Source organism: Bacillus chungangensis (assembly GCF_030812995.1).
GTDB classification, from domain to species: Bacteria; Bacillota; Bacilli; order Bacillales; family Bacillaceae_C; genus Bacillus_CF; species Bacillus_CF chungangensis.
The window spans coordinates 115,343-173,013 of the sequence record NZ_JAUSTT010000004.1 but is presented as its reverse complement, the minus strand read 5'-3'; the positions used below and the strand labels follow the sequence as shown (position 1 = coordinate 173,013).

Annotated in this window: 62 protein-coding genes and 2 riboswitches (2 of these 64 running past the window's edge); of the genes, 50 read left to right on the top strand and 12 right to left on the bottom strand. The window is 37.5% G+C overall.

Annotation, left to right across the window (positions count from 1 at the left end; all coding sequences use genetic code 11):
• The 8 genes from J2S08_RS05070 to J2S08_RS05035 all read left to right on the top strand — a co-directional run.
• Positions 1-1,731, top strand: partial view of an LTA synthase family protein gene (locus tag J2S08_RS05070; protein WP_307227266.1) — the 3' portion only. Its footprint begins 174 nt before the window's first position; 1,731 of the gene's 1,905 nt are visible here — the last part of the coding sequence; the start codon falls outside the window, past its left edge; the stop codon is at positions 1,729-1,731.
• A 368-nt stretch (positions 1,732-2,099) separates the two neighbouring features.
• Complete coding sequence (locus J2S08_RS05065) at positions 2,100-3,242, top strand: YqgU-like beta propeller domain-containing protein (protein WP_307227264.1); 1,143 nt, start codon at positions 2,100-2,102, stop codon at positions 3,240-3,242.
• Positions 3,243-3,641: 399 nt separating this feature from the next.
• The gene (locus tag J2S08_RS05060) at positions 3,642-4,466 is read left to right on the top strand and encodes a PRD domain-containing protein (RefSeq protein WP_307227262.1); all 825 of its coding nucleotides are present in this window, start codon (positions 3,642-3,644) and stop codon (positions 4,464-4,466) included.
• 255 nt (positions 4,467-4,721) lie between these two features.
• A complete protein-coding gene (gene chbG, locus J2S08_RS05055; protein WP_307227260.1) occupies positions 4,722-5,486 on the top strand; it encodes a chitin disaccharide deacetylase in 765 nt (254 codons plus the stop codon).
• A 68-nt stretch (positions 5,487-5,554) separates the two neighbouring features.
• Positions 5,555-6,931: a PTS transporter subunit EIIC gene (locus tag J2S08_RS05050; protein WP_307227350.1), complete on the top strand. Its 1,377-nt coding sequence runs from the start codon at positions 5,555-5,557 to the stop codon at positions 6,929-6,931.
• A gap of 21 nt (positions 6,932-6,952) precedes the next feature.
• Positions 6,953-8,287: a family 4 glycosyl hydrolase gene (locus J2S08_RS05045; protein WP_307227258.1), complete on the top strand. Its 1,335-nt coding sequence runs from the start codon at positions 6,953-6,955 to the stop codon at positions 8,285-8,287.
• 94 nt (positions 8,288-8,381) lie between these two features.
• Positions 8,382-8,846, top strand: coding sequence for a PTS sugar transporter subunit IIA (locus J2S08_RS05040; protein WP_307227256.1), 465 nt, complete (start codon positions 8,382-8,384; stop codon positions 8,844-8,846).
• A gap of 147 nt (positions 8,847-8,993) precedes the next feature.
• Positions 8,994-9,635, top strand: a complete 642-nt coding sequence (locus J2S08_RS05035; protein WP_307227254.1) for a YczE/YyaS/YitT family protein — start codon at positions 8,994-8,996, stop codon at positions 9,633-9,635.
• A 630-nt stretch (positions 9,636-10,265) separates the two neighbouring features.
• Here the strand turns inward: J2S08_RS05035 and J2S08_RS05030 are convergent.
• Positions 10,266-10,433: a DUF2759 domain-containing protein gene (locus J2S08_RS05030; protein WP_307227252.1), complete on the bottom strand. Its 168-nt coding sequence runs from the start codon at positions 10,431-10,433 to the stop codon at positions 10,266-10,268.
• 212 nt (positions 10,434-10,645) lie between these two features.
• On the opposite strand from J2S08_RS05030, the gene J2S08_RS05025 reads away from it, so the two are divergent.
• On the top strand, positions 10,646-11,281 hold the full coding sequence (locus tag J2S08_RS05025) for an MBL fold metallo-hydrolase (protein ID WP_307227250.1): 636 nt from the start codon (positions 10,646-10,648) through the stop codon (positions 11,279-11,281).
• A gap of 119 nt (positions 11,282-11,400) precedes the next feature.
• Here the strand turns inward: J2S08_RS05025 and J2S08_RS05020 are convergent, their stop codons facing one another.
• From J2S08_RS05020 to J2S08_RS05000, 5 genes are all read right to left on the bottom strand, one after another.
• A complete protein-coding gene (locus J2S08_RS05020; protein ID WP_307227248.1) occupies positions 11,401-11,616 on the bottom strand; it encodes a hypothetical protein in 216 nt (71 codons plus the stop codon).
• Positions 11,613-12,371 carry an ABC transporter permease gene (locus J2S08_RS05015; protein WP_307227246.1) on the bottom strand — a complete coding sequence of 253 codons (759 nt, stop codon included), beginning with the start codon at positions 12,369-12,371 and terminating at the stop codon, positions 11,613-11,615. Before J2S08_RS05015 ends, J2S08_RS05020 begins: the two co-directional genes overlap by 4 nt.
• Positions 12,368-13,303 (bottom strand): ABC transporter ATP-binding protein, encoded by a 936-nt coding sequence (locus tag J2S08_RS05010; protein ID WP_307227244.1) that lies wholly within the window; start codon positions 13,301-13,303, stop codon positions 12,368-12,370. The genes J2S08_RS05015 and J2S08_RS05010 overlap by 4 nt, the downstream gene beginning before the upstream one ends.
• 304 nt (positions 13,304-13,607) lie before the next feature.
• Positions 13,608-13,850, bottom strand: coding sequence for a DUF2626 domain-containing protein (locus J2S08_RS05005; protein ID WP_307227242.1), 243 nt, complete (start codon positions 13,848-13,850; stop codon positions 13,608-13,610).
• Positions 13,851-13,923: 73 nt separating this feature from the next.
• Positions 13,924-14,622 (bottom strand): helix-turn-helix transcriptional regulator, encoded by a 699-nt coding sequence (locus tag J2S08_RS05000; RefSeq protein ID WP_307227240.1) that lies wholly within the window; start codon positions 14,620-14,622, stop codon positions 13,924-13,926.
• A gap of 359 nt (positions 14,623-14,981) precedes the next feature.
• On the opposite strand from J2S08_RS05000, the gene comGA reads away from it, so the two are divergent.
• The 10 genes from comGA (at position 14,982) to J2S08_RS04950 (ending at position 20,436) form a co-directional block, all read left to right on the top strand.
• Positions 14,982-16,085, top strand: a complete 1,104-nt coding sequence (gene comGA, locus J2S08_RS04995) for a competence type IV pilus ATPase ComGA (protein ID WP_307227238.1) — start codon at positions 14,982-14,984, stop codon at positions 16,083-16,085.
• 13 nt (positions 16,086-16,098) lie between these two features.
• The gene (comGB, locus tag J2S08_RS04990) at positions 16,099-17,067 is read left to right on the top strand and encodes a competence type IV pilus assembly protein ComGB (RefSeq protein WP_307227236.1); all 969 of its coding nucleotides are present in this window, start codon (positions 16,099-16,101) and stop codon (positions 17,065-17,067) included.
• Positions 17,068-17,081: 14 nt separating this feature from the next.
• The gene (comGC, locus tag J2S08_RS04985) at positions 17,082-17,399 is read left to right on the top strand and encodes a competence type IV pilus major pilin ComGC (protein ID WP_370875630.1); all 318 of its coding nucleotides are present in this window, start codon (positions 17,082-17,084) and stop codon (positions 17,397-17,399) included.
• On the top strand, positions 17,396-17,839 hold the full coding sequence (comGD, locus tag J2S08_RS04980; protein WP_307227232.1) for a competence type IV pilus minor pilin ComGD: 444 nt from the start codon (positions 17,396-17,398) through the stop codon (positions 17,837-17,839). The genes comGC and comGD overlap by 4 nt, the downstream gene beginning before the upstream one ends.
• Entirely contained in the window at positions 17,826-18,140 is a 315-nt protein-coding gene (locus J2S08_RS04975) for a hypothetical protein (RefSeq protein WP_307227230.1), read from the top strand. Before comGD ends, J2S08_RS04975 begins: the two co-directional genes overlap by 14 nt.
• Entirely contained in the window at positions 18,106-18,666 is a 561-nt protein-coding gene (comGF, locus tag J2S08_RS04970; protein ID WP_307227348.1) for a competence type IV pilus minor pilin ComGF, read from the top strand. Before J2S08_RS04975 ends, comGF begins: the two co-directional genes overlap by 35 nt.
• Positions 18,659-19,030 (top strand): competence type IV pilus minor pilin ComGG, encoded by a 372-nt coding sequence (gene comGG, locus J2S08_RS04965; protein WP_307227228.1) that lies wholly within the window; start codon positions 18,659-18,661, stop codon positions 19,028-19,030. Before comGF ends, comGG begins: the two co-directional genes overlap by 8 nt.
• Before the next feature lie 15 nt (positions 19,031-19,045).
• Complete coding sequence (locus tag J2S08_RS04960) at positions 19,046-19,552, top strand: shikimate kinase (protein WP_307227226.1); 507 nt, start codon at positions 19,046-19,048, stop codon at positions 19,550-19,552.
• Between the two features lie 89 nt (positions 19,553-19,641).
• Entirely contained in the window at positions 19,642-19,821 is a 180-nt protein-coding gene (locus J2S08_RS04955) for a YqzE family protein (RefSeq protein WP_307227225.1), read from the top strand.
• A 90-nt stretch (positions 19,822-19,911) separates the two neighbouring features.
• On the top strand, positions 19,912-20,436 hold the full coding sequence (locus J2S08_RS04950) for an NUDIX hydrolase (protein ID WP_307227223.1): 525 nt from the start codon (positions 19,912-19,914) through the stop codon (positions 20,434-20,436).
• Positions 20,437-20,483: 47 nt separating this feature from the next.
• Here J2S08_RS04950 and J2S08_RS04945 read toward each other — a convergent pair whose 3' ends face one another.
• Together J2S08_RS04945 and J2S08_RS04940 are read right to left on the bottom strand one after the other, a co-directional pair.
• Positions 20,484-21,287 (bottom strand): YqhG family protein, encoded by an 804-nt coding sequence (locus tag J2S08_RS04945; RefSeq protein ID WP_307227221.1) that lies wholly within the window; start codon positions 21,285-21,287, stop codon positions 20,484-20,486.
• Positions 21,256-22,944, bottom strand: coding sequence for a DEAD/DEAH box helicase (locus tag J2S08_RS04940; protein WP_307227219.1), 1,689 nt, complete (start codon positions 22,942-22,944; stop codon positions 21,256-21,258). The genes J2S08_RS04945 and J2S08_RS04940 overlap by 32 nt, the downstream gene beginning before the upstream one ends.
• Before the next feature lie 446 nt (positions 22,945-23,390).
• Positions 23,391-23,481, top strand: a riboswitch (glycine riboswitch).
• A 3-nt stretch (positions 23,482-23,484) separates the two neighbouring features.
• Positions 23,485-23,564: riboswitch (glycine riboswitch) on the top strand.
• A 97-nt stretch (positions 23,565-23,661) separates the two neighbouring features.
• Between J2S08_RS04940 and gcvT the strand changes: the two genes are divergently transcribed.
• The 3 genes from gcvT to gcvPB are packed head-to-tail and all read left to right on the top strand — an operon-like array spanning position 23,662 to position 27,602.
• The gene (gene gcvT, locus J2S08_RS04935; protein WP_307227217.1) at positions 23,662-24,765 is read left to right on the top strand and encodes a glycine cleavage system aminomethyltransferase GcvT; all 1,104 of its coding nucleotides are present in this window, start codon (positions 23,662-23,664) and stop codon (positions 24,763-24,765) included.
• A gap of 22 nt (positions 24,766-24,787) precedes the next feature.
• Positions 24,788-26,137: an aminomethyl-transferring glycine dehydrogenase subunit GcvPA gene (gcvPA, locus tag J2S08_RS04930; protein WP_307227215.1), complete on the top strand. Its 1,350-nt coding sequence runs from the start codon at positions 24,788-24,790 to the stop codon at positions 26,135-26,137.
• On the top strand, positions 26,130-27,602 hold the full coding sequence (gene gcvPB, locus J2S08_RS04925; protein ID WP_307227214.1) for an aminomethyl-transferring glycine dehydrogenase subunit GcvPB: 1,473 nt from the start codon (positions 26,130-26,132) through the stop codon (positions 27,600-27,602). The genes gcvPA and gcvPB overlap by 8 nt, the downstream gene beginning before the upstream one ends.
• A gap of 89 nt (positions 27,603-27,691) precedes the next feature.
• On the opposite strand, the gene J2S08_RS04920 is transcribed toward gcvPB, so the two are convergent.
• The gene (locus J2S08_RS04920) at positions 27,692-28,069 is read right to left on the bottom strand and encodes a rhodanese-like domain-containing protein (protein ID WP_307227211.1); all 378 of its coding nucleotides are present in this window, start codon (positions 28,067-28,069) and stop codon (positions 27,692-27,694) included.
• A 157-nt stretch (positions 28,070-28,226) separates the two neighbouring features.
• Here J2S08_RS04920 and J2S08_RS04915 point away from each other — a divergent pair, with 157 nt between their 5' ends.
• Complete coding sequence (locus tag J2S08_RS04915) at positions 28,227-29,063, top strand: lipoate--protein ligase family protein (protein ID WP_307227209.1); 837 nt, start codon at positions 28,227-28,229, stop codon at positions 29,061-29,063.
• Positions 29,064-29,254: 191 nt separating this feature from the next.
• Here J2S08_RS04915 and J2S08_RS04910 read toward each other — a convergent pair whose 3' ends face one another.
• Positions 29,255-30,631, bottom strand: a complete 1,377-nt coding sequence (locus J2S08_RS04910) for an alanine/glycine:cation symporter family protein (protein WP_307227208.1) — start codon at positions 30,629-30,631, stop codon at positions 29,255-29,257.
• A gap of 416 nt (positions 30,632-31,047) precedes the next feature.
• On the opposite strand from J2S08_RS04910, the gene J2S08_RS04905 reads away from it, so the two are divergent.
• On the top strand, positions 31,048-31,932 hold the full coding sequence (locus tag J2S08_RS04905; RefSeq protein ID WP_307227206.1) for a patatin-like phospholipase family protein: 885 nt from the start codon (positions 31,048-31,050) through the stop codon (positions 31,930-31,932).
• 83 nt (positions 31,933-32,015) lie between these two features.
• Here J2S08_RS04905 and J2S08_RS04900 read toward each other — a convergent pair whose 3' ends face one another.
• Both J2S08_RS04900 and J2S08_RS04895 read right to left on the bottom strand, forming a co-directional pair.
• Positions 32,016-32,381, bottom strand: coding sequence for an SA1362 family protein (locus J2S08_RS04900; RefSeq protein ID WP_307227203.1), 366 nt, complete (start codon positions 32,379-32,381; stop codon positions 32,016-32,018).
• A 535-nt stretch (positions 32,382-32,916) separates the two neighbouring features.
• A complete protein-coding gene (locus tag J2S08_RS04895; RefSeq protein WP_307227201.1) occupies positions 32,917-33,858 on the bottom strand; it encodes a DUF1385 domain-containing protein in 942 nt (313 codons plus the stop codon).
• A gap of 235 nt (positions 33,859-34,093) precedes the next feature.
• Here J2S08_RS04895 and J2S08_RS04890 point away from each other — a divergent pair, with 235 nt between their 5' ends.
• From J2S08_RS04890 to spoIVB, 26 genes are all read left to right on the top strand, one after another.
• The gene (locus tag J2S08_RS04890; protein ID WP_307227200.1) at positions 34,094-34,585 is read left to right on the top strand and encodes a YqhR family membrane protein; all 492 of its coding nucleotides are present in this window, start codon (positions 34,094-34,096) and stop codon (positions 34,583-34,585) included.
• 430 nt (positions 34,586-35,015) lie between these two features.
• Complete coding sequence (gene aroQ / locus J2S08_RS04885) at positions 35,016-35,471, top strand: type II 3-dehydroquinate dehydratase (RefSeq protein WP_307227198.1); 456 nt, start codon at positions 35,016-35,018, stop codon at positions 35,469-35,471.
• Positions 35,464-36,525, top strand: a complete 1,062-nt coding sequence (locus J2S08_RS04880) for a M24 family metallopeptidase (RefSeq protein ID WP_307227196.1) — start codon at positions 35,464-35,466, stop codon at positions 36,523-36,525. The genes aroQ and J2S08_RS04880 overlap by 8 nt, the downstream gene beginning before the upstream one ends.
• A gap of 224 nt (positions 36,526-36,749) precedes the next feature.
• Positions 36,750-37,307, top strand: a complete 558-nt coding sequence (gene efp / locus J2S08_RS04875) for an elongation factor P (RefSeq protein WP_307227194.1) — start codon at positions 36,750-36,752, stop codon at positions 37,305-37,307.
• 399 nt (positions 37,308-37,706) lie between these two features.
• Positions 37,707-38,630, top strand: a complete 924-nt coding sequence (spoIIIAA, locus tag J2S08_RS04870; protein WP_307227192.1) for a stage III sporulation protein AA — start codon at positions 37,707-37,709, stop codon at positions 38,628-38,630.
• On the top strand, positions 38,631-39,146 hold the full coding sequence (spoIIIAB, locus tag J2S08_RS04865) for a stage III sporulation protein SpoIIIAB (RefSeq protein WP_307227190.1): 516 nt from the start codon (positions 38,631-38,633) through the stop codon (positions 39,144-39,146).
• 18 nt (positions 39,147-39,164) lie between these two features.
• Positions 39,165-39,368 carry a stage III sporulation protein AC gene (gene spoIIIAC, locus J2S08_RS04860; RefSeq protein WP_307227188.1) on the top strand — a complete coding sequence of 68 codons (204 nt, stop codon included), beginning with the start codon at positions 39,165-39,167 and terminating at the stop codon, positions 39,366-39,368.
• 22 nt (positions 39,369-39,390) lie between these two features.
• The gene (gene spoIIIAD / locus J2S08_RS04855) at positions 39,391-39,774 is read left to right on the top strand and encodes a stage III sporulation protein AD (RefSeq protein WP_307227346.1); all 384 of its coding nucleotides are present in this window, start codon (positions 39,391-39,393) and stop codon (positions 39,772-39,774) included.
• Positions 39,775-39,796: 22 nt separating this feature from the next.
• Positions 39,797-40,984, top strand: a complete 1,188-nt coding sequence (gene spoIIIAE, locus J2S08_RS04850; protein ID WP_370875629.1) for a stage III sporulation protein AE — start codon at positions 39,797-39,799, stop codon at positions 40,982-40,984.
• A 33-nt stretch (positions 40,985-41,017) separates the two neighbouring features.
• On the top strand, positions 41,018-41,620 hold the full coding sequence (gene spoIIIAF, locus J2S08_RS04845) for a stage III sporulation protein AF (RefSeq protein WP_307227184.1): 603 nt from the start codon (positions 41,018-41,020) through the stop codon (positions 41,618-41,620).
• Positions 41,621-41,629: 9 nt separating this feature from the next.
• The gene (spoIIIAG, locus tag J2S08_RS04840; RefSeq protein ID WP_307227182.1) at positions 41,630-42,265 is read left to right on the top strand and encodes a stage III sporulation protein AG; all 636 of its coding nucleotides are present in this window, start codon (positions 41,630-41,632) and stop codon (positions 42,263-42,265) included.
• Positions 42,266-42,281: 16 nt separating this feature from the next.
• Entirely contained in the window at positions 42,282-42,836 is a 555-nt protein-coding gene (locus tag J2S08_RS04835) for a SpoIIIAH-like family protein (RefSeq protein WP_307227180.1), read from the top strand.
• A 545-nt stretch (positions 42,837-43,381) separates the two neighbouring features.
• Entirely contained in the window at positions 43,382-43,879 is a 498-nt protein-coding gene (gene accB / locus J2S08_RS04830) for an acetyl-CoA carboxylase biotin carboxyl carrier protein (RefSeq protein ID WP_307227179.1), read from the top strand.
• A gap of 13 nt (positions 43,880-43,892) precedes the next feature.
• The gene (gene accC, locus J2S08_RS04825) at positions 43,893-45,242 is read left to right on the top strand and encodes an acetyl-CoA carboxylase biotin carboxylase subunit (protein ID WP_307227177.1); all 1,350 of its coding nucleotides are present in this window, start codon (positions 43,893-43,895) and stop codon (positions 45,240-45,242) included.
• Between the two features lie 26 nt (positions 45,243-45,268).
• Complete coding sequence (locus tag J2S08_RS04820; protein WP_307227175.1) at positions 45,269-45,676, top strand: Asp23/Gls24 family envelope stress response protein; 408 nt, start codon at positions 45,269-45,271, stop codon at positions 45,674-45,676.
• A gap of 735 nt (positions 45,677-46,411) precedes the next feature.
• Positions 46,412-46,810, top strand: a complete 399-nt coding sequence (gene nusB / locus J2S08_RS04815; protein ID WP_307227173.1) for a transcription antitermination factor NusB — start codon at positions 46,412-46,414, stop codon at positions 46,808-46,810.
• A gap of 49 nt (positions 46,811-46,859) precedes the next feature.
• On the top strand, positions 46,860-47,717 hold the full coding sequence (gene folD / locus J2S08_RS04810) for a bifunctional methylenetetrahydrofolate dehydrogenase/methenyltetrahydrofolate cyclohydrolase FolD (protein WP_307227171.1): 858 nt from the start codon (positions 46,860-46,862) through the stop codon (positions 47,715-47,717).
• Positions 47,718-47,910: 193 nt separating this feature from the next.
• Positions 47,911-49,266 (top strand): exodeoxyribonuclease VII large subunit, encoded by a 1,356-nt coding sequence (gene xseA / locus J2S08_RS04805; RefSeq protein WP_307227169.1) that lies wholly within the window; start codon positions 47,911-47,913, stop codon positions 49,264-49,266.
• Positions 49,259-49,483, top strand: a complete 225-nt coding sequence (xseB, locus tag J2S08_RS04800) for an exodeoxyribonuclease VII small subunit (protein ID WP_307227167.1) — start codon at positions 49,259-49,261, stop codon at positions 49,481-49,483. Before xseA ends, xseB begins: the two co-directional genes overlap by 8 nt.
• Positions 49,484-49,486: 3 nt before the next feature.
• Complete coding sequence (locus J2S08_RS04795; protein ID WP_307227165.1) at positions 49,487-50,374, top strand: polyprenyl synthetase family protein; 888 nt, start codon at positions 49,487-49,489, stop codon at positions 50,372-50,374.
• Between the two features lie 712 nt (positions 50,375-51,086).
• Positions 51,087-51,707, top strand: coding sequence for a CNNM domain-containing protein (locus J2S08_RS04790; RefSeq protein WP_307227163.1), 621 nt, complete (start codon positions 51,087-51,089; stop codon positions 51,705-51,707).
• Positions 51,708-51,718: 11 nt separating this feature from the next.
• On the top strand, positions 51,719-53,611 hold the full coding sequence (dxs, locus tag J2S08_RS04785; protein ID WP_307227162.1) for a 1-deoxy-D-xylulose-5-phosphate synthase: 1,893 nt from the start codon (positions 51,719-51,721) through the stop codon (positions 53,609-53,611).
• Positions 53,612-53,615: 4 nt separating this feature from the next.
• On the top strand, positions 53,616-54,440 hold the full coding sequence (locus J2S08_RS04780) for a TlyA family RNA methyltransferase (RefSeq protein ID WP_307227160.1): 825 nt from the start codon (positions 53,616-53,618) through the stop codon (positions 54,438-54,440).
• Between the two features lie 203 nt (positions 54,441-54,643).
• Positions 54,644-55,093, top strand: a complete 450-nt coding sequence (gene ahrC / locus J2S08_RS04775; protein WP_307227158.1) for a transcriptional regulator AhrC/ArgR — start codon at positions 54,644-54,646, stop codon at positions 55,091-55,093.
• Between the two features lie 81 nt (positions 55,094-55,174).
• Positions 55,175-56,881 carry a DNA repair protein RecN gene (gene recN, locus J2S08_RS04770; RefSeq protein ID WP_307227156.1) on the top strand — a complete coding sequence of 569 codons (1,707 nt, stop codon included), beginning with the start codon at positions 55,175-55,177 and terminating at the stop codon, positions 56,879-56,881.
• Positions 56,882-57,109: 228 nt separating this feature from the next.
• A protein-coding gene (gene spoIVB / locus J2S08_RS04765) for a SpoIVB peptidase (protein WP_307227154.1) crosses the window boundary here: on the top strand, positions 57,110-57,671 show its 5' end (the start). Its footprint extends 728 nt past the window's final position; 562 of the gene's 1,290 nt are visible here — the first part of the coding sequence; it begins with the start codon at positions 57,110-57,112; the stop codon falls past the right edge of the window.

Genomic DNA, 57,671 nt, shown 5'->3' with positions numbered 1-57,671 from the left:
GCTTTGTTTTTTAAAAATGATAAAGTGCGCAGTAGATTTGTCATTATATTAAGCTTTATCATTACTTTTGTTATTTACGGGAATATTGTCTTTTATCGTTTCTTTAACGATTTTTTGACGTTGCCAGTTTTATTCCAAACAAGTAATTTTGCTGATTTAAAGGATAGTGCTGCGACAGAAATGCATTTGCTTGATATTTTATATTTTGCGGATGTTATTTTGTTGGTGCTGTTAAATAAATTTAAGCCGGCATTTATTCATTTCAAAGGGTTTTCAAAGATAAACCGCCGTGCTTATTTTCTTGTCGCAACTGCGATTCTGTTTTTAAATGTTGGCTTGGCAGAGACAGAGAGGCCACAGCTATTAACTCGGACATTCGATAGGGAAATGCTAGTAAAAAATCTTGGGACATACAACTATCATCTTTATGATATCTTTCTTCAGTCCAAATCGTCTGCACAACGTGCAATGGCCGATGGCAGTGAACTAGCGGATATCGAGAACTATCTACGTGCTCAATATGTCAAACCAAACGAAGATTATTTTGGGATTGCAAAAGAGAAAAATTTAATCGTTATTACTTTGGAATCTACTCAGAACTTTGTGATTAACGAAAAAATGAATGGCGAAGTGATCACTCCTTTTCTAAATGAAGTGATAAAAGATAGTCTGTACTTTGACAATTTTTATCATCAAACAGGTCAAGGAAAAACATCTGATTCAGAGTTTTTACTTGAAAATTCCCTATATCCATTAGGCCGAGGAGCGGTTTTCTTCACTCATTCAGGCAATGAGTATGCATCTATGGCAGAAAAGCTGAATAACAACGGCTATTTTACTTCTACGATGCACGCGAATAATAAGAGCTTTTGGAATCGGGATATTATGTATGAAGCGATAGGTTACCAACGTTTCTATTCTGCAACAGATTATGATATTAATGAAAACAATACTGTTGGCTGGGGATTAAAGGATATTCCATTTTTCCATCAGTCTGTAGAGCATATGAAAGAAATGCAAAAACCTTTTTACACAAAGATGATTACATTAACAAATCACCATCCTTTCAAACTTGAAGAGGAAGAAGATAAATTTATTGGAGAATATCATTCAAACAGCCGTACTGTGAACCAATATTTTGCGACGGTTCGTTATACTGATGAAGCGGTAAAAGAATTTTTTGAGAAACTGAAAGAAGCAGGTCTATACGAAGACTCTATCATCGTAATGTACGGCGACCACTATGGCATCTCTGAAAATCATAACGCAGCAATGAGCCAGTTTCTTGGGAAAGAAGTAACACCATATGTGAGTGCACAGTTGCAAAAAGTACCTTTCATTGTGCATATTCCTGGTGTAACTGATCAAGGAAGAGGACAGGTAATTTCAAAAGTAGGCGGACAAATTGATATTCGCCCAACACTTTTACATCTACTAGGAATTGATACGAAACAAGATATTCAATTCGGTGAAGATTTGCTTTCAGATGGACATCGTGACTTTGTTGCCTTCCGTGATGGACGTTTTGTGACAAAAGATTATGTTTATGCCGACAATGTTTGTTATTCTAAAGAAACGGAAGAACCTGTAGAAAATCAAGAGTTATGTGACCCGTATAGGGAAAAAGCGATGACTGAACTTGCTTATTCTGATAAGATAATTTACGGTGATCTTCTCCGATTCTATGAAAAGGATTCGAATGTAAACAGCAGTGAAGATTCGAAGGAATAGATATGAAATCTTACTGTGTATAAATAGGAGCGAATGCTCTAGAAATTCTAGCTTGAGTTTATGACAATAGCTTGTACAGCTTAAAAGTTTAATAGAGTAGGCAAAGAGACAATCTGCGATGAAAATCGCAGGTTGTTTTTCTGCTGAAAATCGCATCTTTTTAAATGTAAAGAAATGAGACCGTCACTTATAAAATAAATTAGACTTCTCATACTTTAACCAGCTTAGAAGCGTTCATTTGTCAATAAATTTGAAAAAAATTCTCTAATGGGATTCATTTTTTATCTATTTTTAATAAAAATGAAACATTTTTGACATATAAACGTACTAATAAGTGTGGAGTTTATAAGCGAGGTGGTGATGATGGGATGGAGAATACGTCAAAAAAAATAGTTTTTTTTATACTGCTGATTCTTTTTTTGCTGATTACCTCGGGATGCTATCGGCAAAAAAGTGAATTAGTCCACAAAGATTCAAAAGCAGAAGTAGAGAAAAACCAAGAGCTTAATGAAGAGAAACCGATCAAGCAGCTTCAATTGGACAAATCACAGTTTAACCGTATCGCAGGCTGGTTAAATAATGATACGATTATTTACATAAAGGAAGATGCTGCTCGTTCTGAAGTATATACTTACCACTTGTATAACGGAAAGCAAGAACTGCTGTTTTCAATTGATGAACCAATAAATGACGTACGGGTCAGTCCTTCCCATCATCGTGTTCTTATTCAGACAGCACCTTTGACATATACAGCGAATTTATATTTTCTCGATCTGGAAGGGAATATGATTTATTCTACAGAAGTTGAGTCAAGTGAGCTGGAAATTGCTTGGAATGCTATTAACGAAGACAACCTTTTTATTACGGCTTTTTATGAAGATTGGTCTTACGATGTGTATCACTTGAATCTAGCAACAAAAACGTTTGATTCAGTAGAAATGACGCAGCCGTTTCTTAAATGGTTTGGAAAAGATGTTTTTCTTTCACAGCGTTGGGATCAAAGCAATGCGCATCTTTTTGCTCCTCTTGTTAAATCATCGCTTCACGATATTCAAAAGGAAAATATTGTTTTTAAAGAAATTTACCAATTTGATACATTTAAAGACTTTCTAATGACTATCAATGTATTAGAAGAAGATCGAGATTATGCAGTGTATCGTTTTTATAATCAAGCTTACGAAGAAATTCGCCGTTGGCAAATTCCTCATTTAGCACAATATTCGGATTGGCATGTGCCTTTTTATGACCTGCTGTCTTCGAATGCTTCTTTTTTGACGTTTGTCCCTTATACGTCTGGATCTATTGATCATTATGATGGAAATTATCAACTTGTTATGTATCATTTACGAACAGGAAAAAAGAGCGTAATAGCCGAACAGCTAGAAAATGAGCCAATTTCTTGCTCACCTGATGGGAAGAAATGTTTATATGGATTTAAGCTGGAGAATTTAATACAATTAAAAGCAAAAAAAATAAAATCGATTGTTACTTTGTCTGAAGATATTGTCTAGAGAACATCATAAAAAAACGTATTATAGGTAGTTTTTCATAAGGAAGTTTTTATGAAAAAGCAATATTGACCTCATTGATGGTTATATTGCTTTTTTGTGTACACTAATATATTAAAATAGTAATATATTGAAACATTCATTTGCTCCCTACGTCAATATTAAAACTATAGGCGTATAAAAACAAGTTTATAACTATTACAAGCATGTTTTTGGGAAAAAGAAGAAATTCAACAAATAATTTTAGTAAAAAAGCCTTGACATTAAATATTATTGCATGATAGAATTGGTTTGAATCTAAGGGTGTTACTGTTTAATCAGGCATGACCTTAAGAAAGTGTGCGATTTCTTTACATTTTCTTAAGGTCATTTTTGTTATTTTGCAAAGGGGAGTTGTATAAGGTGGCATCTGTAATAAAAAAAATTAATTCTAATGCAATTTTGGTCGAAGATAATGGCATCGAGAAAATTTTGATGGGTAAAGGAATAGGATTCCATACAGACCCCAATAAAGAATTTGATGTAGTGTGTGCAGATAAAATTTTTGTATTAGATTCCAAAGAAAAAAGTAACCGTTTTATGCAGTTTGCTGCTCAGACTCCTTTAGAATATATTGAATTTGCTGAAAGAATGATTGAGTTTATTGCAAATGAAATAAACCAAGAACTAGACCCTTATATCAACATTGCATTGACAGAGCATATATACTTTGCAGTTCAGAGAAAGAAGGATGATCCACAAGTTACAGCAATTATGCTTCCGGAAATGAAGATGATGTATCCAAAAGAATTTCAGGTTGCTTCAGTAGTTGTAAATAAAATCAATCAAGAATTCGATACTGAATTCAGGGATAATGAGGTTGGTTTTATTACAATGCATATTGTAAATGCTGTACTTGGAGAAAGAGACAGTCAAAATAGCTTGAAAATGTTGGAAATTATGAGTAACATTTTAGACTTAATAGAAACAAAGCATCATTTGACATTTGATACAGATTCTTTCCATTATAATCGACTATTAATCCATTTACGTTTCTTATGCAAGAGAATCGTTTATTCGGAAAATTTGTCAGAGGAAAAATTTGCTTTTTTAGATAAACAATTTAGAGAGACTTATTGCTATCAGATTGCAAAAGACATAGCTGATATGATTAAAGAAAAATATAAAATCGTTATTAGTAATAGTGAGATTGACTATTTGGCAATACATTTAAATCGCATTCATTAAAATAACCTCTATATTAGGGTGTAACTATTCGGTAGGCATGACCTAATTAGAAGAACCTAAAATCTTCTAATTAGGTCATTTTTTATATTAGTAATAATATTTAAATCGCATTCAATTAAAGTAATCTCTATATTAGGGTGTAACTATTTGGTAGGCATAACCTAATTAGAAGAAAAAGTTTAGGAAAATACTCCTAAAAAATCTTCTAATTAGGTTATTTTTTATAATTTTTTACATTAGGAGGAAGTGAGTGAAGTGGGAAAAGTAATTTTCAATGCAGATGATTTTGGATATAGCGAGGGAGTGAATTATGGAATTGTTGATGCATATTCGAAAGGGATTTTAACATCAACAACGCTTATGGCTAATATGCCGGGCTTCGATCATGCTGTTTCTTTAAGCAAGGAATTTCCGGGGTTAGGAATAGGTGTTCATTTGACATTGACATGCGGAAAGCCATTGTTACAGAACGTAGATTCATTAATTGAAAACGGTAATTTTAAAAAGTTATCTTTTTATCAAGAAGAATTTCAAATTGATTTAGATGAATTGTATCAAGAGTGGGATACGCAAATTCAAAAAGTATACCGTTCAGGAATTATTCCTAGTCATTTGGATAGCCATCATCACACTCATACATTTTCAGACAATCAAAAGGTTGTTGTTGAACTGGCTAAAAAATATGATTTGCCTGTAAGAGGAAATTTTGAACGGAAAGATAAGGTCAAAAGCACTGCTTGTTTTGAACCATACTTTGATATTGTTGGAGAGCCGGAAAACTCAATGGAGTATGTAGGGACTTCCCTTGAAGAGTATCTCGATAAACTTATTGTAAAGTTAAAAAATACAGAGTCTATAGAAATTATGTGTCATCCAGCTTATATTGATGAAGCGTTATTAACAGGGTCTAGCTTTGTTATTCCTCGAGCTTATCAAACGACCTTTTTAATTCAGTCAAAATTTGCAGAAATGATGCAGTCTGATAAAGATATCCAATTAGTAAACTTTCATCACATTTAAAGATGATATTTAAGGAGGGGAAAAGAGTGAGTAGTTTTAAAGCAGGGATTCAAAAACTAGGGAAAGCAATGTTGCTTCCAGTAGCTGCAATGCCATTTGCAGGGTTAATTATGAGGCTGGCTGCTGATGATATGCTGAATATTGCAATTCTTGGAGCAGCAGGTAATGCAATATTTGGGAACTTAGATATTTTATTTGCAATTGGTGTAGCAATTGGATTTGCTAAAGCAAAGGATAAAGCAATTCCAGCACTTACTGGGTTTTTAGCAATTGCTACATTACAAAAAGGATTAGAAATTATGAATCCTGATGTAAATATGGGGATATTTGGCGGTATTATATCAGGTTTAGTGGCGGCATGGACTTATAATCGTTTTAAAAATCAAAAACTGCCAATGATTTTTTCTTTCTTTGCAGGAGAAAAATTTCCACTGACAATGGTTATGATCCTTCAAACAATTTCGGCAGCTATTTTTGGAATCATTTGGCCAATTATTCAAAATGGAATTGATAGTTTTGCAGCAATGTTAGTTGGTATGGGAGCGCTAGGTGTAGGTATTTATATGTTCTTGAATCGTATTTTGATTCCATTCGGTTTACATCATGTATTAAATACATATGTTTACTTTGATTTAGGTAGCTATACTTCACCAAGCGGAGAAGTATTTAGAGGAGAAATTACTCGTTTTATTAATGGAGATCCAAGTGCAGGGTTATTTTTATCCGGATTCTTTATTGTGATGATGTTTGGTGTTCCGGGAATCTGTCTTGCTATTTATCGTGCAGCATTTAAGGAAAAGCGTGAGATGGTAAAAGGTACAATGGGAAGTGGAGCTGCTACTTCTTTTGTAGCTAATATAACAGAGCCGGTAGAATTTAGTTTCATGTTTATTTCTCCATTGTTATATACAGTTCATGCGCTGTTTGCAGGATTAGCTGGTATTGTTACGTATCTCTTGGACATTCGAATTGGCTTTACTTTTGGGGCTTGTATCATTGACTATTTAATAAACTTCCGAATTGCTACAAACCCATTATTGATTATCCCAGTCGGAATTGCATTCTTCTTCTTGTACTATTTCACATTCTACTATTTGATTAAAAAGAAAAATATACCTACTTTAGGTCGGGAAGAAGAAAAAGAGTACGCTGATGAAGCTGATGAATCAGAAAAAGATATTTCTTTAGCAAGTAAAAACTATGCATATATGGCTAAGAAGTTATTGGATGCTCTTGGGGGAGTTGGAAATATTGAAGACGCATTTAGCTGTAACACTCGTCTAAGAGTAGAAGTGAAGGATCCTTCAGTTGTTGATGAGCAAAGAATTAAACAATTAGGGATAAGTGGTATGATTAAGCCTACTGAAACAAATTATCAAATTATTATTGGATTAGAAGTGACTTATGTAATGGAAGAATTAAACAAGCTAATACAAAGCAATTAATAGAAAAGGTGGACGAAAAAAATGACAAATACAACAAAAGGACTAGTAATTACAATCGCTGGTGGAGGTAGTACTTATACACCGGGAATTATTCAAGCAGTATTAAACAATGCAGATAGACTACCAGTAAAAGAGATACGTCTATATGATAATGATAAACAAAGAAATGATGATATGTTTCTTATTATTCAATATATGTTGAAAAAAGAAGGTTTTGCAGGCGTTCATTTACTTTCAACAGAGAATCCAGAAGAGGCTTTTGCTGGATGTGACTTCGTTTTCTCTCAAATTCGTGTAGGTGGTCTGAAAATGCGCGAACAGGATGAAAAAATCTGCTTAAAAAATGGTTTAGTAGGACAAGAAACTTGTGGATTAGGTGGATTTGCATATGGAATGAGATCAATGGGAGGTCTTTTAGAAGTTGTATCACATGTACAGAAATATGCACCAGAAGCTTGGATATTAAACTATACAAATCCAGAATCTATTATTTCAGAAGCGATAAGAAGAAAGTTCCCAGACATTAAAATGATTAATGTGTGTGACATGACAATTTCTATTGAAGAAACGATTGCTCACAACTATGGTTATAATCGAAAAGAATGGATTTGTGAATATTATGGTTTGAATCATTTTGGATGGTATAGAAAGATTTATGACAAGTCATTAGGTCGTGACATTATGCCTGAAATTATTGATAAATTAGTAAATCAGGAAATGCAGGTTGCAGACTTTAATGCAGGTGATAAAACTTGGCAGGAAGCATTTAGTATGATGTCTGTCATTACGAAAAACTTCCCAACTAATGTTCCAAATAACTACTTAGAATATTATTTATACCCTGATATGGTTGTAGAGCATGCAGATAAAAATTATACAAGAGCGAACATGGTAATGGATGGCCGTGAGAAAAATACAAAAGAAATGGCTGAAAAAATTCGCCAAGGTGTTGAAGATAACGTATTAAACTTCAACTTTGGTGAACATGGCCAATATATTGTTGATATCGCAACTTCAATTCTAAATGATGAGAACCGCAGATTTATGGTGATTGTTCCTAATAATGGTGCAATACCAAACTTACGTCAAGATGCAGTGGTTGAAGTACCTGCTTACATTGGAGCTATAGGTGCAGAGCCTGTTTCACTAAAACCAATTCCTGATTTCCATAAAGGATTAATGGAAGCACAAGTAGCAGCGGAAAAGTTATTAGTAGATTCATTCTTTGAAGGATCTTATCAAAAAGCTTTACAAGCCTTTACCCTAAATAGAACTTGTCCATCAGCAAGAGTTGCAAAAATTGTATTAGATGAAATGATTGAAGCCAACAAAGGTTATTGGCCAGAATTAAAGTAAAAAAGAAAAGTGGAGGCGGCTTATTCAGCTTAGGTCGGAAATTATTTTTCCACAGTAAGCTAGCCGCTGAAACTAGGCAAGGATAGTGATACAAATGTTTTTTAAAAAAAAGAAACCTACATTATATGCAGTAGCAAACGGTGAATTTATTCCGCTAGAGGAAGTTCAAGATGAAGTCTTTTCTTCAAAAATGGTAGGAGAAGGTTTTGCTATCGGCCAACATAATGGAGAAATAGTAGCTCCTATTGATGGGGAAATTACCAATATCTTTCCAACGAAGCATGCTATAACAATTACAACAGATCAAGGTGCATCCGTTTTAATTCATATGGGAATAGACACTGTTAATTTAAAAGGGGAAGGCTTTGAATTGTTTGTAAGTGAAAATGAGTATGTTCAAAAGGGTGATCGTCTAGCAAAAATGGATAATCAACTTTTAACGGAAAGAGGTAAAGATACTACGGTAATTACTGTGGTACCTGAGATAAAATCAGTGAAAATAGTTAACTCTAAAAAAATGGTAACATCTAAAGATAAGATTCTAGTAGTAGAGAAATAAAAGGTTATTAATACAATGAATCGGGGTGTGAGAAACCATTTCTCATACCCCTAAACAACGGACAATCATGAAAACTTCAAGTAAAATGAAGTTTTTATCAGATTGTCCGTTCTTACGTATAATCAAATATGAGAGGAAATTTTATTTATGTTGGCAAAAAGAATTATTTATTATATAGCAGGATATATTCTTTTATCATTAGGAGTAACTTTAACATTGTTAAGTGAGCTGGGAGCTGGAGGATGGGATGCCTTAGTACAAAACTTATACAAAATGACATCAATTACTATGGGGATTTGGCTATTCATCATTGCTGTTGTACTTGTTTTAGCAGCAAGTATGATCAAAAGACAATTTCCGGATATTAAAGTAATGTTTGTTGCCTTTATTACAGGAAAGTTTATTGATTTTTGGTACTATATCGTTTTTGATTCTATGGAGATTGAGAATATAATGGGAAGATTAACAATTTTGTTATTAGGGTTATTTATTATCGCTTTTGGTTCAGCGATGATTTTTGTTACACACCTTCCAAAAAACCATACAGAAACGTTTGTTTTCTCCATAGTAGATACATTTTCTTTTCAATATAAGAGTGTGAAAACAATTGCAGATACATGTGCATTATGTTTGGCATTAGCATTTGGATTTATTCTAAAAGATTTCTCTAATTTAGGATTAGGCACAATATTAAGCACATTTTGTATGGGAGCAGTCACACAATCTTTAATGCCTTTCGCAGGTAAAGGATTGAATTACTTTACAGGGAGACGTGAGCTTTCTCAATAAAGTGAAACTTTTTTCAGTAGGGGTTTTCTTTCATCCCCCCATACTAAGGATCTCAAGCTAAAATCGCGACGTCCTCGAAAAAGAAACCGTTTTTTCTTCGTGCGATGTTTCCTTATCCTGTAGGCCCGAACCAATCGGACTTTTACGGCCAGTTATCTCTCACCTATCTTCTTTCTTAGTTCTCAGAAGCTTGAGGTGGGAGTCTTACTGCCCCCGTATATGCGGGATAAAGGGATATATTTAGGGGATTAGAAGTATAGATAAATAGAAATAAATAAGAGGAATGATATGAGAGAAAAATGACAGCATTTTAGCGCTGCAATGGTTACGCCATTGTCACTATTAACATTTTCTGGAATTGTTATCGCACTGACATCTGTTTCTAAAAAGCCTTTCATCTTTCGCTTTGCACACCGCTGGCTCGTCCTGAAATTGTATTTTTTAAATTTACCTATTTATTATTACATCCTTTAGAAATATCTATTTATGCAAAAAAATAGGTATTGAAATTAAATTTCAATACCTATTTTCGATTCAATTTTTGTTACATAACTTTTTATGGCTATCCCCTTTATTTATCAGTGTTTTTGCGACACTCCTTATGAGAACGTTCCTATATGCGGTTTTTTATTATGCTGGAAATCCAGATTTAATGAAAGTCATCAATGAGAAAAAGCCAAATACTGCAAACGTACCAAAACCGAAAATAAATCCAAGAATATTTTTGTTTTTTAATGCACTAAGAAAACCAAATAATGCTAGTATCGCCACTAAAGCAAAAATAATTGCTGTCCCCATGTTTTATGTACCCCTTTCAGTTGCTTACTTTTAACTTATAATGTCTTTTATACATATACTCATATTTTACAGGTAGTTATAGTGTTTGTCGAGTATAATAAGTGACACTTATTTGTCGAACATGTTCAACTTCCTTATCATTGTTGATTTTCCATGATAAAATGAATCGAGAACGTGTTTTGGAAGAAAGAAGATGGTAGGAGGAAATAACAATGAACTGGAAGCAAGTTCCATTAGGGCCGTTGCAAACGAATTGTTATCTATTATTGAATGAACATAAAGAATGCCTTATTTTTGATCCGGGAGGGGAAGGGAATAAGCTTCTTACTTTATTGGCAAAGGAGGCGTTGCAGCCGCTCGCTATTCTTTTAACACATGCCCACTTCGATCATATTGGGGCTGTAGATGATGTAAGAGAGCATTTTAACATACCAGTCTATCTCCATAAAAACGAAGCAAAATGGCTGCTGGATGCAAATTTAAATGGCTCTTCCCGCTTTGGATTTGATGTGCAAGCAAAAGCGCCAGCTGATAAACTGCTTGATGCGGAACAAACCTTGCGTATAGGTGATTTTAAATTGCAGGTCTTTGAAACACCTGGGCACTCTCCTGGCAGTGTGTCGTATTATTCACAGGAAACAGAGGCGGTTTGTGCTGGAGATACGCTTTTTATGGAAAGCATTGGCCGTACCGATTTACGTGGTGGCAATCATAACCAATTATTACAGAGCATCCATGATAAGCTGCTCACATTGCCAGAAAATACGCTTGTTCTCCCAGGGCATGGACCGGTTACATCTGTAGAGAACGAAATGGATTCAAATCCTTTTCTACATGGCTTTTCATAGAGAAGAAGTATCGGCATGCTGGGGAAACGTGGAAAAGTAGATGAAAGGCCTGCTGTCACAACGCTGAAGGCAATAGCTAGTGATAAAATAGCACTTTCCCGAAAAGAAATGAAACTTCATCAGCGAGGGATCTCCACTCTCTCACTGGAAAGGAAGAGCGACCTCGAAAAAGGAAGCCGCTTTTTCTTTTTTAGTTCTCCCCAACCGAACGCTTCTGATCCCTCTAACTCATGGAGGTGGGGAGAATAACTGCCAGTTAAATGTGGGATAAAAAGAAACTGTCCAAAAACAATGGACAGTCCTAAATCTGTTATAGCTTTTTTGGCAATAATCAAAAGGAAACATCTCTTTTTTGAAAAAAGAAAAAGGTTAACAACATGAAAATAAAATAGTAGCAGCTTAATACGATGATAGAAAAGGTTAAATTCACTCCGCTAATCAACTCTGGCTGTGTCGCATAAACAGTTAAATTCATATGAGAGAAAATGAGAAGCTTGACCCAAGCGAATTTGTGCATTAGCAAAATTAAAAGGCTATTTAGAGTCGAAGAAATCCATAATACAAAAATTCCAACTCCTACTGCAAGCGCTTGGTTCCTAAAAAGTGTCGACAGCATAAAGGCGATAGCTGTACTAATGATCAAACTAGGAACGTAAAGCGCTGCTTTTTGAAAGAAGCTTTCACTAGCAGCGAATGCTGCTTTTTCAAACAGAATACTTCCGATTAAATAGCTGGAAAGGTAGAGCACGAGCAGTAGCAAAAACGAATAAATCGTAACCGCAATATATTTGGATAATAGAATTTTCCACCGGGCATGTGGGCGGATTAACAGTTGTTTAATCGTTCCTCTTGAAAACTCAGCAGCTACGTTTCCACTAGATACAATGACACTAAAAAGTGTAACAAGCATGCCAATCATAATGGAAATATGCATAAAGTCCCAAGTGGTTTCAGTTCCTTTTCCGAGAATGGGATCTCCTCTAAAGACGAGTCCAAAAAGGAAAACAACTGCGACAATAATGAGCATATAGATCCATGAACTGGCTCTGGAAAAGATTTTCATCATTTCATTTCGAATTAAAGAGATCATGATTTGACCACCTCTTTTTCTTTGTTTGTAATTTCCAGGAAGCGGTCTTCCAATGTTTTCTTTGTTACGGTTATTTCATAAATATCACAGCCAGCTTCTACTAACAAACGGTTTATTTCTGCAATGTCATGATAAGGAAGTGAGAGAGACATCTGGTTCTCATTAATAGACGTAATTATTTTATTGTTTGCAGCTAAAATATCGTTCGCTTTTTTGCTATTGTTTAACGTAAAAGTTACTTCTTGAAGTGTTTCTTCTTCCAATTCTGCTGCTTCATCGATCGCTTCAATATGAATCAGTTTTCCTTTTTCAATGATGGCAAAGCGATCGCACATGAGCTGCATTTCTGAAAGCAAGTGTGAAGAAACCAAGACGGATGTACCTTGATTGGCCAACTCTCGAAGATAATTTCTAAACTCTTTCATTCCTTTCGGATCAAGTCCATTTGTCGGTTCATCGAGAATTAAAATCGCTGGGCTATGTAAGATTGCTTGTGCAACCCCTAATCTTTGCCTCATTCCTAAGGAATAGGTTTTTACTTTTTGGTTCAATGCATCCTCTAGGTGAACGAGGCGCACTACTTCCGCTATTCTTTCTTTGGAAATGACCTGTCGCGCCATCCTTGCATAATGAAGAAGATTTTTGTAGCCAGACATGTAACCATAAAATTCAGGATTTTCGACAATGGCTCCAATGTTGTTCAATACCTCGTTATAATCGGAATCGAGATCATATCCATTGACATGCACTTTTCCTGAGGTGCGATTGATGAGTCCGACGATCATTCTAATAATAGTCGTTTTTCCGGCACCATTAGGGCCAAGCAAACCAAAAATTTCGCCCTTTTTAACTTGAAAATGAACATCATCGACTATTTTTTTTGCACCAATTCTTTTTGTAATACCTTCAACAATTAACGCATCATTTGACATTTTATCCCTTCCTTCTTTCTGAGTTCTTCCAATTTATACGAATAAAAAAAGAAAAAGTTTCAATTTGAAAGTGATAATGATGAAAATTGTGGTAAAAAAGGGGGAAGTGAGCGTATTTTACACTTTTAAAAAAATGAGACTTTTTGAACAGGCATTCTATGGTTTTCTGAGCCTAAAGAGGGAAAAGGTAGAAACAGAAAATGCTAATATTTTGAGTGATTTTTACAGAAAAAAACAAAAAAGGCTGTCCATTAGTCAGTTATACTGACTAATGGAGCAACCTCTTTTAAGTGATAAGGATCATTTAGAGTCCGCCACCTGGTGCCATCATAAAAGTGGTATAGTACGTAAATCCAGCGAAAAATACTGTTAAGTATGCGCCAAATACGTACATATACATACGCTCTGTTAATTTTAAATAGCTTAATAATACGAAGAAACCGGTTTGACCTAGAAAAATAAGAGATACGACCCCTTTATCACCTAAGTAGAACATTACTGCAAAAATTGCAGTCCAAAATCCTAATACTCTGTACATACGATCCAATTGTATCCCTCCCCTTCTCACCATAAGTCCACCTCATATTATAAAGCAGAGTAGCGCAATTTGTAAACAAAGTTTAATTCTCGTTTGTGACGATTAGATGATAAAGGCAATTTTCACAACCTTGGGAAATCTTAGTTACTTGCCGGAAACTTTGAATTTCAAATAAATATTCAAATGCTCCCCGCAAGAAAGCGTTGTGCCCTTGGCAAATGAGCGCGTTTTCTTTCATGCTTTCATAAAAAGGACAATTGTAAACCTCGAAAGAGAAATGCCCTTCTTCCTCGTGATAGGTTGGGAAATAACCAATTAAAGAAGAAACAACTGATAAAATGTTGATTTTTTCTTCATGTGACAGATTGTCTTTCCCTTTATGATATTTATTTACTTGCTCTTCAACTAACGTTTTTCCCATATTGTTCGCTGCTTCTAAGAATGCATCTTTTCCAAGCTTTTGAAGTGAAGCCAGGGCTTCAATTGCTATATTGGCTAATAATTGATAGTCGCGGTGTGGAAAAGAAAGTTGTACAACTTTCTCTGATAATTTATATACTCGTCCTGGACGTCCGCCTCTCCCTGTTTTCTTTAACGCAGTATCCACAACTTTTACATCCGCTAGTTTTGATAAATGCAGGCGAGCAACATTTGGATGAATATTAAATTCATCTGCAATATCTTGAACAGTCACTTCTTTTTTATTTTGAACAATATATTGATAAATGGTAAAGCGTGTAGGATCTGCCAATGCATTCGTTAATTTAAGTGTACTTTCCACCATTTTCACCTCAGATTTTCTTTTTTTGCTTCATTTCTTCGCTATAAAACTAAGCAATACGAGAGTAAAAAGCTCCTGTCGACCTTTCCATTTAATCTCTATGAGAAAACAATACATTTACTTAAATACTATTATATTATTGAAATTAAATAATTGATATGAAAAAACGCACACATTTATCACGTTCACAAACATGTCAATATTAATACGCAGAACAAGGGGGCAAAGTTAAAAACTGTGAAATCAGGATAAAACAAGGGTTCTGGAGTACTTTTTTAATAAAAAATAAAAGAAGGAAAATAAAGATTTATGTCGAAATAAATATTTAAGCAAAAAGAAAGGTGGTGTTATTTTTTAAAATGACAATAGAAAAAATTGCTGATATGCTGCTTACTCAAGCAGTAAAGAAGCAGGCAACTGATATTCATATCATTCCTCGCAAGGATGGATGCCATCTGCAATTTCGGCTTGATGGAAAACTTTTTCCCTATCGAAAAATTCCTCTAGAAGCAGGTGAGAGGCTCATTTCCCATTTTAAATTTATGGCTTCGATGGATATCAGTGAAAAAAGAAAGCCTCAAAGTGGTTCTCTTCCGTATCAAACTGCTGATACAATTGCCTCCCTGAGAGTATCAACACTTCCAACCGCACGTTTCCAAGAAAGTCTCGTTATTCGTATTTTAGCACTCGATGAAAATCTTTCAATTGAAAAGGCTGCTTTATTTCCTCAAAATGCAAAAAAGTTAATGGCACTATTTATGCATGCCCACGGGTTAATACTTTTTACGGGGCCAACTGGCAGCGGAAAATCCTCAACAATGTACAGCCTCGTAGAAAATTGTTCGACCTCTTTACATCGAAATGTCATTACGCTTGAAGATCCAGTGGAAAAACAAAATGATTATTTTTTACAAGTGCAGGTGAATGAAAAAGCAGGTGTTACTTATAGCGCGGGATTGAAGGCGATATTGCGCCATGATCCTGATATTATTCTTGTTGGCGAAATTAGAGATGCTGAAACAGCAAAGATCGCGATTCAAGCAAGTTTAACAGGTCACTTAGTCATTTCCACACTACACACGAGGGATGCGAAAGGAGCAATTTACCGATTAATGGAGCTGGGTATAAAATGGCATGAAATTGAACAAACATTGGTTGCAGTTACCGCTCAAAGGTTAGTATCTCTTCTTTGTCCTTTTTGTGGAGAACATTGCTCTCCGCATTGTTACTGCCAGCTTCGCCATAAGCGAGCAGCTGTTTATGAGCTGTTGCAAGGAAAAGCATTACAACAAGTTCTACTAGAGGCAAATGGCAAGCACGTCACATATTGTTACCAAACATTAAAGGATTGGCTCAGAAAGGGGTTAGCACTTGGCTATATTTCAAAAACAGAATATAATCGCTGGATATTTGAGCAGGAGGAAAAAAAGGCAGACATTGAAGCAGCAAGGGATATTCCTTAGTAGATTGGGGGATATGCTCAAGAATGGTTTTACACTTGCAGAAGGCATTCGGTTTCTTGGCAAAGTGGATGAACGCAGCAAGCAAACATATGAAAAAATGCTTGGCCAATTACAACGAGGCGATCAGTTATTCGAAGTACTTCATTATCACGGCTTTGACCGGAGAGCTTGCATGCAAATTAATTTTGCCGCTCAACACGGATATTTAGATGAAACGCTGCAGCATGCTGGTGATTATTTACAAAAGCGTTCAGAAGATCGGCGAACATTGTTAAAACTATGTCAATATCCAGTTGTGCTTTTATTCACCATCAGTTTTGTGATGGTGTTATTAAATCAATTACTGCTTCCGCGCTTTGAGCAAATGTATCAATCAATCTCCATTCGGCCGAATCACCACACACAATTGCTTCTTCACGTCATGAAAAACATTCCAACATATTTTATTTGTACGATGTTGCTGCTCCTGCTGGTTCTCTTGATGGCAATGTTTCTATTAAGAAGAAAAACGGCTTTGCAAAAAGCGCAATGGTTTGGAAAAATACCGTATATAGGAACGTACTACCAGCTTTATATGAGCCAATTTTTGGCCCGCGAGTGGAGTTTCCTCCTCAAAAAAGGATTTGCTGTGAATGAAATCTTATCCATGATGACCTTACAAAATCTTCGTCCACTTTTAGAGGAAACAGCTAAAAAGTTAAGAGAGCTGCTAAAACTAGGACACTCACTTTCCTCAAGTTTTTCTCATTTGCAATATTTAGAAAAAGAATTCGCTGTCATTGTGCAGCATGGAGAAAAAAGCGGGCTTCTTACCCAAGAATTGCTTTATTATAGTCATTATTGCATGCAAAGAATGGAAGAGAAAATAAAGAAGCTTTTCTTTTTTATGCAGCCATTGATGTTGGTATTCATTGGTTTATTAGTCATTGCCGTATACATGTCTATTTTATTGCCTATGTTTCAAATGCTTAACAGATTTTAATGGAGGGAAAAAAGATGAAAAATGAAAACGGCTTTACACTAATAGAGATGCTCGTCGTACTTTTGATTATTACGGTGTTGCTTTTTATTGCTATCCCGAATATTGTCAATCAAAGTAAATCAATTGGAAAAAAAGGCTGTGATGCTTTTGTTCATATGGTGCAGGGACAAGTTCAAGCTTATCAAATTGAAAAAAAGACTAGGGAAGTCCCTAGTTTAACAGAATTAGTTAGTGAAGGCTATTTAACGGAGGAGCAAAAAAGTTGCCCGAATGGTGAACAAATTATGATTGATCATGATGGAATGGTAAGTGCTGAAAGCAATGCATCATGACGAAAGATATTTTATCCAAAAATAACGGCTTTACTCTTTTAGAATTGCTTTTTGTTGTAGCCGTTACGGTAATGTTGCTTTCTTTTAGCGTAATTGGACTAAAGTCTATATGGGATTCGCTTGAGCGCCATCTCTTCTTTACCCAGCTGAAGTCAGATTTATTTTACGCTCAAAGCTATGCAATGAGCCATCAACAGGCAGTAAATGTAAAAATATTGCCTTTCTCAGATACGTATTGGATCAAACCATTGGGTCAAGAAATAATAATTGAGCGACAAATTCCATCATCTGTAACAGTTGGAAATTCATCACTTCATTCCATTTATTTTCGAGCTGATGGTAACATCACAAAATTTGGAACGATGACTTTTCATACACCTCGTGGTACGACGAAAATTATTTTTTACATTGGAAGAGGGAGATTTCGTGTTCAAGAATGAAAATGGTTTTTCTGTTATCGAAGCGCTGCTGTCTTTTAGTTTTATCATGTTGATGACTACCTTTATCTTCCCGCTGCTTTTTAAAATGATGATAAAATTAGAAGCTGAAAAAAAATCTATGACTGCGTCTCGCCTTCTTTATGAGCAAGTAGAAGCTTTTTTAGCAACAGGTGTCCCATTTGAATTAGAGAAGGAGGTTGAAAACACACACTACCAGTTAAAGATCGACAGCTATACAGGGATAGAATGGAGGGCGTGTGTTGTTTATGATAAGAAGCAAAAGTGCATGTCAGGACAGTAGTGAACAGGCTGGCTTTACAATGCTGGAAACCATTTTTACAATGCTGATTGTCGGCTTGATCATGTTGTTTTTCCCCCTTATCCTCAAAGCATATACTTCAATAGAACGGGCACTAGAAACAGACACAGATTACGAATGGCATATTTTTATTATTCAGCTGCAGAAGGAAACGAAACGAGCATCATACTGGTTTGTACAAACAAACCAACTGGATATAGAAGTGGATGGCCGTCTTGTTTCTTATGAAGGCTATGGAGAAGTGCTGCGTCGCAGAGTTGCAGATGCTGGTCATGAAATCGTTTTGCAGAATGTTTCTTCTCATTCTTTTACACTTGATGGCCATATGCTACACTTATTTGTAACTTTTACGAACGGTATCCAAAAGGATGCATCATTTGCTTTATCACCTCCGCAAACAGTAGAGAAGAAGGAAATAATAGAAGAGAAACAAGAACAGGAGAATAAAAAAGAGCAAGTGCAAGGAGAGAATGGAGAAAAGAAAGGGGGATCGGATACGTATGAATGAACGCGGAGGCATTTTTCCCTTTACTCTTTTCTTCTCGTTTATCATACTGCTTATTGTTGCAGCAGCAATAGAAATATATATAAACGATCTCTTATTTATTGGGGAAATCGAAGCTTATTATCAGTTGGAAACGATGGCTGCTCACGCTATCAAAAAAATACAGCTAGAAGAGGAGAGAGAGGGTGATCAGGTTACATTTAAAAAAGGAACGTTTTATTTTGAAGAGGGCTATGTTTTATTTGAGATGGAGCCAACTAACAAAGAAGCATACACAGTCACACTATTAATAGAAAATCAACTGGATCATACAATGACGAAACAATTACATTATAATAAAAGAGAACGTCGAATGCTGGAACGTTGAGAGGAGACAGAAATATTGTTGCAAGTATTTTTAATTGGTTTTATGGGGGCTGGCAAGACAACTGTTGGAGAAACTCTGGCAGATGCATGGAATTGTCCCGTTTATGATACAGATGCATGTATTGTAGAAGCAGAACAAAAGACTATTCCAGAAATTTTTGCAGAAAATGGGGAAGCTTATTTTCGCAGTTTAGAAAAAAATATGCTGAAAAAGCTTGTTCAGCAGCGGGGAGTGATTACAACAGGAGGAGGAATCATTTTATTAGAGGAAAATCGCCAGCTATTAAAAAAGAGTGGACGAACTTTCTTTTTAAAATGCGAGCCAAAGGTTTTTTTAGATCGATTAAAGGACGATTGTACAAGACCTATCATTAAAGAAAAAACACCAGAAGATATTATCGATATTTACAAAAAACGTCTGCCTTTCTATGAACAAAGTGCGAATATCATCATCGATACTACTTCACTAACGATACAAGAAACTGTACAGACAATAGAGGATATTACAAAGAGAACTTGTTGATGTTCGTATTTCTTCACTTTCAATGTTTAAATGAATAAATAGCGCTGCTTTCGGAAATGCTTTGAAAAAATAATGGTGGTGAAGTTTACATGTCTACAAATGATTATGTGAAGTTTATTACGGAAACCTTTATCAAGCATTTTGAGGTTTCAAAAAAAGATCGAAAGCAGCAGCGAATTCAGCGGAAAGAAGAACGAGCGCCATTTTTACTACGCTGGTTTGGCTTTCTTCCCCATTCACTTACGATGCTGTTTAAAAAAAGAAGCTAACTGTTCGCCAATTTCATTCGGTAGATAGAACACGTATCTTCAGGGGGAAAATTTGTAGCGTGGTTTTCTGCTAGAAAGGGGAAAGGGAGAATGAAGATAAAACAGATATTTGCAAACGACTATATAAACGTCGATTTAAAAGGGAACGATCGTCTCACTTTTGTCAGGAGAAGCCCGGCATCTATTGTTATATTAGTCCAACATCATGATCAATTTATTTTTATTAGACAGTATCGCCAACCGCTTGAGCAATACATTATTCAATTGCCAGGCGGGAAAGTGGAAGATGATGAAGAATTTGAAACCGCTGCACGTAGAGAGCTGTTGGAAGAAACAGGCATACGGTGCGGGAAGTTGGAGTATTATGGAAAGATTCATCCCTCTCCTTGGGTAACAAATGAAGAAACCCATGTTTTTTTTACAGAAGAAATTATTGATATTTCTGTTCCCATGTTAGAAGAATATGAAAAGATCGAAACAATATCTATTTCCATTAAGAAATGCTATGAACTTGTCAGAATAGGGGAACTGACAACAGACGCTGAGCTTCATTTTGCATTATTTCAATATGCACTAAGAAATCCAAGTATCCTTTCTCAAAATCATTTTCATTAAATCATAAAGAGGGAATGGTGATATAATTTCCACCATTCCCTCTTTCGTTATCCACTTTCTTTCATAGGGCTGCCGAGATAGAATAAGCCGCCATTTATTATTTCCAACTTAATGACAGGTTCGTATTGGTCGCGGAGTGCTGCTTTTTCACTTTCATATGCTTCAGGTTTTTCAACTGCATCTTCATAAAATTGCTCCAGCAGCTGAAGATCTTTCTCCCATCTTTTACGAGCATCTACAGCCCACTGGTGGTCTGTTTCTAGCAGACTGCTTGTGAGGGAATCCTCGATTCGCTTTAGCGCATTTTCAGGTTTGATAATTGGTGCGATCGTATAACATAGATCAGGGATGGTTGGCGTTAAAGATTTACTTAATAGCCAGTCATGGAAGTTTTCTATTAGACTGCCATTTGTTAAGCTATAACCCAACGATCGGAATATGTCTTTGTTGCGATCGCATTGATAAGAAATTCTCATATTTAAACAAATCCATGGGTACAAGGGTGTTTGTAATGTTTTAGGATTGATCAAATTTTCATATAATCTCATAAATCTAGACAGTTTTTTTGTTGTTTGAAAAATTTGATGAAGCCTTGGGGAGCCGAAATGGATGTACTCACCTTTCACATGATCGGGTGTTTTTTCACTGTCAGTGATCAAAGTAATTTTCATTGGATTTGGCGTCCCACCCATTTTCTCTAAGTAATGCCAGTAAAAAGGCCGATTCATTAACATCTTATCCAAAGCAGGCGTCAGTTGGATCACTAAGTAGCTTGGTGTATTTTCTAAAATATCACAATGATTTACTGTGAAATAATGCTCAAGAAATTGATGGATATGCTCCTGCTGCATGTTTTCCTCCTCCTTTTTGAACATCTTCAGCAAACTGAATCATTGCTGATAAATTCTCCATTTTGATTTTCATTTCACCTTCGGATTGAGAACGATGGAAAATATCATCGAAATGGTCTTCAAGTTTACCAAAATCCAACTGCGTTAAAATCGCATCAAGTTCTCCAACGACTCGTTCAAATAATTGAATTTTTTGGTGCAGCAGCTTTAAGATATGCTCTTCAATGGTATGCTGAATAGCAAAATTATAAATATGAACATCTTGTTCTTGCCCAAGTCGATGAATCCGGCCGATTCTTTGTTCCAGCCTCATTGGATTCCACGGCAGGTCAAAGTTAATCATATGATGGCAAAACTGAAGATTAATTCCTTCTCCACCTGCCTCAGTAGCGATAAGTACTTGCGCTTTCTGCTGAAATAGCTGGCGCATCCAATCTTTTTTTCCTCGTTTAAAGCCGCCTCGAAACGGAATAGCATAAATACCATGCTGCCGCAAAAACCATTGTAAATAAAGTTGTGTTGCACGGTATTCTGTAAAAATAATTACTTTATCATCTATTTCCTTAATTAATTCCAATGCCTTTTCGGCTTTGGAATTAACAGTGACAGCCTCTATATTTTTAACAATGGCTTTAATTTTTTCCTTCATACATGAATGAGCATTCTCATTTTCATACATTTTTTGTAGCGTGTAGAAAAGAGCCTCTTTACTGCTGCAAGCTTCACGCTGAAGGGTAATCATAGAAATAGCTGCTTGCTGCTCAAGATTTTTTAAGCTATTCAAGCTATCGTAAAGTGTTTGTTCTGCTTTAGTAAAAGAGATGGCAACCGTTTCAACTCGGCGTTTTTTCCATTCCATACCTGTTTCAGATCTACGGTTACGGATCATTACCTTATTAACTAATTGCCGCAAATGCTCGCTTTCTTGAAGGGAAGCTTTTTGTTTTTTATACTTTTCCAAAAAGGAAGACTGCGTTCCTAAATGACCTGGTTTTAATAAGGAGACTAGATAAAAGATTTCGTCGATCCGATTTTGAATCGGAGTTGCTGTTAACAATAAGCAAAACTTTTTTTTAATTTGCTGGACAAAAGCATAGTTTTTCGTTTGATGATTTTTTAGTTTGTGTGCCTCATCTACGATCACCATATCATATTGCTGTTCATAGATTTCCTCGCAATGCGGACTTCTTTTAGCTAAATCTAATGACGTGACAACACAGTCATACTGTTCCCAGCGATAACTTTTTTTATAGGGAGCTGCTGGTATATGAAATTTTGTATTCAATTCGTGCGTCCATTGGGAGACAAGAGACGCAGGGACAAGAATAAGGATTTTTTTTACTAGCCCACGAATCATATATTCTTTCATAATTAACCCTGCTTCAATTGTTTTCCCAAGTCCAACCTCATCAGCCAAAATGGCTTTACCGTTCATTTTTTCAATCACTTGTTTGGCTACTTCTAATTGATGAGGAAGAGGAGCAAGATTTGGCAAATAAGCAGGCGCTTGCAGCCCTTCGAAATCTGGGACTATTAAATGCTTCTCAGCCTCAATAGCTAATTGGTAAATATCCCAATGTCCCCATGGTCCATCCTGTTCCAACCTTTTGAAAAAATTATCTTTCCATTCATGATCAAAATCAATTTTCACGGTCATCTTATCACCCTCGCTTTCATGAAAAGTTGCTGGTTTTGTTACTATTTTCTCTCTATTAAGCGATTTCTTTACTTTGAAAATAGTGCTTACATTAAATGATTGCTGAAAAGTGTAATAAATGGTAGGATGTAGGTAGCTTTGAAAAAGAATAATGTAAAAAGGCTAGCGGTTCAAAAAGCTTGTACTTGTCAGTGTGTCTTCAAAAGCAGGACAAAAACTGTATACAAGGATTGGAGCGGATGTTGATTTAAAACAGAAGAAAGCATTGTGCACTTAGCCATTATTTTTCAATTTTTGAGATAGCATTTTTTCCTATCTATCCATTCTTGTCATGTTTGTTGCAGCTTTTCTAATCAAGTCCTTGTTTGAATGATAAGCAAGCATATTTGTTTTCTACATCTCATGTTACTTCTATTATGACCAAATTTTTAATTTAATATAGGCGAATGACAGCAAGAGGAGAGACCGCTATGGCGGCGCCGAAGGAGCAAGCAATCAAATTGTGAATCTCTCAGGCAAAAAGACTCTTGTTGGACGCAACTCTGGAGAGCGCTTCGTCTATTGCAGAAGCCACCAAAGAGGAAAACCATTGTGGTAAACTTTCAGGTGCCAGGACAGAGAATACTTATCTTTTCGGTAGGTTTTTCTGTCTTTTTTTTATGTAATGGAATAGATGTAGTAAAATGAATATTACCATATCACTAAGGAGGGAACTCAATGTCAGATTTAAAACGCACACCATTATTTAATGTGTATAAAAAATATGGAGCGAAAACGATTGATTTTGGAGGCTGGGATCTGCCTGTTCAATTTTCAAGTATAAAAGCAGAGCATGAAGCAGTGCGAACAAAGGCAGGTCTCTTTGACGTCTCTCATATGGGAGAAATCATTATAAACGGAGCGGACAGTCTAGCATTTTTACAAAAAATGATGACAAATGACGTTGCAAAGGTGAAAGATGGCAGAGCTCAATACACTGCTATGTGCAATGAGCAGGGTGGCGTAATTGATGATTTGCTTATTTACAAATTTACAGATGATAACTATTTACTTGTTGTAAATGCTGCAAATACAGAAAAAGATTTTGAGTGGTTAAAGCAGCATGCAGAAGGAGATGTACAAATTAAAGATGTTTCTGATTCCTATGCACAGCTTGCCATTCAAGGGCCGCTTGCAGAAAAAATTCTTCAAAAGCTGACACCAGATAAAGATTTACAGGAGATAAGGTTTTTTGCTTTTGATCCCCACGTACAAATCAATGGTCATGAAGCACTCGTTTCAAGAACAGGCTATACTGGAGAAGATGGCTTTGAAATTTATTGCCAGACGGAAGCAGCGGAGCCATTATGGGAAGCAATCATGGAAGCCGGAAAAGAGGAGGGGCTGCTGCCTTGTGGGTTAGGTGCTCGCGATACATTAAGGTTTGAAGCGAACCTTGTTCTATATGGCCAAGAGCTTTCCTCAAAAATTACCCCTTTAGAGGCGGGAATTGGTTTTGCAGTGAAAGTGGATAAAGAAGCAGATTTTATTGGAAAATCAGTATTAAAGGCACAGAAAGAGCATGGTATACCAAGGAAGCTCGTTGGTGTGGAAATGATCGATCGCGGTATTCCACGTCATGGCTACCAAGTGTATACTAACAATGAGTTAGTCGGTGAAATCACTTCTGGCACGCAATCGCCAACGTTGAAAAAGAATATTGGCCTTGCACTAATAAAAAGTGAAGCAAGTAAAACCGGAAACGAGCTGGAAGTTGAGATTCGTGGAAAACGTTTAAAAGCAATAATTGTACCGACACCATTTTATCAAAAATCAAAATAAGTAGCGTGGGAGTGAGACATTGATGGCCAAACACCGTTTTTTGCCAATGACGGAGCAAGATGAAAAAGAAATGCTTGAAGCCATTGGTATTTCTTCTATTGATGAACTATTTGAGGATATTCCCGAGCAAGTTAGATTTAAAGGGGAATACAACATAAAACAAGCCAAGCCTGAGCATGAGCTTGTAAAAGAACTGTCAAGCATGGCTGAAAAGAATGTGAATTTAAAGACGCATCCATCGTTTTTAGGAGCAGGAGTGTATGATCATTATATCCCAGTAATTGTTGATCATGTTATTTCAAGATCCGAATTCTACACTGCTTATACACCATATCAACCTGAGATTTCTCAAGGAGAGCTGCAAGCAATCTTTGAATTTCAAACGATGATTTGTGAACTGACTGGAATGGATGTAGCTAATTCTTCTATGTATGATGGCGGCACAGCATTAGCAGAAGCAGCGATGCTCAGCTGCGGCCAAACTCGGCGGAAAAAAGTGCTAGTTTCCTCGGCGATTCATCCTGAATCTCGCGATGTTTTGAGAACCTATGCTAAAGGGCAATATATTGAAGTAGTAGAAATACCAACGAAAAATGGATTAACCGACTTGGAAGCATTACAGCAAGCCATCAATGACGACGTTGCAGCAGTTATAGTTCAATATCCTAACTTTTTTGGACAAATTGAACCATTAAAAGAAATCGAACCAATCGTTCACAAATACAAAAGTTTGTTCGTAGTGTCTAGTAATCCACTTGCACTCGGTTTGTTAACACCGCCGGGACATTTTTCTGCAGATATTGTTGTCGGCGACGCACAGCCATTCGGCATACCAACTTCTTTCGGCGGTCCACATTGTGGTTTTTTTGCTGTTACAAAAAAATTGATGCGCAAAGTGCCTGGCCGTCTCGTTGGCCAAACAACAGATGAAGACGGAAAAAGAGGTTTTGTCTTGACCCTCCAAGCAAGGGAACAACATATTCGCAGGGATAAAGCAACTTCTAATATTTGTTCAAACCAAGCGTTGAACGCGTTGGCAGCATCTGTTGCAATGACCGCTCTCGGCAAAAAAGGGATCAAGGAAATGGCGATGCAAAATATTCAAAAGGCCCAATATGCGAAAAAAGCGATGCAAGCAAATGGACTAGAAATCGTGTTTAACGGCAGCCACTTTAACGAGTTTGTTGTCAAATTACGGGAACCTGTTAAAACAGTAAATGAGAGACTCCTACAAAAAGGGATCATCGGCGGCTATGATTTGGGTCGTGATTATCCAGATTTGGCCAACCACATGCTTGTTGCAGTAACAGAGCTGCGGACAAAAGCAGAAATAGATGATTTCGTGAAGGAATTGGGGGATAGCCATGAATAAACAGGATTTAAAATTGATATTTGAAATTTCCAAGCCTGGACGTGTTGGTTATAGCTTGCCTGCGTTAGACGTACCGGAAACGGATATCGCAGAAGTACTTCCGAGTGATTATATTCGTGAAGCTGAGCCAGCATTGCCAGAGGTTTCGGAATTGGATATTATGCGTCATTATACTGCATTGTCGAAGCATAACCATGGAGTGGACTCTGGTTTTTATCCACTTGGTTCTTGTACGATGAAATATAATCCTAAAATAAATGAGACTGTTGCAAGATTTCCAGGTTTTGCTCACGTTCATCCTTTACAACCAGAAAGCACCGTTCAGGGAGCATTAGAGCTCATGTATGATTTACAAGAACATTTAAAAGAAATTACAGGAATGGACGAGGTCACGCTGCAGCCAGCGGCTGGAGCACATGGAGAATGGACAGGTCTTATGCTCATTCGTGCATATCACGAAGCTAATGGCGACTACAAAAGAACAAAGGTCATTGTACCAGATTCAGCCCATGGAACAAACCCAGCCTCTGCAACCGTAGCAGGTCTTGAAACAGTCACTGTAAAATCTGGCGAAAATGGACTTGTTGATTTGGAGCACTTCAAAACGCTTGTCGGAGAAGATACAGCTGCTTTAATGTTGACGAATCCGAATACACTAGGTCTATTTGAAGAAGATATTATCGAAATGACAAAACTCATCCATGATGCAGGTGGAAAAGTATACTATGATGGAGCTAATCTAAATGCTGTCATGTCAAAAGCTCGTCCTGGCGACATGGGCTTTGATGTTGTTCACCTTAACCTTCATAAAACATTTACAGGGCCTCATGGCGGCGGCGGACCTGGATCTGGACCAGTTGGTGTGAAAGCTGATCTAGCTCCGTTCTTGCCGAAGCCAGTCTTAACGAAAACAACTGATGGCTATGTATTTGATTATAATCGTCCTCAATCAATCGGACGCGTAAAACCTTATTATGGTAATTTTGGGATTAATGTTCGGGCTTATACGTACATTCGCACAATGGGTCCTGATGGGCTAAAAGCTGCGACAGAATATGCGGTATTAAATGCCAACTATATGATGAGAAAGCTTGCTCCATATTTTGATTTGCCATATAATCGCCATTGTAAGCATGAATTTGTTTTAAGCGGCAAGCGCCAGAAAAAAATGGGCGTTCGGACGCTGGATATGGCAAAACGTTTGCTCGATTTTGGCTATCATCCGCCTACCATTTATTTCCCATTAAATGTGGAAGAGTGTATGATGTTTGAACCGACGGAGACAGAATCGAAAGAAACGCTCGATTCTTTTATTGAAACGATGATTGCGATTGCTAAAGAAGCAGAAGAAAACCCTGAGGTAGTTCAAGAGGCGCCGCACACAACGATTGTGAAGCGTCTAGATGAAACGAAAGCAGCACGTAAGCCAGTTCTTCGCTATAAAAAAGAGACGGAGACCGTTTAGTGAGAGAGAAAAGACAAGAGATGGGGATACCGTCTCTTGTCTTTTCATGTTCATTTCTATCCGATTTTTCTTATTTTGATTAGCAGTCCTTATTTTTTCTTTTTAATTCTACCTGTCCATTTTTTAAAGCCATTTTTAAGCAAATATAAGTCTCTATATCCATTGCGATATAGAAGCTGGGCAGCACGGCCGCTTCTCATACTTCCCTGGCAATACAGATAGACGGGTTTGTCCTTGCGAATCTCTTTTAGTCTTATTTTCATCTGAGATAAAGGAATATTCCGAGCACCTAAAATATGTCCGCTTTCAAATTCATTCGGCTCTCGAACATCAATAAGCTGAGCTTTTCGATATCCTTCGCGAAACTCTGTCTCATCCAGTGTTTTCACAATCTTTTTTTGCCGAAAAAAGTTAAAAAGGATGTAGATAATCAGTGCTGCTAATATTCCATAAAAAACGTATGACAATGATTTTTCCCCTTTCTACATGACACAGCGCTACTTTCTATTATATTCATCTAAACGCAGAGAATCAAAGATATTTGTTTTCCTTTCTTTGAATTTCTGGCTGATTTTGATAAACTGAATGAAGTTGAAAAGATTGATATAAATGGGGATGGGGAAAATGACAAAAGAAACATGGCGATTTATTGATTCCGGCGCTTGTTCGCCAGCATATAATATGGCCCTAGACGAAGCATTATTGGATTGGCATAGCGAAGGAAAAATTCCTCCCACCATTCGCTTTTATGGCTGGTCTCCTGCCACTTTGTCCATTGGCTATTTTCAAAAAGCTCAAAAAGAGATTGATGTTGATGCAGTACGCAAACATGGCTTAGGTTTTGTTCGCCGCCCGACAGGTGGAAGAGCCGTTTTACACGAACATGAATTAACATATAGTGTGATTGTGACGGAAGAACATCCACGGATGCCGAAAACAGTAACAGAAGCTTACCGTGTTATATCAGAAGGAATTTTAAAAGGTTTTCATGAGCTTGGACTACAAGCAAATTTTGCTGTTCCATCAACAGAGATGGAATTAGCACGTTTAAAAGCCCCTCGGTCATCGGTTTGTTTTGATTCACCTAGTTGGTATGAACTTGTTGTTGAAGGAAGGAAAATAGCTGGCAGTGCACAAACAAGGCAAAAAGGTGTTATTTTGCAGCACGGCGCTATTTTGTTGGATTTAGATGAGGAGAAATTATTTAGTTTATTTCGTTTTTCAAATCAACGTGTTAAAGAAAGAATGCAAAAGGCCTTTAAAAAGAAAGCCGTTGCCATTAATACATTAACGACTAAAAAAGTTGATTATGAAGAAGCAAAAATCGCCTTTAAAAAAGGGTTTGAGGAAGGCTTGAACATAAAACTGGAACCATCGGCGCTGACAAAAGAGGAACTAAATGATGTTCATCAGCTGGCGATAACGAGGTATGAAACAGATGATTGGAACTTTCGAAGATAAGAGCAGGAGGGTTCACATCCCTCGACTGAAGAGCTAAGGATTCGAAACGTCCTATCGGATTTGACATTCAAGTTATCCCCCACCTAACCCTTCTTTGATTCCTCTAACTCTTGAGGTTGGAGGAGCTTACTGCCAGTGGGGGGATAAAGTGAAAATCATGAGAGAAACGGTCTGCAGAGCCGTTTTCTTTTTTATTTTGAAATACTGCCACTAGTTGTTGTTTTGCGCAATTGATCTTCTTTCCGTTTTATCTCAAGAAAGTGGTGCGTTTCTGCAATCACGATTCCCGATAATCCGAGAAGTGCAATTAAGTTTGGAATGGCCATTAGTCCATTCATTAGATCAGCTAGTCCCCAGACGAATTTGCTGCTTTGGCTTAATGCTCCAAATAGGACAACAATAGTAAAGACTGCACGATAAAGAACAACCGTTATTTTGGAATCTTTAAATAAATAGGAGAAACATTTCTCCCCATAGTAAGACCATCCGAGTACAGTCGAGTAAGCAAATAAAATAAGTCCAATGGAAACAATCCATTCACCGTATGTCCCTAAGAAATGACCAAAAGAGGCAGAAGTCAATGCTGCTCCATCTAGGCCGCCAGTGTACATATTTGCCATGACGAGCGTAATGCCCGTAATCGCGCAAACGACAATCGTATCTAAAAACACACCTGTCATCGAAACAAATGCTTGGCGAGCAGGATAATCGGTTTTGGCAGCAGCTGCAGCAATCGGAGCTGACCCCATTCCTGCTTCATTAGAGAAGACGCCTCGTGCAACCCCATAACGTATAACAGTACCGATTGCTCCACCTGCGACAGCTTGTCCTGTAAAAGCATCAGAGAAGATTAAACCAATTGCGTCCGGAACAAGTTTAAAATTCAGAATAATAATGACAAGTCCACCAAGAACATAGAAGGCCGCCATAAATGGAACAATAATGGAGGTAATCCGACCAATACTTTTGATACCGCCTAAAACAACTAGACCAGTTAAAAAAGTTAAAATTAATCCAGTAATAAGAGGTGGTATACTAAATGTTGCTTTCATTGCTGATGCAAGCTCATTTGCTTGGACGATATTTCCAATGCCGAACGCTGCTAATGAACCAAATATGGCAAAAAGAACGCCAAGCCATTTTAGGCCTAATCCTCTTTCAATATAATACATCGGTCCACCGGACATTTCTCCCCGCTCATTCTTTACCCGAAATTTAACAGCAAGTAAACCTTCTGCATATTTTGTGATCATTCCGAATAATGCGGACATCCACATCCAGAGAACAGCCCCTGGTCCTCCAATCACGACCGCTGTTGCTACCCCGGCAATATTGCCAGTGCCAATCGTCGCTGAGAGTGCTGTCATCAGTGCTTGAAAGTGTGAAATATCACCTTCTGATTTTTTATCCTGCTGTTTGGGGCCAAAAGCCAATTTGAGAGCGTAGGGAAGCATCCTGAATTGTAAAAAAGCGAGGCGAAATGTTAAAAAGATACCAGTTCCCACTAATAAAATTAATAATGGAGGGCCCCATACAATTCCATTTAAAAAATCGATTATTTTCATCATTTTCTCCCCTTTTTCTACTCACTTTATATTAACTATACTTACAATCTTCTGAAAAACATTACTTTTTGTCAATAGATTTTTTGCAAAAATAGAAATTTTATGGAATTAGAAGGTTTATTTTTCATAAAAATTACATGAAGCTGCCAATTAACTACTTGTCGATCTTTGTTAAAAAATGTCCGTTTATTCCTATTAGCGGCGTTCTATTTATCCCACATCTAACTGGCAGTAAGACCCCAACTCAAGAGTAAGAGGAATCAGAAGCGCTAGGTTGATGATAACTGCCAGTAAATGTCCGATTGGTTCAACTAACCATCAGTGAGGGATAAGAGAAAATTCCCACTGATGGAAGTTTCACTTTATCATGCAAACGTCTTAAAGTATAACAAGGTCTTTTTAAAGGAGGTTTGACGAAGATGAAAATAGATGGTGTTTTTTCCGGAGGAGGGGTGAAAGGGTTTGCACTTATTGGTGCATATCAAGTCATGGAAGAAAAGGGCTTTTCTTTCCAGCGGGTTGCTGGTACAAGTGCAGGTGCAATTATTGCTGGTTTTTCTGCAGCAGGCTTTACTGGAAGTGAAATGCAAAAAATGATGGAAGAAACAAATTTGAGGGATTTTATGGATACTAGAAAAACATTGCTTCCACTGCCATTGGCAAAATGGCTATTGCTCTATTGGCGTCTTGGAATATATCGTGGATTGCAGCTGGAGGAATGGCTGGAGAAAAAATTAGCAAGCAAAGGCATATTTACATTTTTAGACTTGCCGGAAAAGTCTCTACAAGTTGTTGCATCTGATTTAACCAATGGGAGAATGCTGGTGCTGCCTGATGATTTAGAACGATACGGGATTCCGAAAGAGACTTTTCCAGTTGCAAGGGCGATCAGAATGAGCTGCGGAATTCCTTATTTTTTTGAACCTGTTAAATTACGTTCTGTAGATGGAGTTAGCGTAATAGTAGATGGCGGTGTTTTAAGCAATTTTCCAATGTGGCTTTTTGATCAAGGCAAAACAAAATTGCAGCGGCCAGTAGTTGGTGTGAAATTAAGCCATTATTTTGGCGAACGGCCTAAAACAAAGATTCAAAATGGCATCCAACTATTTGAAGCATTATTTAGTACGATGAGAGATGCGCACGATTCTCGTTATATTTCACGCAAGCAAGAAAAAAATATCATTTTTATTCCAACAACTGGCTTTGAGTCAATAGAATTTGATTTGACGGAAAAGAAAAAAGAAGAGCTTATCGCCCTAGGACGGAAAAAAACTTTAGAATTTTTACAAACATGGACATTTTAGTATGTATAAAAAAGTCTTGCCACTCTGATCTTTCATTGGTACACGAGGGTGATCAGAGTGGTGAATTGTCTTTTTAGTCAAACTTAAAAAATAGCACGATTTTTTTTCTTGTCTTTTTTTCCTTTTTTTCCCTCGATTACGGTAAGGTGAGCGTTTGATTTTTTACGAAATGTCTTCTTTCTTGCAGATATAGCAGTTGACGATTTTGCATTTTTTTTCTTTTTGAACCGTTTTTTTGATTGACGAGCAGCTTTTGCAAAGGCATTCTGATTACTATGATGGTTTGACTTTCTTGTAAAAAATCGGAAGAGAAAAAAGATCCCAGCTATAAATAAGAGGACAAACAAAATTTGCATCAACAACCCCATAGGATTTGTGAGCAACCGAGCAACGATGCCTATAACTGCAAAAAGAACAATAGCGCCGACTACCCAATTTCGTGCTTTCATGAAAGCCACCTCCTTATGAGCATCATGAGCATATTTCTCTGTCTTTAAACCCTTTCACCAAAAAATAAACGAAGCAACAGACAATAATAATCAGCAGGGATTTAACTCCCCTCATTTATCCCACATCTAACTGGCAGTAAGACCCCCACCTCAAGAGTAAGAGGGATCGAAGAAGTCTAGGTGGGGGATAACTGCCAGTAAATGTCCGATTGGTTCAACTAACCATGAGTGGGGGATGAGAGAAAACCCCCACTCATGGAAGTTTCACTTTATCGTACATTTAACTAGCTATACGTTTTCCACCTCAAGAAGTAGAAGAAGTTAAGGTGGGGATTCAGCAGCAATATATCGACGAAGAAAAAGCGGTTTCCTTTTGGGAGGAAGTTGCAATCTTAATCTTCGTCATTGTTCTGCTCTTATCTAGAGAGGTGAAATCCCTTCATATGGAAGGTTCACTTTATTCATATAATTGAAAGCAGCTGCAATATAGTGAGTAAAAAATACTTAAATGCCATAGCAATCTTCACAAGCCTTTTTAGGAACAGGCGTTTTCACTATTCTTTTGCTGCTCATTCTCTAATCTTATTAATTCATGAAAAGAAGCGATTGCGACCTCTACTTGATCATTTCTCGGTTCTTTTGTTGTAATTAGCTGAAGCCAAAGCCCTGGATAACCTAAAAATTTAAGAATTGGGATCTCACGGAGTTTATTCGTAAGCTGTAATACTTCAAAGGAAATTCCAAGTACGACAGGAATTAAGGCAAGCCTGTTCAGGACTCGAACCCATAATGGATCGGTAGGAACTAGTAGATAGATAAAAACGCCGACGATAACAGTAAATAAAATAAAGCTGCTCCCACATCGATAATGAAGGCGAGATTGTGCCTGTACATTTTCCACTGTTAATTCGAGATTATTTTCGTAGGCATTAATCACCTTGTGTTCGGCTCCATGATATTGAAACACCCGCTTAATAATCGGGGTCAATGAGATAAAATAGATGTAACTTAATAACAAGATCAATTTAAACAAGCCTTCAAGCATAATTTGAGAAAAGTCGCCAGGAAACCATGATTTTAGTGCTGCTGCTAAAAACACTGGTATGAGTGTAAAGATGAATTTGCTAAATAAAAATGAAAGTACTCCTAGAACAGCGACTCCGAAAATTAATGTCAGCTTTGAAACTGGTTCGTGCTCTAATTTCTCGTCATCTTTTGGATCAAGATCATAGCGCTCTGTTGAGAAATTTAAGTGTTGTGAACCATTTGCACTTGCTTCAATGATGGCAACAATTCCTCGTAAAAAAGGGATTTTTTTCAGTTTTTGTAAAAATGGCCGCTGTTTCCTGGGCAAATGATAATACTCAATGGATTGATCTTTGCGGCGAATAGCTGTAACAGTTTGCGTTCTTCCGCCAAACATAACACCTTCAACTACCGCTTGACCACCATATACTGGTTTTTCGTTCGTTTTCATCCTTTCACCAACCTACTATATTATTAGCCTGACACGATCTGAAAATGTTACATGAAATTTTTCAATCACGGGAGCAATTTTTTTCTGATCATTAGCTTTCTCCTTTCATTTTACTAGAAAAAGCCTTACGTGCATAGACGTAAGTGATGAAGCTGTTAAAGATTGTATTGTCGGATATACTAATTGGAAATAATGTTTATATGGTATCTGAAAAAATGCTTAAGGGGCGAAGATAATGTCAACTGAAAAAGACGAACAACAGCAGTCAACTAACAGATATCTTTTCTTTTTCACGATTGCAATTGGTGCAATAGGAGGGATATTTTGGAGTGCAGTAGCCTTTATTAGCTATTACTTTCATTTTATTTCCATATCTCCTGCTATTATTCTGACTCCCTTTGCAGGAAAGTGGCATAATAGCTGGCTGGGAGTTTTCGGTTCTATCGTGATCTATGGAGGCATTTCTATTCTGGTATCGCTTGTGTATTATGCCGTGCTTCGCAAAAGAATGTCTATTTGGGCAAGCCTCTTGTTTGGCTTCGCTTTAAGCATTATTGCTATTTTTATATTAAGCGCAATAGATCCTAAGTTCCAGCCTGTATCTCGTTCATCTTTTGATACACTTAGCACGATTGTTTGTTTATATGTGCTATATGGGGTTTTTATTGGCACCTCTATCTCATACGAAGCGCAGCAGGTTCAATATCGTGAAGTTAAAAATGAATGATTACGCTGCTGCATCTTCCTAACCGTCTAGGACTGCAAGATTTTATAAAAAACAATGATACAATTCCATAAAAGAAGATAGAGAAAATATAACATCATGCACCATGGAAGCAAATACCATCTACATTTTAAATTTTAGCTTTCTATATTTATTCGATAATAAATGCATCATGATATCCATGTCAAAAAACCTTCACTAAAAGTAGTTGATGCTCTATAATAAAGAGGCATCATTACAGCGGAATTTGCAGCAGCTCCATGCACATCCCCGCTCGTGAAGTTAGGAAAACATCTATAGCGGCTACTTATAGAGATTGTTCAAAAAGTTCACTAAGTTATACCTCATAATCGTCTTTTTTTGAATAAGTTAATATGAAGTTAGTCGATGGAAAGAAGAGTCTTATTATTTCATGTAGATAGGTGCGAACAAGATGAAGAAAATATATGTTTTAAATGGCCCGAACTTAAACCTGCTCGGAAAAAGGGAACCGCATGTGTATGGGCAAGCCAGTTTACAAGACTTAATACAAGGGCTGGAAAAATGTGCAAAGGAATTAGGAATAGTGATTTCTTCTTATCAATCGAATCATGAAGGAGATATTATTGATAGGCTTCATGAGGCTAATGAAAAGAAGTATGAAGGCGTCATCTTGAATCCAGGTGCGTTTACCCATTACAGCTATGCGATTCGAGATGCGATTGCAGGAATTGATATACCAGTAGTGGAGATCCATCTTTCTAATGTGCATGCTCGAGAATCATTTCGCCGCGAATCGGTTACGGCGCCAGTCTCCATTGGTCAAATTTCTGGTTTCGGATTTTATGGGTATCATATGGCACTTCACGCATTACTAGAAAGGATAAAGGGGGAACAAATACATGAGTAAATTAGACGCATTACGCAATACATTTCAAAAGCACGGAATTGATGGTTTGCTCGTAGCGAGTCCTTACAATCGCCGGTACATAACGAATTTTACAGGATCAGCAGGTATTGCACTTATTACAGAAGAAAATGCTTTGTTTATAACAGATTTTCGTTATACAGATCAAGCATCGAAGCAAGCGGAGGGCTTTGAGATCGTTCAGCATACACTTCCTATCCATAAAGAAGCTGCAAAGCAAGCGCAAAGACTAGGTATTAAAAAACTTGGCTTTGAGCAGGACTATATGGCTTTTGCGACTTTTAAAGCATATGAAGAAGTAATGCAAGCTGAGCTTATTCCCGTTTCTAATATAGTCGAAGAATTACGCTTGATTAAGAGCCAAGCGGAGATTAAAATATTAAAGGTGGCAGCAGATATAGCTGATGCGGCTTTCAAACATATATTAGACTTTATCAAACCTGGTTTAACAGAACTGGAAGTATCTAATGAGCTTGAATTCTTTATGAGGAAAGCTGGAGCTTCTTCTTCATCCTTTGACATCATTGTTGCGTCTGGGGAAAGATCGGCGCTTCCACACGGAGTAGCGAGTGAGAAGGTTATTGAAAAAGGCGATATGGTTACAATGGATTACGGAGCGCTTTATAATGGCTATATCTCTGATATAACGAGAACTGTAGCAGTCGGGGAGCCGGCGCCAAAACTAAAAGAGATTTATAACGTTGTGCTGGAAGCACAGTTAAAAGGAGTAGCTGAAATCAAGCCAGGCATGACAGGGAAGGAAGCGGATGCCATTTCACGCAACTATATTGCTGAAAAGGGATATGGTGATTACTTTGGCCATTCCTTAGGTCATGGTATTGGTTTGGAAGTACATGAAGCTCCCAGCCTATCATATAGATCGGAAACAATATTGCAGCCTGGAATGGCTGTAACGGTAGAACCGGGCATCTATATTCAAGGTTTAGGCGGAGTGAGAATTGAGGATGATATGATCATCACTCAAGATGGAAATGAGCTGCTTACCCACTCTACTAAAGATCTCATTATTCTGTGAGTCTTTGTGTTCAGAAAAACGCAGAAGCTGGCATCATATTGAACTTGCAAAGGGTCGAGGCAAAAATGAACGACAGGTTGATTAAAACCGTTATCTGAATTCGAACTTCAAGCAGTCTCTTTGTGGGATTATGCTAGTGAAATTTAATTCGAATGTAGAATCAAAATGATAAGCAATGCTTAGACAAATCTTAAGTATAGACAGCTGCAATAGGAGGAAACACAATGATTTCTGTAAATGATTTTCGTACTGGTTTAACAATTGAAATGGATGGCGGGATTTGGCGAGTAATGGAATTCCAACATGTAAAGCCGGGGAAAGGCGCAGCATTTGTACGTTCGAAACTGCGCAACCTTCGTAATGGCGCCATTCAAGAAAAGACGTTCCGTGCTGGAGAAAAAGTTGGAAAAGCTCAAATTGACAATCGTAAAATGCAATATTTGTATGCAAATGGTGATCAACATGTGTTTATGGATAATGAGAACTATGAGCAAATAGAATTAAGTGCTGAACAGATTGAATATGAATTAAAGTTTTTGAAAGAAAACATGGAAGTGCATATTATCATGTATCAGGGAGAAACGATTGGCATCGAGCTTCCAAATACAGTAGTTTTAGAAGTAACAGCTACAGAACCAGGCATTAAAGGTGACACTGCTTCAGGAGGCTCTAAGCCTGCTACAGTTGAAACCGGCTTAAATCTACAAGTTCCATTTTTTGTAAATGAAGGGGATAAGCTTGTTATTAATACATCCGATGGATCATATGTTTCTCGAGCGTAAATGAAACTGATTCTTGTTCAGCTTCTGTTTAATAGAGAGGTTCTCCTGTAGATATCGTCATTTATAAGCAATTTTAGTAAATATTTCTTTTGAAGACTGATACGTCAACGTATCAGTCTTTTTTTTATCCCACATCTAACTGGCAGTAAGACTCCCACCTCAATAGTTAGAGTAATCGAGAAGTCTAGGTGGGAGATAACTGAAAGTCAAATGTCCGATTGGTTCAACTAACCATCAGTGGGGGATGAGGGAAAACCCCCACTGATGGAAGTTTCACTTTATAAAAGTAATGGCAGGTAGGATTTTAAGACTGGATGGAAATAGCTGAGAAGTCATGCATAAATTACTTTCATCCGAATACATTTAATTATGGATAACCTGTCCGAAGGGGGAAGTGTCATGGAGACAGTCTTGGCATATTTACCGAGTGGCATTGCTGATAAAATAAGGGAGTTTCCCGAATATTTAGCGAAAGAAATAGAAGAAATTCGTTTAAGAGTTGACCGTCCGCTTGAAATATTCACGAAAGGAAAAGCTTATTTCTCTCCATACTTCGTCACTCAGCTAGATGCAGAACAATTTATTCACAATCTTGCTAATCACTCGTTTTATACGTTAGAAGAAGAACTGAAAAAAGGTTATATAACGATTGCTGGCGGACATCGTGTTGGACTAGCAGGAAGGGTGATTTTAGAGAAAGGCGAGGTAAAGGCACTTAGGGACTTTTCCTCCTTTAATATTCGGATTGCCAAAGAAAAAATTGGCGTTGCTAATCCTTTTATTACTTATCTTATAGATACGAGATGGCTGCATACGATGATTATAGGAGCTCCACAGACAGGAAAAACGACCTTTTTGCGCGATCTCGCACGTTTAATTTCAACTGGAGTACCAGAAAGAAACATTCCACCACAAAAAGTAGGAATTGTAGATGAGCGGTCTGAAATTTGCGGTTGTGTACGTGGAGTTCCACAGCTTCAATTTGGCCCAAGATTAGATGTACTCGATGCTTGTCCTAAGGCGGAGGGAATGATGATGCTTATTCGTTCTATGAGCCCAGATGTTCTAATAGTTGATGAAGTTGGCCGCCGAGAAGACAGTGAAGCGATTATGGAAGCTGTTCATGCTGGCATCACACTTGTAATGACGACCCATGGCGATTCGTACGAAGACATTCGAAAAAGGCCGATCTTAAATGATATTCTTCACCATCATGTTTTTGATCGTTTTATCGAATTATCCCGCACAAATGGGAAAAACACGATTAAAACGATTCGAAATAAAGATGGAATCATGATGAACAGAATGCTTGGTGTTACATAAATGTTGAAAATGATTGGGAGCATCCTCATCATACTTGCGACAACGTGGGCAGGATTCGAATCGTCCAAGCATTTAAGCGAAAGACCGAGACAGCTTCGTTTATTAAGGACGGCATTGCGTGCATTAGACGCCGAAATTATGTATGGACATACCCCGCTTCATGAAGCAGCACAAAAACTCGGAGCTCAAATACCAAAGCCATTGTCATGGTTCTTCACTTCTTTTTCGAAAAAACTTTGCAAAAGCAACACAACTGTAAAAAAATCTTGGGATGAAAGTCTTCAAGAAACATGGCATTTAACTGCGTTCAATAAAACAGATCAAGAAATTTTAATACAATTTGGAAATACGTTGGGAAAACATGATCGTTTGACACAGCAAAAACAAATTCAATTAACGTTGACACATATAGAAAGAGAAGAAACGGAAGCGCGTGATAAACAACAGCGCTATGAAAAGATGTTAAAAAGCTTAGGAGTGCTATCAGGTTTTTTACTAGTTATTTTGCTTTTGTAGCTCAAGGAGGGTTTCGAGATGGGAATAGACGTCGATGTCATTTTTAAAATAGCTGGGATTGGAATTGTTGTGGCGTTTTTACACACCATTTTAGACCAGATGGGAAAAAAAGAGTATGCACAATGGGTCACCCTCTTTGGATTTATCTATATCTTGTTTATGGTTGCATCTATCGTCGGTGATTTATTTCAAAAAATAAAATCTGTTTTTTTGCTTCAATAGGAGGTGGAATCATATTGAAATCATTCAGATAGTAGGCATTTCACTAGTGGCTGCCTTTTTGGCAATGATTTTAAAAGAACAAAAGCCGAATTTTGCGTTTTTATTGGTGCTCTTTGTAAGTACAATGATATTCATTTTTTTAGTAGATCATATTCTAGCGATTATTCAGATGATCAACAAAATTGCGTCCAATACGAAAGTGAATATGGTTTATATGGAAACAATCTTAAAAATTATTGGCATTGCTTATATCACAGAATTTGCTTCCCATCTCACAAAAGACGCTGGAGAGTCAGCGTTAGCAGCGAAATTAGAATTTGCTGGGAAGATTGTGATTTTAGCAATGGCGATTCCTATTTTAACAGTTTTGATTGAAACGATATTAAAGATGATTCCAAACGGCTAAAGCCAGTGCCAATGAGGTGAAAATGTTGGATCGGAAAGCCTTCATAATCGCGATGATGATCTATTTATTTACAACAGCTGCAGTAGTACAAGCTGCTCCACAATCCAATGATAATCATTTACAGGATCAAATAGTAGAGCAACAGTTAGAAAAAATGGGATTAGATGATATAAGGCATTTTTGGAACCAAGTTATCGATGAATATGGAGGATTTTTGCCAGATATTCAACAAGATCATTTTCAAGATTTTCTACAAGTAAAGCAGAAATTATCCTTTACGAACTGGTTAAAGGGCATATTCAAATTTGCTTTTCAAGAAGTGCTTTTAAATGGAAAAATTCTTGTCTCTTTAGTGATATTAACGATTTTAAGCATGCTGCTGCAATCGCTTCATCATACATTTGAACAAGGAATGGTTAGTAAAATTGCATATAGTATTGTTTTTATGGTACTGATGATTATTTGCTTAAATAGTTTTCAATTAGCAATATCTTATACAAAAACTGCTATTGAAACGATGACTAGCTTCATTTTAGCTTTGCTTCCCTTGTTGCTTGCTTTGATCGCGTCTTCTGGAGGCGTTGCATCAGCAGCATTTTTTCATCCAGTAACTGTTTTTTTAATGACAACCAACGGTCTATTCGTTCAAAAATTGATCTTGCCGCTTTTATTTTTAGCGGCATTGCTCAGTATTGTCAGTACATTATCAGAGCATCACAAAATGAGTCAATTAGCTTCCTTATTAAGAAATTGGAGCATCGGTTTGCTTGGGATCTTGATGACGGTGTTTTTAGCTGTCATTTCGGTGCAAGGGGCTTCAGCAGCTGTCGCTGATGGGATTACGATTCGAACCGCAAAATTCGTAACTGGAAATTTCGTTCCAGTAGTAGGGAGAATGTTCACTGATGCTGCCGATACTGTCATCAGCGCTTCTTTACTCTTAAAAAATACACTTGGAATTGCAGGGATGGGGATACTAGTCATGATTGCCATATTTCCAGCAATGAAAGTATTAGTAATGGCATTCATGTATAAACTAGCAGCAGGCCTTTTGCAACCTCTTGGCGATGGGCCAGTGATTGCTTGTTTAGATACGATAGCAAAAAGTATGGTTTTTGTGTTCGCAGCCTTAGCAATTGTTTGTTTTATGTTTTTTCTCTGCATCACAATTATGATTGTTTCGGGGAATATCGTCATGATGATGCGTTAACAGATGATTTTATAAAGGAAGGGGGAGAATGTGATGTCTTATTTCACAGAATGGATCATGCAAATCATTATTTTCTTATTGTTTATGACGATTATCGAGATGCTTTTACCTAGCGGAACAACGAAAAAATATACGAAGGTTATTATGAGTCTACTATTAATATCACTTATTCTCTCCCCTCTGTACACTTTTTTTACGAGCGATGTAGAGAAGATATTGTCAGATATCTACCAAAGTGAGAGAAGCTCCCAAAATGCTGAAGTAGAAAAAACATTTGAAATGAAGAAAAAAGAAATACAAGCTTCATTACGTGCATATACATTAGAACAACTGAGTGTCCAAATGAATGAACTAGTAGAGGAGGAGTTGATTGCACAATTTAATTTGAAAATCGATGAAATAGATATTGAGATAGAGGGTGATTTAGTAGCTGTAGATCAGATTGCAGCAATCACTGTCTATCTTCGTGAGGTGGAAGAAGATGGCTTGATCGCTCCGGTAGCATTAGTCAACATCAGTCCTTCTCTTGAAAAAAATCGTCAATCACTAGCGGAAGAAAAACAAGTTGCACAAGTACTAGCAGATCAATGGGAAGTATCAGAACAGATTATTGATGTTCTGATCGAGGGAGGATGATGAAGTACAATGGCGGACAAACGAAATTGGCTTCACCAGCTGAAAACGAAGCTGATGCCTAATAATAAAAAAAATCAAAAAGTAAGATATTTTTTGATTTTATTGCTAGTAGGCATCATGTTCATGCTCCTTAACGACTTTCTCCTTAAGGATCAAAAAGAAGAAGATACAGCCATTGTTTCAAAACAAATTGTTGAACAAGAAGAAATAGAAACTTTTCGAGAAAAGACAGATAAGAAATGGACGATTCAGGATTACGAAGAAAAATTTGAAAATCAATTAAAAACTGCCCTTGAGGATATTACAGGTGTTGGTGAGGTTACTGTTCTAGTGAATGTTGAAGCAACAGAGCGGAAGGTGTATGAAAGCAATGCAGTTTTAAAAAACCAAATTACAAGCGAAACCGACAAACAAGGAGGGAAACGGACAGTAGAAGATCAATCAAAAGATGATCAGCTTGTTATTGTAAGAGATGGAGATAAGGAGATTCCAATTATTTCAGAAACACGAAAGCCAGACATCAAAGGTGTACTTATTGTGGCAAAAGGAGCGGAAGATATACAAGTAAAGAAGTGGATTATCGAAGCAGTGACGAGAGTATTGGATGTTCCAAGTCATAAAGTTTCAGTAGTACCAAAAAAGTAAAAGGAGGATCACTATAATGTTGCTAAAAAAACAAACAGTTTGGCTATTAACGATGCTCAGCCTTATCGTCGTTTTATCCGTTTATTATGTGATGCAAGATCCCGATGAAACGGCTGACGTAGCAATGGATCAAAAAGAAGACAAGCAATTAGAAGAGGATGCTGCTGTTGAAGGGGAGAATGATGAAGTAATTACCGAACATGTTGGAGATGATGCGTTTGAAGCAATGCGTCTAGAGATAAATGATGAACGAAGCAAGATGAAGTCAGATTTAACTGACCAAGTAGCTTCGTCTGAGCTGTCGACCAAGGAAAAAATGGATGTGTATGATAAAATTCAAAACTTACAAGAAACAGCAATGAAAGAACGTCTTCTTGAAAAAATGATCATTGCATTAGGCTATGAAGATGCATTGGTTAGAGCAGATGGATCTAAGGTAAGAATTTCCGTAAAAACGGTTGAAAAGGAGCATGATAAAGCAGCCGCTAACGATATCATTCGCCTTGTTCAAGATGAAATTGGCGATATGCAAGTTGGGACTGTAGAGTTTCAAGCAGCAGCTAAACAGTGAGATGATGCCCAAACTATATACTCTTACCTATTCGACTTTGAAGATGGTGTTAAATGACAACTATCTATTATACGTTAATAGAGAGTTGTTTTTTTTATCCTACATAACGATTTTAAAGATGAGAGGTAGGGAGAGTGAGATTTTTCGCAGTTCTAATCTTATATAAAGATAATTATCTTTCGAGGATAACGTAGATGCAGTGCTTTGTTTCTTTTAAAAAATAGGTGACATCAAAGAATTGGAACTCACTCCATTAGATAAGAAAGATAAAAAGTAATTCATAACTCGTTTTCTTTTAAAAAGAGAAATAAAAAATTTACTTTGTTTTTTTCAAAATGTTTCATACCGATCATTGAATTTACGCTAATTTTTATCGTATGATAGGGATAGGTGTAATGGTGAAAAGCAGGAGAGCATCTGTTTCATCCATTGTCCGCGTTTTTGGATATAAATTTGAAAGGCTTAAGGTGATCAGGAGCAGGAGTGCAACGCTTCTTTTTACGTAAGCGGATGGAAAATTGGAGAAAATGAAGGAGTGTCACACGATGTTTAAAATCCAAGAGATTCGTGAATTAATAAAGCTTGTTGACCAATCGAGCATCGATGAGTTTTGCTATGAATTTGAAAATGCTAAAATTAAATTGAAAAAAAATAAAGAAACAACTGCTGTACAACAAACGCTGCTGGAAACAGATGTCGTGAAGACGATTCCTGTCGTGCAAGAAACAAAGCAGGCAGAAGTAAAGGAAGGACCTGCTGCTCCAGAAAAAGCAGTTCAGCCAGTTGCTGCAGAAGAAGCAACTTTACATAAAATCGTTTCTCCGATGGTTGGTACTTTTTATCAATCTCCTTCGCCGGAAAGTTCACCCTATGTGGCTGTTGGTTCAAAAGTATCTAATGAGACCATCGTTTGTATTGTCGAAGCGATGAAATTATTTAACGAAATTGAGGCAGATACCGAAGGAGAAATCGTGGAAATTCTCGTAAAAGATGGTGAACTAGTAGAATATGGACAACCATTGTTCTTGGTGAAGCCTAATTAAGGAGTGAATATCCATGATTGAAAAAATATTAATTGCCAACCGGGGGGAAATTGCAGTCCGAGTGATTCGAGCCGCAAAAGAAATGGGAATTGAAACGGTTGCAATTTACTCTGAAGCGGACAAGGATGCCCTTCATGTCCAACTTGCAGATGAAGCATATTGTGTTGGGCCGACCGCTTCAAAAGATAGCTATTTAAATGTCACAAATATTATTAGTGTTGCAAAACTGACTGACTGTGACGCAATCCATCCAGGGTATGGCTTTTTAGCTGAAAATGCAGCGTTTGCTGATCTTTGTAAAGAATGCAATATTACTTTTATCGGTCCTAGTGCAGAAGCAATTGCAAAAATGGGGACAAAGGATGTTGCTAGAGAAACAATGAAAGAAGCTGGCGTCCCTATCGTACCTGGATCACAGGGAATTGTGAAAAGCCATGAGGACGCTATCGAGGTAGCGAATGAAATCGGCTATCCAGTTATTATTAAAGCGACTGCTGGGGGCGGCGGTAAAGGCATTCGGGTTGCAAGATCTGAAGAAGAGCTAATAAAAGGGATTAAAATTACCCAACAGGAAGCAGCCACTGCTTTTGGTAATCCTGGCGTTTATTTAGAAAAATACATTGAAGATTTTCGACATGTTGAAATCCAAGTGCTTGCTGATCAGGATGGAAATGTTATTCACTTAGGGGAGCGAGATTGTTCGATTCAACGTCGATTGCAAAAGCTATTAGAAGAAACCCCTTCTCCTGCTATTGATTCTGAGACTCGAGAGAAAATGGGAGCTGCAGCGGTTCAAGCTGCAAAGGCAGTTCAATATACAGGGGCAGGTACGATTGAGTTTATTTATGATGTTCACCAACGGGCATTTTATTTTATGGAAATGAATACGAGAATTCAAGTCGAGCATCCTGTAACAGAGATGGTTACTGGCATTGATTTAATTAAGGAGCAAATTAAGGTGGCTTCTGGTGAGCCATTATCATTAAAACAGGAAGACATTAAATTTGAAGGCTGGTCCATTGAATGCCGTATTAATGCAGAAAATCCTGTGAAAAACTTTATGCCATCTCCTGGGGAAATTAAGATGTATCTAGCACCAGGCGGACTGGGAATCCGTATTGATTCAGCAGCTTATCCTGGCTACAAGATACCACCATTTTATGACTCGATGATTGCAAAAGTTATCTCCCATGGCAAGACGCGTGAAGAAGCAATCGCAAAAATGCATAGAGCATTGAGTGAATTTGTGATTGAAGGCGTTCATACGACCATTCCGTTTCATTTAAAGTTGATTCAACATGAATCGTTTAGAAATGGGAATTTTAATACAAAATTCCTTGAAGAAAATGATGTAATGAAGTAAATCCGATACTTACGGAGGTGTATGTGATGGCAGAAATGAATCAAATGTTAAAAATGGAGCAAGGAAAAAATAGCTTAGGTAAGATAGAAATTGCTCCAGAAGTTATCGAGGTAATTGCAGGCATTGCAGCTTCTGAAGTCGAAGGCGTTGCACAAATGCGAGGGAATTTTGCTACTGGCGTTGTCGAACGTCTTGGCAAAAAGAATCATGGAAAAGGCGTAAAAGTTGACTTAACAGAAGGAGGAATTATTCTCGATATTTACTGTTTAATGATTTTTGGCGTCTCCATTCCACATGTAGCGAAAAAAATGCAAGACAACATTAGGCAAGCATTGTTGAATATGACCGCATTGGAAGTAGAAGAGGTCAATATTCATATCGTCGGTGTCCAGTTTGAACATGCTAAATCTGAGCCTGCTCATGATTCAGAATAGCGTGAGCTCCTTACAATAGGGAAAGCTTACTAGTAAAAAGCATAATTAAAACGATGCACACGAGCGGCTCACATCGATGAACCCGAGCAATTCGGAAACTAACAAGCGAGTCTCTTACATGCAGTAAAACGCTAAGTAGGAGTTGCCGCCTGTTAGATGTTAGGATGAAAACCTCCAACAGGCCAAAGGGCAGAACACCTTTGGCTTTTCCTATTGCGAGTTGCCTCTTGTTCAATATTTTATAAAATAAAGCTGTTTTAACTGGGCTTCCGAAAAGAATTCTCCCACTTCTAAATGGGGAAGGGCTTAGCCCAATGAAAGTTGGGAGATGAATTTTCGATTGTATTTTCTCTAGGGGCGGGGACTGCCCTTATAGCTTGGTAAATATAGATAGCTAACAAAAGTATCTAGTTCCCAAGAAGCTCCCACTTCAATCAGAACGTAAAGTCGATAAGTTCACGAAGGGGAATAACGTATCATATGGTATGATTTATGTGGTGCAGATTTGCGCTTTTCATCAAGTGAACAAAGGCTAAACTGGCCAACTTATTGGACATAGCGTTCGCTTCGAAGCTAAGTTCATCCAAGAAGTTGGATTTCTCTAACTTACAAGCGTTCATTTTTGAAGCACTGCTCCCCCTGCTAAGGTTGCTACGAACAAAAAATAGGATTACAGTCAGCACCTTACGAAAGTAGTTGTGAAATAATCATGGAATAAAAGGAGTAAAAAGAAGGATGAAGAGACGAACAGCACGCGAAAAAGCTTTACAAGCTTTATTTCAAATTGATTTTAATGAGGTCATGCCAGATGAAGCGATTACAAATATATTAGAAGGTCAGGAAATACACCCTTATTTAAAACAGCTTGTGCATGGTGTGGAAGAAAATAAAGAGGATATCGATGAGCTGATTCGTCAGCACTTAGAAAATTGGAAGATCGAACGTTTAGCAAAGGTTGATCTAACTATTTTAAGAATTGCTGTATTTGAACTGCAATTTTTAAATGATATTCCTAAAAATGTCGTTCTTAATGAAGCAATTGAAATAGCCAAACGATTTGGTGATGAGCAATCCAGCAAATTTATCAACGGAGTGCTATCAAAAATGAATGTTTCCGGCTCATTTGACGATTGATAGAAGAGACATTTTTCATAAATGAACAAATATTTTGGGGAGGATGAATATGACAGCTTATTTAATGGATGGTAAAAAACTTGCACAAAAACTTCGTGAAAGCATGAAAAAGGAAGTAGCTATGTTAAAAGAACAAGGGATAACACCTGGACTTGCTGTGATTCTTATCGGCAACAATCCTGCTTCTCGTACATACGTCAATTCCAAGCAGAAAAGCTGCAAAGCATTAGGGATGAATTCACTGCTCATTGAGTTTCCAGATACAATTTCAGAAGAAACAGTTCTAGACAAAATTAAGGAATTAAATGATGATCATTCTATTCATGGAATTTTAGTCCAATTGCCGCTTCCAGTTCATATTTCAGATATGAAGGTTATTGACACGATTGTACCTGAAAAAGATGTGGATGGCTTTCATCCGATTAATATCGGCAAAATGATGACAGGACAAGATGCATTTCTGCCTTGTACACCATATGGCATTATGGAGCTTCTACATGATAGCGGCATTTCTATAGAAGGAAAGCATGCGGTCGTTGTTGGAAGAAGTAATATCGTTGGTAAACCGATCGGACAACTTTTATTGAATGAACACGCGACCGTGACTTATTGTCATTCTCGCACAAAAGAATTAACTACTTATACAAAACAAGCCGATATTTTGATCGCTGCAATTGGGAAAGCAAACTTCATTACTGCTTCTCATATAAAAGAAGGAGCTATCGTGATCGATGTCGGGATCAACCGCGATGAAACAGGAGCACTATGTGGAGACGTTGATTTTGAACAAGTAAAAGATAAAGCATCTTACATAACGCCGGTTCCTGGTGGAGTTGGGCCAATGACCATTACGATGCTCTTACATAATACGCTGCAATCAGCAAAGAATCAGCTGCAGCATTCATAATAGAAATATCACCGAATTAGGGTAAGTACAAGGCGGCTCAAGCTGTAAACAAGAAAAGGAATGCTTGCTTGATACTTCTAATTGATCCCATATTTAATTGGCAGAAAGCTCCCAGCCTTAAGTGATAAAGGAATTGAAAAAGTCTCATTGGTTCTAGGTATAATTGAGGTCATTCTTTTAAAGGGTGTGGATTATGTCAAACGGAAAATACCTTACAGTGAAAGCTTTAACAAAATATATTAGTCGAAAATTTACTGCTGATCCTTATTTAGCAAATATTTATGTAAAGGGTGAAATATCTAACTTTAAAGAACATACGAGTGGACATATGTATTTCACCCTAAAGGACAGCAACGCGCGTATAATGGCAGTGATGTTTTCATCTGCTAATAAAGGACTCCCCTTCAAGCCGGAGAATGGGATGAATGTATTAGTTTGCGGCAGTATATCTGTTTATGAAGCAAGTGGACAATACCAGCTCTACGTAAAAAACATGGAACCTGATGGACTTGGAGCTTTGTTTGTTGCTTATGAGCAACTAAAAGAAAAATTGGGGAAAATGGGTTTATTTGATCCAGATAAAAAACAAGCCATTCCACCTTATCCAGAAACAATAGGGGTGATTACATCGCCAACTGGAGCCGCAATTCGTGATATTATTACGACGATTAAAAGAAGATACCCAATGGGGAAAATTCTTGTTTTTCCAGCTCTCGTACAAGGAGAACGTGCAGCAGACTCTATTAAATGTGCTATTGAAAATGCAAACGAAGGAAGGAAAGCGGACGTTCTAATTGTAGGACGAGGCGGGGGATCAATTGAAGAATTATGGGCATTCAATGAAGAATTGGTCGCATTTGCGATCCATCATTCAAAGATTCCTATTATTTCAGCTGTCGGACATGAGACAGATTTCACAATTGCTGATTTTGTTGCTGATTTGCGGGCTCCGACTCCAACAGCAGCAGCTGAGTTGGCTGTTCCGCATTTAGATGAACTCCTTGAACGACTTCTGAACAGGAAATCAAGGCTTGTCAGAAGTATTGGAGAAAAAGTAAGAATTGAGCGGAAAAGGCTTCATTTTATCGAACAATCCTATATATTTCGTAATCCACATAAGCTTTACGAACAAAAAATGGAAAATCTAGATAAGCTAACGGAAAAACTTCGGCGCGAACAAGTTTTTTTATATCAGAAAGCAACTGATTCATTCATGAATCTTGAAAAAAGATTAAAAAGAAGGCATCCGACAGAAAAACTAATGACAAGTAAGGAAAAATGCGAGCAATTAAAAAAAGCGCTTTATCAGCAGTTTGCCATTACTTTACGGCAAAAACAGCAAGATTTTGCTAAAACAGTGGCTACATTAGAAGCGCTAAGTCCATTAAGAATCATGGAACGAGGCTTTTCTCTAGCATATGCAGCAGATGGAACGATCTTAAAAAGCATCAAACAAGTGAAACAACAAGATGCAATTGAACTGGAATTAAGCGATGGCAAATTATTTTGTACGGTAGATCAAACGGAGGAAGGGAGAACCAATGGCTAAGGAGCTTACTTTTGAACAAGCAATGGAGAAGCTGGAAGTGATTGTGGAAAGGTTGGAAGAGGGAGATGTACCTTTAGAAGAAGCATTGCATATTTACAAACAAGGCATCGAGCTTTCAAAAATATGCCATGATAAATTAAAAGTAGTGGAAGAGCAGCTGACAAAAGTGATAACAGAAGATGGTGAAGAGCCGTTTCAGATGCAAGAGGGGGATTAAGCCATGAGTCACGCAACGTTAGATGCTTTTATGAAATCTTATAAACAGCGATTAGAGGAGGATATGCGATTAGCTGTGTCGCAGTTAAATGCTCCATCTATTATAAAGGAAGCAATGGATTACTCTCTTCAAGCCGGTGGAAAAAGAATCAGGCCTATTCTCTTATTTGCTACCATCCAGGCTTTTCAACGTGATCCCGTTATCGGGATGCCGATTGCAGCGGCGCTGGAAATGATCCATACTTATTCGCTTATTCACGATGATTTGCCAAGCATGGATAATGATGACTTTCGGCGCGGCAAGCTGACAAACCATAAAGTATTTGGTGAAGCATTTGCTATTCTGGCCGGCGATGCCCTGCTTACTTTTGGATTCCAACGAATAGCGGAAGCAACTGATCTTGATGCCGAACAAAAAGTCAGGTTAATTGCATTTCTTGCCAAGCATGCTGGTCCTGAGGGTATGGTTGGCGGTCAAACTGCTGACATTCAAGGAGAAAATAAGCAGCTGACTTTTGAAGAAATGGAATACATTCATCTCCATAAGACAGGAAAACTCTTAACGTTTGCTGTGTTAGCTGGGGCAATTATTTGTGAAGCGAGCAAACAGCAATTTCAATTATTTGAAACATTTGCTACACATTTAGGTCTAGCTTTTCAGATTCGCGATGATATTTTAGACATTGAAGGCGATCAAATGAAACTTGGAAAACCAGTGGGAAGCGATACTGGCAATCAAAAAAGCACCTATCCTGCTTTACTTACTTTAGATGGCGCCAAGAAACATCTTAATAAGCATTTAAAGGCAGCAAAGCAATCGCTTCAGAAAACAGAATTAAATACTGAGCTGCTGATGGAATTAACAGATTTGATTGGCGCACGAGACCACTAGCATGCATCGTAAACGTATGTTATAATAAGATTGAAAAACGCTATAGGATGGTGCAGTATTCTAGTCAATCTACCGGTTCTGAAGGTGGGGCTAAAAATCCACTAAAGGGCACATCGATGAAGTTTCTTGTTTTGGCTTGAGGCGCCCAGCCTTGGGTCAAAGCTGGGAGTAAGGAGTAAGGGCGATCCACAATGGCATGTGGGCGTTGACCCTTTCTCCGCGGAGGTTCTGTTTTCAATATCGAAAACGGAATATAACCTGTGATGTGAGCGGAAACGCCGCTAGCAGCGTAGCCTGCCTTGAGTGAAGTTTGAGAGGATTATGGTAAAAAAGAGCTTATTGGTTGGCCATTGATAGGTTCTTTTACGCCCATATGAAATCAGCTTTGCAAAAGAGGCTAGGAGCTTGGTTAAAGATTGTTGAGGAAATCTCCTAGACTGTTCTATCGGACATATAAAGAGGGTTAGAGTACGGACTAAGTGGTAATCCAGTCTAGCTTATGGCGACAAGGCTAATGTGGATTTAAAGGGAAACCGCCGCGGTGGCGACACTCGGTATCTACTTGGGAAAACCTACTGGACCTAAGCCGTAATGTTTACTTTTTATATGACCATCCATTTAAGTTATATCATGACGGGCAGTAAATCATTCACTGCCCTTAACTGCATTTTCCTGTATACATAAAAAAAGAAAATGGTGAATAATTTAATAAATGAAAGATTTTATAAAAAACTCAATAAAATGGAGTGTCAGCATTGCCGTTATCACTTTTGTGTTAGCGGCTCTTTTTTCCATTGCCTCTAATAGCATCTTGAACGGTGCATCTTGGTCATTTGGATTACTTGTTGTGTTATTTATCGTGCTAATTGGTATTTTTTTTGATATGCTTGGCATTGCGTCAACTGCGGCTGACGAAAAACCTTTTCATTCCATGGCTGCCAAAAAAGTATATGGAGCAAAGTATGCTATTCGAATTATTCGTAATGCTGACCGTTTTGCTTCCTTCTGTAATGATGTGATCGGGGATATATCGGGGATTATTAGTGGGACAGCTGCTACACTTGTAATTATTCAATTAGCACATAGCTACCAGATTGGCAACGGTACCATTTTAGAATATGGATTAAACGTGGCGCTCGCAAGTTTAATTGCCGCTGTGACAGTTGGAGGAAAAGCTTTTGGGAAGTCATTTGCCATTCGATATGCTCGTTCCATTATATTTCTCGTAGGAAAAGTATTGCAATTTCTTGAGGAAAAATGTCATATCGTTATAATTAAAGAAAAAAGACGCAAAAATAAAAAAGCGTTGAAAGTAACTAAGAAACGAAAGTGAGTTGTCCAAATTTGGATATTTTATCAATAAAAGATCCTTCCTTTTTGAAGAAAATGCCCATCTCAGAATTGAAGGAATTAAGTGATGATATTCGATGTTTTTTAATTGAGACACTATCCAAAACAGGCGGACATATAGGTCCGAATTTAGGCGTAGTCGAATTAACGATTGCTTTGCATAAAATTTTTGACAGTCCGAAAGATAAAATTCTTTGGGATGTTGGGCATCAATCCTATGTACACAAAATTTTAACAGGGCGCGCCAGCCAATTTGATACGTTAAGACAATATGAAGGTTTATGCGGCTTTCCTAAAATGCGTGAAAGCAACCATGATGTTTGGGAAACTGGTCATAGTTCGACATCGCTGTCAGCTGCAATGGGGATGGCAATTGCCCGTGATTTAAAAAAAGAGGACTCTTTTATTATCCCGGTTATTGGTGATGGTGCATTGACAGGCGGCATGGCACTGGAAGCTTTAAACCATATCGGAGATGAACAAAAAGATATTATTGTCGTTCTTAATGACAATGAGATGTCTATTGCCCCTAATGTCGGAGCACTTCATAACATACTTGGAAGGCTGAGAACAGCGGGGAAATACCAGTGGGTAAAAGATGAGCTGGAATACTTAGTAAAGAAGATTCCAGCGGTTGGCGGAAAATTAGCTGCTACAGCAGAACGAGTAAAAGACAGCTTAAAATACTTAGTTGTTTCAGGTGTTTTTTTTGAAGAGCTTGGTTTTACGTATCTTGGACCAGTTGATGGCCATTGTTATGAATCGTTGCTGGAGAATTTAAAATATGCACGTAAAACAAAAGGCCCTGTATTGCTGCATGTTATTACAAAAAAAGGAAAAGGCTATCATCCTGCTGAGAGAGACACGATTGGTACTTGGCATGGTACAGGCCCATATAAAATTGAAACCGGCGATATCATCAAACCTGTCGGAGGACCGCCTGCATGGAGTTCATTAGTAAGTGAAACAGTACGAAAAATGGCTCGAGAGGACGAACGAATTGTTGCTATAACACCAGCGATGCCAGTTGGCTCCAAGCTTGAAAAGTTTGCTGAAGAATTTCCAGATCGAATGTATGACGTTGGAATAGCAGAACAACATGCAGCTACAATGGCAGCTGGTTTGGCAACACAGCAGATGAAGCCATTTTTAGCTATATACTCCACTTTTCTACAAAGGGCGTATGATCAAGTTGTTCACGATATTTGCCGACCTAATCTAAATGTTTTTATTGGCATTGACAGAGCTGGATTAGTTGGTGCTGATGGCGAGACGCATCAAGGAGTATTTGATATTGCGTTTTTACGGCATTTGCCAAATATGACACTGATGATGCCGAAAGATGAAAATGAAGGCCAGCACATGGTGTACACTGCTTTGCAATATGACGAAGGTCCGATTGCTATGCGCTTTCCGCGTGGAAACGGCTTAGGCGTTCCTTTGGACGAAAAGTTAGAAAAAATTCCTATTGGTTCTTGGGAAGTGCTGCGAGAAGGCAAGGACACTTGTATTTTAACCTTCGGCACAACGATTCCAATGGCTTTGGAAGCGGCAGAATGCTTAGAAAAGCTAGGAATTTCAGTGAAAGTTATCAATGCCCGCTTTTTAAAGCCGCTTGATGAAGATATGCTCCAACAAATCATTGAAGCAACAATGCCGATACTAACTGTTGAAGAAGCTGTTTTACAAGGTGGATTTGGAAGTGCAGTACTTGAATATGCTTCAAAACATCATTATTACCACCCAGTCATTGATCGGCTCGGCATTCCTGATACCTTTATCGAACATGGAAAAGTAGAAAAATTGCTGGAAGATATCGGATTAACGACAGAAGGTATTGTGAAACGGGTGCAGGCAATTACACCAAAAAAACAAAAAAGGGCTTAAGAACATGAAAATAGACAAACAGCGCCTCGATCTTCTGCTAGTAGAACGAGGTTTAAGTGAAACGAGAGAAAAAGCAAAACGGGCGATTATGGCTGGACTTGTTTTTTCAAATGAAAACCGCCTCGATAAACCTGGTGAAAAGGTAAAGATAGATATTCCTTTGACGATAAAAGGAAAAACACTGCCTTATGTCAGCCGTGGCGGTCTAAAGTTAGAAAAAGCATTAAACGTATTTAAAATAGATATGAAAGAGCGGATTTTACTTGATATTGGTGCATCTACTGGCGGCTTTACTGATTGTGCTTTGCAAAACGGTGCAAAATTGTCCTACGCACTTGATGTCGGCTACAATCAATTAGCATGGAAGCTGCGCAATGATTCACGTGTCATTGTCATGGAAAGAACAAATTTTCGCTATGTAAAGCCAAGTGATCTTACGAATGAACAGCCAAATATTGCGACGATCGATGTCTCTTTTATTTCTCTTAAGCTTATCTTTCCACCACTAAAAGCATTGCTAATGCCCAATAGTGATATTATCGCTTTAGTCAAGCCTCAGTTTGAAGCTGGCAAAGATCAAGTTGGCAAAAAAGGGATTGTTCGAGATGCGAAGATCCATGAATTGGTACTTACAAATGTCATTGAGTTGGCATTAAAAGAAGGGTATTCTTTTCAGAACCTCTCCTATTCGCCTATCACAGGTGGAGAAGGCAACATTGAATTTTTACTTCATCTTCAATGGTTCGGGACAAGTCACTTGGATACAATGGAGCAGCTTAGTAACGTAATAAAAACAGTCGTAGCAGAAGCACATCAAAGTTTTAAATAATAATTTATGAGCGGAGAAGAGGAAAAAAAGCATCTTTTCGCTTACTCTTTTCCCTTCCTCACCAGCAGTTCTCTACAAATTAAAATCACCCCCACTAATAAAATCAAGTACAAAAGTATACTTTTTACAAAAATTAAGCTAGTATGGTTGTATTAAATAGAATAATGATACAAGATGCAGGTACAAAGTAGAGGTGGACAATGTTGAATAAAGGTCAACGCCATATAAAAATACGTGAATTAATAACTCATAATGATATCGAAACACAAGATGATTTAGTGGATCATTTAAAAAATGCAGGTTACAAAGTAACGCAAGCAACCATTTCAAGAGATATTAAAGAACTTCATTTAGTAAAAGTGCCGCTTCCAGATGGAAGATATAAATATAGTCTGCCAGCAGACAAACGCTTTAACCCGCTGCAAAAATTAAAAAGAACACTAACAGATTCTTTTGTAAGCATTGACACCGCGGGACATATGCTCGTCATTAAAACACTGCCGGGAAATGCTCATGCAATTGGTGTTTTAATTGATAATCTTGATTGGGGAGAGATTGTGGGAACGCTTTGCGGCGACGACACGTGTTTAATTATTTGCAAGAGATTAGACGATGCAGAGTTACTATCGAAAAAGTTTTTAGAAATGCTGTAGAACGTTTACTAATTTGTCATCACGATGAGATTCATTCATGATTGATTGAATGAACATTTTAAGTATTGAGGTGAACGACATTTGTTACAAGAATTATCAATCAAAAATTTTGCTATCATTGATCACCTTCAGCTTTCGTTGGAATCAGGACTAACGGTATTAACGGGAGAAACTGGGGCTGGAAAATCCATTATTATCGATGCTTTGCATTTATTAGTTGGTGGTCGTGGTTCTGTTGAATATATTCGCCACGGAGAAAAAAAAGCAGAGATGGAAGGCTTGTTCATCCTTGACGATCATACGCATCCTTGCTATCAAAAAGCAACGGAATTTGGAATTGATATTGAGGATGGAATGGTCGTGCTGCGAAGAGACATACTAAGTTCAGGAAAAAGCACCTGTCGGATCAATGGAAAACTTGTTACAATTAGCATCCTTCGAGAAATAGGGGGAACTCTGATTGATATTCACAGTCAGCATGAACATCAAGCGTTAATGAATGAATCGTTGCACTTATCCTTCCTTGATCAATATGGCTCATCTGAGATTGCTGCAGCACTTTGCAATTACCAGGAAATTTATAAGCAATATGAACGAGTAGAAAAACAGCTGCATCAACTATATGACAACGAACAGGAAATGGCGCATCGTTTGGATTTACTTCAATTTCAAAGGAACGAAATTCAAACAGCAGAGCTTCAGATCGAAGAAGACGAATTATTATCCCAAGAAAAACAAAAGCTGCTTAACTTTGGAAAGTTATACGAAGCAATGCAGACAAGCTATGAAGCCATTCAAGGAGAACAACGTGGATTGGATTGGATCGGGCATGTCATGAGTCAATTAGAAACAGCAGCAGAAATTGATATACAGCACCAAGCATTAAAAGAAACAGTCACAAACAGCTACTATATGCTTGAGGATGCTGCAAGGACAATAAGAAATGAATTAGAGCAATTGGAATTTGATCCCAATAGGCTCAACCAAATTGAAGAGCGGTTAAATGAAATCAACCAATTAAAAAGAAAATACGGTGCTTCTATCCAAGATATTTTAACCTATTGTGCAAAAATTGACGAGGAAATTGAAAAAATAACAAATAAAGAGAACTATATTGAAGAGTTGCAGCAAACATTAAATTCGATTGAGCAAGATTTATTTTTAGAAGCAAAACATTTAAGCTCCCTTCGTAAAAAATGGGCGAAAAGGCTAACAAATGCTATCCACCATGAATTAAAACAGTTATATATGGATAAGACGGTCTTTGAAGTTTATTTTCAATCACCGATGATGGATAACAACCATCGGGTTCGATATCGAAAAAATGGGGTCGATATCATTGAATTTTATATTTCCACCAATCCTGGAGAGCCGTTAAAACCGTTGGCAAAAGTTGCATCAGGAGGAGAATTATCAAGAATAATGCTTGCGTTGAAAACAATTTTTTCTCAACACCAAGGAATCACTTCTATTATTTTTGATGAAGTCGACACTGGTGTAAGTGGAAGAGTTGCTCAAGCAATTGCCGAAAAAATTTATCAAGTCTCTCTGCATTCACAAGTACTATGCATCTCCCATTTGCCTCAAGTTGCTGCAATGGCAGATACTCATTTATATATTGCAAAGAGTACAGCGAAAAAGCGGACGAGTACATCTGTTAACATTTTAGATAAACATGAACAGGTGAAAGAAATTGCACGAATGATTTCTGGCGTTGAAATGACAGATCTAACAATACAACACGCAAATGAACTGCTTGAACTTGCTTATACAATAAAAAACGATTAATGACAAAAAACCTTAAAATTACTTTTAAGGTTTTTTAAACATTTTTATATATCACAGCCGCAAACATAAATAAACGATTACATGAAGTTTGCATTACTATCCATAATGGGCAGCTTTTTTTCCTTACTTCCACTTATAAATCATGACAATCAAGGCTACATTAACAGTGTAGCCATAAAAACGTTCATGGTGGACAAGTGTGGACTGGAGCGAGGAGAGTGGAAAAATTTGCAATGGGATCATGTTAGAAAAGTAATTGGTGGGATTCTCCTTGTTTCACTTTGTTTATTAGGATTTTATCAACCATTTAAAGCATATGTACAAGTTCCTCAACATGTCACTTTATTGGAAGGGGAAACATTTCAACTAAAGAAAGCTGCCTCTGCTACTGCATTTGTGCAGAGTGATCAGCAAAAGATAGGCATTTCAGAAGAAGAAAATAAACTTACGATCACCGGCGACAAAGTTGGCAGCGATGAAGTCATTTTAAAGCTCGCCGGAATTCCAATAAAAAAACTAAATGTAGATGTAAAAAAGAATTTAAAAATGATGCCTGGAGGGCAATCAATTGGTGTAAAATTGAATACTTTGGGTGTATTGGTTGTTGGCCATCACTTGGTAGATTCAGGTGAAGAAAAAAAATCTCCTGGGGAAGAAGCGGGAATAAAAGTCGGTGACATCATTATGAATATAAACGGAAATAAAATTGAAAAAATGGAAGATGTTACCCCAATCGTGCAGAAAGCAGGAGAAGAACAAAAACCGCTTCAAATGAAGATTCAACGTGACA

Bases quoted from the DNA above. Each gene is read 5' to 3' on its own strand.
- J2S08_RS05065 (WP_307227264.1), top strand. From the start codon at position 2,100: ATGGAGAATACGTCAAAAAAAATAGTTTTTTTTATACTGCTGATTCTT.
- J2S08_RS05050 (WP_307227350.1), top strand. From the start codon at position 5,555: ATGTTGCTTCCAGTAGCTGCAATGCCATTTGCAGGGTTAATTATGAGG.
- J2S08_RS05045 (WP_307227258.1), top strand. From the start codon at position 6,953: ATGACAAATACAACAAAAGGACTAGTAATTACAATCGCTGGTGGAGGT.
- J2S08_RS05040 (WP_307227256.1), top strand. From the start codon at position 8,382: ATGTTTTTTAAAAAAAAGAAACCTACATTATATGCAGTAGCAAACGGT.
- J2S08_RS05035 (WP_307227254.1), top strand. From the start codon at position 8,994: ATGTTGGCAAAAAGAATTATTTATTATATAGCAGGATATATTCTTTTA.
- J2S08_RS05030 (WP_307227252.1), bottom strand. From the start codon at position 10,433: ATGGGGACAGCAATTATTTTTGCTTTAGTGGCGATACTAGCATTATTT.
- J2S08_RS05025 (WP_307227250.1), top strand. From the start codon at position 10,646: ATGAACTGGAAGCAAGTTCCATTAGGGCCGTTGCAAACGAATTGTTAT.
- J2S08_RS05015 (WP_307227246.1), bottom strand. From the start codon at position 12,371: ATGATCTCTTTAATTCGAAATGAAATGATGAAAATCTTTTCCAGAGCC.
- J2S08_RS05010 (WP_307227244.1), bottom strand. From the start codon at position 13,303: ATGTCAAATGATGCGTTAATTGTTGAAGGTATTACAAAAAGAATTGGT.
- comGA (WP_307227238.1), top strand. From the start codon at position 14,982: ATGACAATAGAAAAAATTGCTGATATGCTGCTTACTCAAGCAGTAAAG.
- comGB (WP_307227236.1), top strand. From the start codon at position 16,099: ATGCTCAAGAATGGTTTTACACTTGCAGAAGGCATTCGGTTTCTTGGC.
- comGC (WP_370875630.1), top strand. From the start codon at position 17,082: ATGAAAAATGAAAACGGCTTTACACTAATAGAGATGCTCGTCGTACTT.
- comGD (WP_307227232.1), top strand. From the start codon at position 17,396: ATGACGAAAGATATTTTATCCAAAAATAACGGCTTTACTCTTTTAGAA.
- comGF (WP_307227348.1), top strand. From the start codon at position 18,106: ATGATAAGAAGCAAAAGTGCATGTCAGGACAGTAGTGAACAGGCTGGC.
- comGG (WP_307227228.1), top strand. From the start codon at position 18,659: ATGAATGAACGCGGAGGCATTTTTCCCTTTACTCTTTTCTTCTCGTTT.
- J2S08_RS04955 (WP_307227225.1), top strand. From the start codon at position 19,642: ATGTCTACAAATGATTATGTGAAGTTTATTACGGAAACCTTTATCAAG.
- J2S08_RS04950 (WP_307227223.1), top strand. From the start codon at position 19,912: ATGAAGATAAAACAGATATTTGCAAACGACTATATAAACGTCGATTTA.
- J2S08_RS04945 (WP_307227221.1), bottom strand. From the start codon at position 21,287: ATGCAGCAGGAGCATATCCATCAATTTCTTGAGCATTATTTCACAGTA.
- J2S08_RS04940 (WP_307227219.1), bottom strand. From the start codon at position 22,944: ATGACCGTGAAAATTGATTTTGATCATGAATGGAAAGATAATTTTTTC.
- gcvT (WP_307227217.1), top strand. From the start codon at position 23,662: ATGTCAGATTTAAAACGCACACCATTATTTAATGTGTATAAAAAATAT.
- gcvPA (WP_307227215.1), top strand. From the start codon at position 24,788: ATGGCCAAACACCGTTTTTTGCCAATGACGGAGCAAGATGAAAAAGAA.
- gcvPB (WP_307227214.1), top strand. From the start codon at position 26,130: ATGAATAAACAGGATTTAAAATTGATATTTGAAATTTCCAAGCCTGGA.
- J2S08_RS04915 (WP_307227209.1), top strand. From the start codon at position 28,227: ATGACAAAAGAAACATGGCGATTTATTGATTCCGGCGCTTGTTCGCCA.
- J2S08_RS04910 (WP_307227208.1), bottom strand. From the start codon at position 30,631: ATGATGAAAATAATCGATTTTTTAAATGGAATTGTATGGGGCCCTCCA.
- J2S08_RS04905 (WP_307227206.1), top strand. From the start codon at position 31,048: ATGAAAATAGATGGTGTTTTTTCCGGAGGAGGGGTGAAAGGGTTTGCA.
- J2S08_RS04900 (WP_307227203.1), bottom strand. From the start codon at position 32,381: ATGAAAGCACGAAATTGGGTAGTCGGCGCTATTGTTCTTTTTGCAGTT.
- J2S08_RS04895 (WP_307227201.1), bottom strand. From the start codon at position 33,858: ATGAAAACGAACGAAAAACCAGTATATGGTGGTCAAGCGGTAGTTGAA.
- J2S08_RS04890 (WP_307227200.1), top strand. From the start codon at position 34,094: ATGTCAACTGAAAAAGACGAACAACAGCAGTCAACTAACAGATATCTT.
- aroQ (WP_307227198.1), top strand. From the start codon at position 35,016: ATGAAGAAAATATATGTTTTAAATGGCCCGAACTTAAACCTGCTCGGA.
- J2S08_RS04880 (WP_307227196.1), top strand. From the start codon at position 35,464: ATGAGTAAATTAGACGCATTACGCAATACATTTCAAAAGCACGGAATT.
- efp (WP_307227194.1), top strand. From the start codon at position 36,750: ATGATTTCTGTAAATGATTTTCGTACTGGTTTAACAATTGAAATGGAT.
- spoIIIAA (WP_307227192.1), top strand. From the start codon at position 37,707: ATGGAGACAGTCTTGGCATATTTACCGAGTGGCATTGCTGATAAAATA.
- spoIIIAB (WP_307227190.1), top strand. From the start codon at position 38,631: ATGTTGAAAATGATTGGGAGCATCCTCATCATACTTGCGACAACGTGG.
- spoIIIAC (WP_307227188.1), top strand. From the start codon at position 39,165: ATGGGAATAGACGTCGATGTCATTTTTAAAATAGCTGGGATTGGAATT.
- spoIIIAE (WP_370875629.1), top strand. From the start codon at position 39,797: ATGTTGGATCGGAAAGCCTTCATAATCGCGATGATGATCTATTTATTT.
- spoIIIAF (WP_307227184.1), top strand. From the start codon at position 41,018: ATGTCTTATTTCACAGAATGGATCATGCAAATCATTATTTTCTTATTG.
- spoIIIAG (WP_307227182.1), top strand. From the start codon at position 41,630: ATGGCGGACAAACGAAATTGGCTTCACCAGCTGAAAACGAAGCTGATG.
- J2S08_RS04835 (WP_307227180.1), top strand. From the start codon at position 42,282: ATGTTGCTAAAAAAACAAACAGTTTGGCTATTAACGATGCTCAGCCTT.
- accB (WP_307227179.1), top strand. From the start codon at position 43,382: ATGTTTAAAATCCAAGAGATTCGTGAATTAATAAAGCTTGTTGACCAA.
- accC (WP_307227177.1), top strand. From the start codon at position 43,893: ATGATTGAAAAAATATTAATTGCCAACCGGGGGGAAATTGCAGTCCGA.
- J2S08_RS04820 (WP_307227175.1), top strand. From the start codon at position 45,269: ATGGCAGAAATGAATCAAATGTTAAAAATGGAGCAAGGAAAAAATAGC.
- nusB (WP_307227173.1), top strand. From the start codon at position 46,412: ATGAAGAGACGAACAGCACGCGAAAAAGCTTTACAAGCTTTATTTCAA.
- folD (WP_307227171.1), top strand. From the start codon at position 46,860: ATGACAGCTTATTTAATGGATGGTAAAAAACTTGCACAAAAACTTCGT.
- xseA (WP_307227169.1), top strand. From the start codon at position 47,911: ATGTCAAACGGAAAATACCTTACAGTGAAAGCTTTAACAAAATATATT.
- xseB (WP_307227167.1), top strand. From the start codon at position 49,259: ATGGCTAAGGAGCTTACTTTTGAACAAGCAATGGAGAAGCTGGAAGTG.
- J2S08_RS04795 (WP_307227165.1), top strand. From the start codon at position 49,487: ATGAGTCACGCAACGTTAGATGCTTTTATGAAATCTTATAAACAGCGA.
- J2S08_RS04790 (WP_307227163.1), top strand. From the start codon at position 51,087: ATGAAAGATTTTATAAAAAACTCAATAAAATGGAGTGTCAGCATTGCC.
- J2S08_RS04780 (WP_307227160.1), top strand. From the start codon at position 53,616: ATGAAAATAGACAAACAGCGCCTCGATCTTCTGCTAGTAGAACGAGGT.